This window comes from Streptococcus sp. SCPM-O-B-15294 (M123) (assembly GCF_058200455.1).
In genome coordinates, this window is record NZ_JBYQGU010000005.1 from 1 (window position 1) to 57,671 (window position 57,671).

Below are 57,671 nucleotides of genomic sequence, written 5' to 3' on the forward strand. Positions count from 1 at the left end.
GACAATTGAGAGGCTAGGACTTTTGTCCCAGCCTCTTTTTGCTTTCTATCTGAGCTAGTCTTTTAGGGGCAGTCGTGCTATAATCATACTAGCAGATTATTGAAGGAGAAATTCATGAATCAAACAGTTGAATATCTAAAAGAACTCACAGCCATCGCATCACCGACAGGCTTTACAGAAGAAGTGGCGACCTACCTAGTTAAGACTTTGACAGCCCTAGGCTACAGCCCTGTTCGGACAGCTAAGGGGGGCGTGACCGTTGTCCTCAAGGGTGAAAATAACGAGCAACACCGCTACATCACGGCCCATGTGGATACCTTGGGAGCGATTGTCCGTGCTGTGAAACCAGATGGCCGTCTCAAGCTGGATCGCATCGGTGGCTTCCCTTGGAACATGATCGAAGGGGAAAACTGTACCGTCCATGTGGCCAATACTGGTAAGACCCACTCTGGTACTATCCTTGTCCACCAAACCTCTTGCCATGTCTACAAGGATGCGGGAACAGTGGAGCGGACCCAGGACAATATGGAAGTGCGCTTGGATGAAAAAGTGACCTCTGAAAAAGAAACCCGTGACTTGGGGATTGAAGTGGGAGACTTTATCAGTTTTGATGCTCGGACCATCGTCACAGATACGGGCTTTATCAAGTCTCGTCACTTGGATGACAAGGTCAGCGCTGCCATCTTGCTTAATCTCCTTCGCGTCTACAAGGAAGAAGGCGTGACCCTACCAGTAACGACTCACTTTGCCTTTTCTGTCTTTGAAGAAGTGGGACATGGGGCTAACTCCAGCATCCCAGCTCAAGCGGTCGAATATTTGGCAGTCGATATGGGGGCTATGGGAGATGACCAGCAGACAGACGAGTACACGGTTTCTATCTGTGTCAAAGATGCTTCTGGTCCATACCACTATGGTTTCCGCCAACACTTGGTGGCCTTGGCCAAGGAGCAAAACATCCCTTACAAACTGGACATCTATCCTTTCTATGGCTCGGATGCCTCTGCAGCCATGAGCGCAGGAGCAGAAGTCAAGCATGGTCTTCTCGGAGCAGGGATCGAGTCTAGCCACTCCTATGAGCGGACGCATGTGGATTCTGTGGTGGCGACAGAGCGTATGGTCGATGCCTATCTCAAGAGTGACTTGGTCAAATAAGCTTCGTTATAAAGGTTAAAATATAGGATTGAATCTGCCTGGTCCAGTTGACTGGGTAGATTTTTTAGGATAAACTGTTAAAAAATTCTTGACAAGCCAAAAAAATGTAGTAAAATATGAAGTAAATCAGAAAGTAACTAGTCTAAGATTTTCAGGGAGCCTGCGGGTATTGTGAGCAGGTAGTCGGGGTTAGTGAACATTGGGCTGATTGTTTAGAGTAGGAGAAGATAACACATATTCTTCTCGGTAGGCACCCCTTATCGTGCAGCTCCTTGTTAGAGGAGATAGAGATAATGGTCGCTTTCTACCCTTTTTGACCATTAACTGAGGTGGTACCGTGTTAAACCTGATTTAATGCCCTCACAGAGTGTTACTCTGTGAGGTTTTTTGTATTATGTTGAAGTTGGTCAGCTTGCTAACTTTGAAGAGTATTGGATATGATTGGATCAGGACTTGCATCGCTTCGTCCCTAGGAAAAGAAAGGAATTCCTATGAAAAAAATTTTACCAGCTGATACCTTAACCCCCATTCTAGCCTACATGCGTGTCCAAGGTGACCATAAGGTCATCCTTGAGTCGATCCCGCGTGAAAAGGAGAATGCCCGCTTTTCTATCGTGGCCTACAATCCAGTATTTGAGGTGACCTATCAGGATGGCATCCTGTATGAGAATGGCAAGGTGCTGGAGCAAGATCCTTTTGACTACCTCCACCAGGTAACGGTCAAGGGGCTGACGTCTGATCTTCCTTTCGCCGGTGGGGCCATCGGTTTTGCAGGCTACGATATGATCGGAGTCTATGAGGAGATTGGATCTATTCCTCAGGATACGATCGGGACGCCAGACATGCATTTCTTCATCTACGAGTCCTATTTGATTTTTGACCACAAGAAGGAAAAAGTCTATGTGGTGGAAGACAATATCTACTCTGGTCGAAGCAATGACGCGGTCCGCCAATCACTGGGGCAAGTGGTGACCGATCTGCAAACCCAAGCACCCAACGAGTTCACCCCTCAGGCCTTGCAGGCCCTGCACTTCACCAACCATATCGAGAAGGAAGTCTTTATGGAGATGGTGGAGAAGGCCAAGAAACTGATCCGTGAAGGCGATATGTTCCAATGTGTCCTCAGTCAACGCTTTTCAGCAGACTTTGAGGGTGATCCTTTGGATTATTACCGGAATTTGCGCGTGACCAACCCATCCAACTATCTCTATTTCTATGACTTTGGCGACTATCAAATCATTGGGGCCAGTCCTGAAAGTCTGGTATCGGTGAAAAAGGGAGAGGTGACGACTAATCCAATCGCCGGAACCCGACCTCGTGGAGCAACGGAAGAAGAGGACCAAGCCCTGGCACATGAACTGCTTCACGATATCAAGGAAACAGCCGAGCACCGTATGCTGGTAGATCTGGGCCGCAATGATATCGGGAAAATCGCTCAAAACGGGACTGTCGAAGTGACCAAGTATATGGAAGTCGAGTATTTCCGCTATGTCATGCACCTAACCAGTGTGGTCAAGGGGCAACTCCTGCCTCACTTAACAGCTCTCGATGCACTCAAATCTACCTTGCCAGCTGGGACAGTCTCTGGGGCTCCTAAGATTCGGGCCATGCATCGGATCTATGAATTGGAACAGGAAAAACGTGGCGTCTATGCAGGAGCTATTGGTTACCTCTCTGCGACAGGGGATATGGACTTTGCCATTGCCATACGGACCATGATCCTCAAGAATCAAAAGGCCTACGTCCAAGCAGGAGCAGGGATTGTCTACGACAGTGTTCCGGAGAATGAATTTTACGAGACGATTAACAAGGCAAAATCGATGACAAGAATAGGAGATGTTCAATGATTTTATTAGTGGATAATTACGATTCCTTCACCTATAATTTGGCCCAATACTTGGGAACTTTTACAGACGTTGAAGTCTTGCGAAATGATGATGAGCGTTTGTATGAGCAGGCGGAAGTGGCAGATGCCCTCGTCTTCTCTCCAGGTCCAGGCTGGCCAGCAGATGCTGGGAAAATGGAAGCCATGATCAAGGACTTTGCAGGTAAGAAACCTATGTTGGGGATTTGCTTAGGTCACCAGGCCCTGGCGGAGACATTTGGCGGCAAGTTGCGCCTGGCTAAGAATGTCATGCATGGCAAACAAAGCCAGATTACTTTTGAAACTCCATCTCCCATTTTCAAGGATATTGAAAATGATGTGCCCATCATGCGTTACCATTCTATCGTCGTTGACCAAATGCCAGAAGAATTTGAGGTCACGGCCATTACCACGGACGACCAAGAAATCATGGCCATCCAACACAAGAGCCTGCCAATCTACGGACTTCAGTATCATCCTGAGAGTATCGGTAGTCCAGATGGTTTAAAAATGATCGAAAATTTTGTGAAGCTGGTCCTAGACTAGACCAGCAGTTCCAAGCAGCTAAAATTTCTATTGAAACGTGTAGAAAAGACAAGAGGAAACCCTTATGAAAGAACTATTCTTACAAATCTCTAATCGCCAAGACTTGACGCAAGAGCAAGTCCAAGAAGTCTTTGATCAAATCTTGCAAAACCAACTATCAGAAAGTCAAATCGCTGCCTTTTTGATGGGACTCAAAACCAAGGGAGAAACAGCAGACGAAATTACCGGAATTGTACGCGCCTTAAAGGCCCATGCGACGGTATTGCCAGAGACCTTCTCAGATGCCATGTGTAACTGTGGGACTGGTGGAGACCAATCCTATAGCTTTAACATTTCGACGACCGTTTGCTTCGTTTTGGCTGCGGGAGGGATCCGCATGGCCAAGGCCGGCAATCGCTCTGTTTCTTCTAAGTCAGGCTCTGCAGATGTCCTTGAAGCGCTGGGCATCAACGTGGCTGCCTCGCCAGAGACCCTCTCTAAAGCCTTGGACGAGGTTGGTTTGGCCTTTATCTTTGCGCAAACCATGCATCCGGCTATGCGCTTCATTGGCCCTGCTCGTCAAGCTATGGGGATTCCAACCATTATGAACTTGGTTGGTCCGCTAGCTAATCCACTGGATCTTGAAACCCAACTCATGGGGCTCTACCGTGTCGAATTGCAAGAGATTGTCGCGCGTGCCATCCAGCAGTTGGGACGCAAACGAGCCGTCGTCATCACAGGTCCTGACAATATGGACGAAGCAGCTCTGTATGGAACCAATACCTATACTCTCTTAGAAGACGGAAAGATCAGCCAGCATACCTTTACCTATGAAGATCTAGGGATGGACAAGGTAGAGCTGTCTGAAATAACTGGTGGCGATGCCAAGGAAAATGCAGAAATTCTCCTCAGTGTCTTGAAGAATGAAGCCAGCCCTTATCTGGAAACAACAGTTCTCAATGCTGGTCTTTGCTTTTATGCCAATGGAAAAGTCGCAAGCATCAAAGAAGGTGTGGAGCTTGCGCGTCAATTGATAGCGGATGGTTCTGCCCTTGCTAAATTGCAACACTTACAAGAGGTTCAAGTATGAGTAAAGCCTTTCTACCAACGATCCTAGAACAAAAAGAAAAAGAAGTGGCGCAAATGGTCATGGAAGACCTCCAGCCTCTCCGTCAGACCTATCGTCTCTATGATTTTCTCAAGAGCCATCAAGAGCACTTGCAGATTATCGCCGAGGTGAAGAAAGCCAGCCCTAGTATGGGGGATATTAACTTGGATGTGGATATTGTCGCCCAAGCCATGACCTATGAAGAAAATGGGGCAGCCATGATCTCAGTCCTGACGGACCAAGTCTTCTTCAAGGGGGATCTAGACTACCTTCGTGAGATTTCTTCCCAGGTGACGATTCCAACCTTGGCCAAGGATTTTATTATTGATGAGAAGCAAATTGTCCGCTCTCGCAATGCCGGAGCGACGGTTATTCTCTTGATTGTCGCAACCCTGCCAGAAGCCCGGCTCAAGGAACTCTATGACTTTGCGACGGGGCTTGGTTTGGAAGTGCTTGTAGAGACCCATAACTTAGCTGAGCTCGAAATCGCCCATCGAATCGGAGCGGACATCATCGGGGTCAACAACCGGAATCTGGTCACCTTTGAAACGGATCTGAATACTAGTCTTGAATTGTCCACATATTTCAAAGACCAGCCGGTTTATATATCGGAGTCCGCTATTTTTAATGTGGCAGATGCGGCTCTAGTCGCTCCCTACTTTAATGGGATCTTGGTGGGGACTGCCCTCATGACAGCAGGAGATGTAGCAGCAAAGGTCAAGGAGTTACAAATTGACAAATGTTAAAATATGCGGCCTGTCTACAGCGGAAGCCGTGGAGACGGCTGTTCTAGCAGGAGCAGACTATATCGGCTTTGTATTCGCTAAGAGCAAGCGGCAAGTCAGTCTGGAGCAAGCCCATGAATTGGCGAGACTGGTGACTGGTCCGACCAAAATTGTCGGAGTCTTTGTCTCACCCAGTCTAGAGGACTTGGAGCAAGCCATTGCTCAGGTTCCCTTAGACATTGTTCAGATTCATGGATCGTTTGACGAAGATCAGATTCCAAAGATTTCAGTTCCCGTCATTCGCGCGATCCAGCTCAATGATAGTGAAGCCCAAGTGTCAAGCCAGGAAGATTATCTGCTCTTTGATGCTCCAGTAGCTGGGAGTGGGCAAACCTTTGATTGGGACTTGCTGAAAGATAAGAAGATCCGGCAGGACTTCTTTATTGCAGGGGGCTTGACAGTGGACAATGTCCGCCAAGCTCGAGAGACCTTTCAGCCTTATGCACTGGATGTCTCTTCAGGGGTCGAAACAGACGGACACAAAGATATAGAAAAGATAAAAGCATTTATAGAAGGAGCGAAAGCATGAACTATCAACTACCGGATGAAAAAGGGTTTTATGGTAAATTTGGGGGCCAGTTTGTCCCAGAAACCCTGATGACAGCCGTGATCGAACTGGATAAGGCGTACAGAGAAGCCAAAGCAGATCCAAGCTTTCAAGCGGAATTGGATGACTTGCTCAAGAATTATGTTGGACGGGAGACTCCACTATACCACGCCAAAAGTCTCTCCAAGCACATCGGTGGAGCACAAATCTACCTGAAACGGGAAGACCTCAACCATACAGGGGCCCACAAGATTAACAATGCCCTTGGTCAGGTCTTACTGGCTAAACGGATGGGCAAGAAGAAGATTATCGCGGAGACAGGGGCTGGTCAACACGGAGTTGCGACAGCGACGGCAGCGGCACTCTTTGAGATGGAGTGTACCATCTACATGGGGGAAGAAGATGTCAAACGCCAGGCCCTCAATGTCTTTCGGATGGAGCTCTTGGGAGCAAAAGTCCATAGTGTGACAGACGGATCGCGCGTGCTGAAAGATGCGGTCAATGCAGCCCTTCGTGCATGGGTGGCTGGGATTGATGATACTCACTACATCATGGGGTCTGCCCTTGGACCAGCTCCCTTCCCAGAGATTGTTCGAGATTTTCAATCCGTGATTGGTAAGGAAGCCAAACGTCAGTTTGCTGAAGTCTCAGGTGGAAAACTTCCTGACGCGGTCCTAGCCTGTATCGGTGGGGGCTCCAATGCTATTGGCATGTTCTACCCATTCGTAGAAGACGAATCTGTAGCCATGTACGGAGCGGAAGCCTCTGGTCTTGGTTTGGATACGGACAAACACGCAGCGACTTTTGCCAAAGGTCGTCCAGGTATCCTTCACGGAGCTTTGATGGAGGTGCTTCAAGATGCCCATGGACAGATCATGGAGGCTTTCTCTATCTCTGCTGGACTGGATTATCCTGGTGTGGGGCCAGAGCATTGCTATTTTAATGAAATTGGCCGGGCTACCTATGATTCCATCACGGATGAAGAAGCCCTCGAAGGATTTAAGTTGCTCTCTCGTTTGGAGGGGATCATTCCAGCATTGGAGTCCAGTCATGCTATCGCTCTAGCGCAAAAAGTCGCAGCAAAAATGACTCCGGACCAAAATCTTATCATTTGCCTATCTGGTCGTGGAGACAAGGATGTCATGCAGGTGAAAGAACGGTTTGAAGCAGAAGGGAAGTAGAGATGACCAAAACACTAACACAGCATTTACAAGCTATTAAAGACAGCAAGCAAGGAATCTTCGTCCCTTACATCATGGCGGGCGATCATGAGAAGGGAATTGATGGGCTTTTTGAGACCATTCAGCTCTTGGAAGAAAGTGGAGCATCGGCTATTGAAGTGGGGATTCCCTGGTCGGACCCTGTAGCGGATGGCCCAGTCATCGAGATGGCTGGTCAACGTAGTTTGGCCAAGGGAGTGACCTTAACCGCTATTGTAAAAAAACTCCAAGAACAAGAGACCAAGATTCCCCTGGTCATCATGACCTATATCAATCCGGTCTACCAATATGGGATTGAAGCCTTTATAAAAGAATTGGCTTCTACCTCCGTCAAAGGCTTGATCATTCCCGACTTGCCAAATGAACATGCGGATATGATAGCACCTTACTTGGAAGGGAGTGATATTGCCCTTGTTCCCTTGGTCAGTTTGACCACAGGCATCGAACGCCAAAAGGCCTTGATCCAAGAAGCAGAAGGCTTTATCTATGCGGTAGCCATCAATGGAGTTACTGGGAAGATGGGCAACTACCGGGACGACTTGGATCAGCACTTGGCGACCTTGAGAGACTTGGCCACTATTCCAGTTCTGACAGGATTTGGGGTCTCCACCCAAGAAGATATCCAACGCTTTAATCAAGTATCAGATGGTGTCATCGTGGGGTCAAAAATTGTTCGGGACCTTCATGAGGGAAAAACCAGCGATGTTAAGGCCTTTGTAGACTATGGTTCACACTTTAATAAATTCTAAGGTTAAGAAAAATTACAAAATTTAATAAATTTTCAGAAAATTACTTCTCTTCTGAAAATCTTTGTGGTATAATCTTAAGACAACCTTAAAAATTTATTAGGAGTAAACAATGAAAAAAAGAAATGTCATTGCTCTTGCAGGAGTAGCTCTTCTTTCAGCAGGTATTCTTGCAGCATGTTCTGGTGGTTCTAAATCATCAAGCTCAAGCTCAAAATCAAGTGAAGCAGGTCAAAAATTCTCTTACGTCTATGAGACAGAACCTGAAAACTTGAACTACATCACATCTGGTAAAGCTGCAACCCACGAAATCACAGGAAACTTGATCGATGGATTGTTTGAAAACGACAAGTATGGAAATTTGATTCCTTCACTTGCTAAAGATTGGACAGTTTCTCAAGATGGCTTGACTTATACTTACAAACTTCGTGATGATGCCAAATGGTATGATTCAGAAGGGGAAGAGTATGCGGATGTGACAGCAGATGACTTCGTTGCAGGGATCAAGTATGCTGCTGACCACAAGTCTGAAATGCTCTACATCATTCAAAACTCTATCAAGGGCTTGAATGATTATGTTGAAGGTAAGACTTCAGACTTCAAAAATGTAGGCATTAAAGCAGTTGATGATCATACCCTTCAAATCACTTTGAACCAGGCAGAGCCTTTCTGGAATTCTAAGTTGACTCTTGGGATCACTTTCCCAATCAACGAGAAATTCGTAGAATCAAAAGGGGATAAATTTGCCCAAGCAAGTGACACTAGCTCACTTCTTTACAATGGTCCATACATCTTGAAGAGCTTCACTTCTAAATCATCTATCGAGATGAGCAAGAATGAAAACTACTGGGATAAGGACAATGTTCACATCACAGATGTTAAGCTCGAGTACTATGATGGTCAAGACCAAAGTAAATTGGCGAACTCATTTGAAGACAATGCTCTTAGCCTTGCTAAATTGTTCCCAACTGGACCTGGATTTACAGACCAAGCTAAGAAGTTTAAAGATGAAATCATCTACACACCTCAAGATGCCAGCACCTTCGTTATCGGTGTGAATATCGACCGTCAGTCTTACAAGTACACTGCAAAAACAACAGATGAAGAAAAATCATCTACTAAGAAAGCTCTTTTGAACAAAGACTTCCGTCAATCCATCAGCTTTGCCTTTGACCGTGAAGCCTATGCTGCCCAAGCGAATGGTAAAGATGGAGCAAGCAAACTGATCCGTAACTTGTACATCCCACCTACATTCGTTCAAGCAGATGGCAAGACCTTCGGTGAGATGGTTAAATCTGAGTTGGTGACTTATGGAGACGAGTGGAAAGATGCAAATCTTGACGATGGTCAAAATGGTCTTTACAACGCAAAACAAGCCAAAGAAGAGTTTGCCAAAGCGAAATCTGCACTTGAAGCAGATGGCGTGAAATTCCCAATCCACTTGGATATGCCAGTAGACCAAACGACTCAATCTAAGGTTCAACGTGCTCAATCATTCAAACAATCGGTTGAAAGTACGCTTGGAAAAGAAAACGTCGTTGTCGATATCCATATGGTATCAAAAGAAGACCTCTTGAACGTAACCCTCTTTGCTGCTAAAGCAGAAGACGAAGACTGGGATATCTCAGATAACGTTGGATGGAGCCCAGACTATCAAGACCCATCAACTTACCTTGATATCTTGAAAGCTTCTTCTGGTGAAAACACTCGTACCTTCCTTGGATTTGACCCAAGCGAAAACAATGAGGCAGCTAAGAAAGTTGGCTTGTACGACTTTGAGAAGATGGTAACAGAAGCAGGAGCTGAAACACAAGACCTTAACAAACGTTATGAGAAATATGCTGCAGCTCAAGCTTGGTTGACGGATAGTGCTTTGGTCATCCCAACTACTTCTAAGACTGGTCGTCCATTCTTGACTCGTGTCGTACCATTCTCAGCACCATTTGGCTGGACTGGTGGTAAAGGGAAAGACAACGTTGTCTACAAAGGTATGGAACTTCAAGACAAGGCTGTAACAACCGAAGACTACAACAAAGCTCTTGAAAAATGGAAGAAAGAGCAAGCAGAGTCTAACCAAAAAGCTCAAGAAGAATTAAAAGATCACGTGAAATAAATATCTTTTGATCGAGGCAAATTTGCCTCGATTTTTTTCTTGTTCAGAATTTGCTATAAAAACGCTTACATAGTATAATAGCTGTATTGATTACAAAATAGTGAGGTCTCTTTTATGAAAAAGAAAACAGTGGTGTCCATGGTGGCTTCAAGCCTGCTACTAGCTCCCTTTGTCTTAAATCAAGTGGTAGCAGCAGATGAGAACCTAGCAGAGCTTGCTCCAACGAAAGAAGTGGTGACTCAGGTGGCTCCGGAGCCTGTAGCTTCTGAAGGAGCAGCTTCCCAATCTCAAACAGACCAGTCTGCATCCGGCCCAAGTGTGGATCCTAAGAAGGAAGTAGAGACTTCTGAACCTGCAGGACCGAGTCCAATTGCTCCGGCAGAGACGGAGGAGACTGGCCAGACAGTTGGACAAGAAAAGACCGTGACGGTAACTGAAAAAACAAACCTCCCACAGGCACCCCAGGGGGCAGGTGTCCCAGCTAGTCCAGCGGCTTCGACGGGAACATCAGCTCCAGCAACAGGACAAGCCTTGACCTCTTATACAGGAAGCTTGGCAAATAGTGAGCTTAAGGATAAGGAATTAACGGTTCAAAATGCTGTTGATGAATTGCTTCAGTGGGCTGCGACGGATTCCAAACAGGTCGGTCAATCGGCTGCGGATCGGGAACGCTTTGCTAAGAGTCTAGGGATGATTAGCACTCAAGAGGACTTGAACCGCAAGGTCAGTCAAGAAGAGCTGACCAATATGTATAGCATTGCTAAGAAACTCTATGATGCCTATCGCTCTGAAAAGAAAGCTCCTCTCTTTTTAAATGGGCGGGCTCAACCCATCTTTCCTTATACAAGTGGGGAAAAATCAGATGAAGACTATCACTATGAGGATAGCGAAATCGTCCGCTTCCCAGTCTATGTAGAGACCGATTACGATACAGATGCGGATGGCAAGCCGGACTTAGTCAAGGCCATTGTCCAGTTGCCTAAGGCAGTTGCCAGGGGAGACTTTAAGGCGGCGACCATTCTAGAAGCACGTCCTTATGTAGCAGGAACCTTGGATGAGAACTATGTGACCCTTGAAAGTTTGGGCTTACCGACAGATGGCTCCTATGATATGAAGAAATTGCGGAAGCAACCGGCTAAACGTCAGGCAGTTGGAAACTCGTCAACAGTAGAAGCGGCTAAGAAGGCCAAGGCTTCGGATTGGTATTACTACAGTCCCTACGAGTATATCTATGACTACGAAAATCTCAACTGGTACGACTATTTCTTGGTCAGAGGCTATGCTTTTATCTCCAGTGCTGGGCTTGGTACCAAGGGATCAGAAGGATTTAACACCACAGGATCTGATCTCGAAATCAATGCCTTCAAGAATATCATCGAGTGGGTCAATGGCAAGCGCAAGGCCTACACCGATAAGACTAGCAATATCGAAATCAAGGCAGACTGGGCTACAGGAAATGTTGCTATGACCGGTCTATCCTGGGCTGGAACCACGACCTTTGGTGTGGCAGCGACAGGCGTAGAAGGCCTAAAGACTATCGTTCCGGCAGCAGGAATCGCTTCTTGGTATGATTATTTCAACAGCCAAGGAACTCAGTTTGGCAATGCACCTTATAGTGACCTTTCATGGCTCTCCCTCTACGTTAGCACGCGGATGCTTGATCAAGACGACTGGGCTGGTATTTGGCAAAATTATGCCAACTATATCAACCAGCTCAACAAGGATCAAAATGCGCACGAACGCAATTACAGCGATGTCTGGAAGGAGCGGGATTATACCCTTCATCCTGAAAAATTCAAGACCAGTGCCCTCTTGGTTCACGGCTTGAATGATGACAACGTTAAAACCAAGCATTTTGAACTCATGTACGATGCCCTCAAGAAGGCAGGCCAAGATGTCAAGCTCTATCTCCACCAGGGAGACCACGTCTATCCAGCAGCCATGTCTCGTGGTTATGGTATCCAGGCCAATGGCCAAGATTTCTATGACCTTTTGAATACCTGGCTTAGTCATTACCTGTACGGGGTAGAGAATCAAGTTGACAAATTACCAGCTGTCTTGGCACAGAACAACTATGACCCAAGCAAGTGGACTACTTATGATAACTGGAAGACTTCGCAACGCCTCTTCCTTAATGCCCAGTCGAAACGCTTGGAAGAGACGATTTCAAGCGATTACGCAGGAGCTGGCATAGAGATTGCTAAACGCAACGAAACTGTGAGCCAAGCTTCTTCAAAAGCCAACATGACCTTTGTGTCAGAAGTGACAGAAGATACTACCATCAAAGGTCATATCCCTGTGCACTTCAAAGCAGCCCTGGCTAAGGGGAAAGGCAAAAACTTTCAGATCAATGCCCTCTTAGTCGACGTCTCTGATGAGGAATTTGATGTGGTCGGCAACGGTGGCGTCAAAGCAGATAAAAAAGCAGATGGCTTCTGGATGGGAAGTAACCTTTCTAATCTCTCTGTAGCAGAGTTTGAGACCATTAAGACCAAATACAAGGTCATTGCCAAAGGATGGATCAACCTGGCCAACCCTGAGTCTGGCTATGATTCAGCCAGCTCAAGAAATAGTATCGAGCCAAAAGTTGGAGAATTCCACGACTATACGGTCCATCTCCAACCAAACCTCTATACGGTTAAAAAGGGCCACAAATTAGCCCTAGTCTTCAATACCTATGATCCATCAGATCTAACAGTGGAAAATCCATACGAAGTCACCTTCAAGACAGATTCTATCCGTGCGACCATTCCGATTGTAGAAGGGACGCGTTCGCAAGTAGCTACTTATCTTCCTAACGCAGCTGATACAGCATATGCTGCCCTTCCTGAGATTCAAGGAGCCAAATTGGTAGAACCAGCAGTTCATTACATCACAGAATACCATCTGCCAGTCCTTCCAGAACCTGAAAGATATGGTAGATCAGAGATTCCTGCTAGTACAAATCTTCGTCCTCTCGTCAAAACGGCTGAGAAAGAAACTGCAAAACCAGAATCTCTATCTGTTGCTTATGGACAAACATTTGTCTATAAGAAGGGTAAAGCAGTAGTTCCAGCGCAAGAAAAAGCAGGTCAGCTTCCTCAAACAGGCACTGAAGAGGAATGGATAGGATTCTATGGGTTAGGTACCCTCCTCTTGTCTAGCCTTCTTTTCTGGAAGAAAAAGAAAGAAGATGTCCAAGGCTAAGAACGTAGCAAATATTTCTAAAAACTTGAATTTTGGTGTAGAATAGAACTATCAATGAGAGATTAGTGGAAAGCACTGATCAAAGGAGGAACTATGGTACACGTACTAACAGATGCAACATTTGAACAAGAAACTAGCCAAGGCTTGGTCTTGGTGGACTTTTGGGCAACTTGGTGTGGTCCTTGCCGGATGCAGGCACCAATCTTGGAACAGTTGGCAGAAGAGATCCATGAAGATGACTTGAAAATCTTTAAGATGGATGTGGATGAAAATCCAAACACTGCTCGTAACTTTGGCATCATGTCTATCCCAACACTCTTGTTCAAGAAAGATGGCCAAGTGGTGAAACAAGTCGCTGGTGTTCACACCAAAGAACAACTCAAAGCGATTGTTGCGGAATTAAGCTAAGATAAAAGGAGCCCTTGGCTTCTTAGCGTATCAAACTCGTTCACTTCCGATGATGGAAGTGGGCGAGTTTTTTTCTTTTTATGAATTTGTTAACAGAATAAGATAAGGAATTGACAGCGCTTTCCTAAGGTGTTAGAATGAACCTGTGGTTTGCCATAAAATATAAGAAAGAGAGTGGGACAGAAATCGGTAATTCGTTAGAATTCGATTTCGTCGTCCCACCTCCGTACAGTTGAGTAGGGCTGTAAAAGCTGATGAAATCAGCGTAGTAGAGCCCACTCAACCACTGCGTCTTGCTCGACAATTCAAAGACAATTGAAAGGCTAGAACTTTTGTCCTAGCCTCTTCAGTCAATTAAATTTTCTAGTTAGTCTGCTAAAATCCATACGCTGACGGAGCGTTCTGAGACTGGGAAATCAGCCCAGCCGTCTTCTTGGATTTGAACGGGTTCTTGGTAATTTCCTAGGGCATCGTAGTAGGTCTGTCCTGCATATGCTTGGCCGATTTCCATGCGTTTGGCAGATGCAGCCGCATTTGAAATGACGCAGGCGATAGGAGCAGATTCTTCCGTTCCAGAGCGAGTCCAACCAATGCAGTTAGGATCGTCAAAGTAGTCCCTTTGTTCACCGTAGGATAAGTCTTTGCGGATACGAAGGAGTTGATCAAGTTCCGCTTGGAAATCCTGCTGGGCAAAGTCCCCTGAAATGCCGTAATAGTCTCCATAAAAGACACATGGAAGTCCGGCCTCGCGGAGGAGAATGAGGGCGTAAGCAGCAGGCTTGAACCATTCACCAACAGTGGACTCTAAGGCTTGTCCTCTCTGGGTATCGTGATTATCGACAAAGGTTACAGCACTTTCTGGATGATTGCTTGCGAGCGTACCATTGAAAATAGTGGTTAAATCAAAGTTTTCCCCTTCTTGGCTAGCCCTAAAGAGATTTTGGTGGAGGGCAACGTCGACTAAGTCGAACTGATAGTCAATGCTAGCTAGGTAGTCATTGTTGCTTTGTTCATCCCCGTTCCAAAACTCACCAAATACATAGAAATCGTCTCCATATTTGTCCGTGATTTGCTGGATGAAGTTCTTCATAAAGAAGGAGTCGATGTGTTTAACCGCATCGAGACGGAAGCCTTCTACCCCAGTTGTTTCAATAAACCATTCAGCCCATTGGTTGAGGTTTTCGACCACTTCTGGGTGTTTGAAGTCGATATCAGCGTACATGAGGTAATCATAGTTGCCGTTTTCGCTGTCGACCAGATCGTCTTGTGCCCAACCTTTGTTTTCCCCTTGGATTTGGTAGATGCCACTCTTATTGCGGGAAGCATCATAGTCGGTACCGGTGAAGTGGTACCAGTGCCAGTGGAAGTCATTGTAGGCTCCATTTCGGCCATCAAAAGTAAATTTGGTCCAGCCCTTGATAGTAAAGGGCTCTGTCAAGACGATGGTCCGATCATTAGGATCCACTTCGACCACTTCAAACTTTTCAAGGCCATCGGCTGCTGCCTTATGGTTGAGCACCACATCAGCCATAGGCTGGATTCCAGCTTCTTTTAAGGCCTGGATGGCTTGCAAGTAGTCCTCTTTGAATCCATACTTGGTGCGGACGGTTCCTTTTTGGTCAAACTCTCCAAGGTCAAAGAGGTCATAGACGCCGTAGCCGACATCATTGGCAGATGTTGCTTTAAAAGCTGGTGGCATCCAGATTTTACGAATGCCCAAATCTGCCAGGTGAGGAGCATCTGCAGCTAAGCGGGACCAGTGTTGGCCATCTGAGGGTAAGTACCATTCAAAATATTGCATTAAGGTTTGATTTTCCATTTTGTTCTCATCTTTCGTGAATAATGCCTTATTTTACCAAAAATGACAGGATAGGGCAAAGGTTTGCACTCTCGAAAACGCTGTCTTTATTGGATTAAGGATAAATGGGCTGGAAACGAGCTCTCGCATGAGAAAAATGGGGAATTTGCCCTCATGAATAGGAACTATTTTTTTCGGTTTTGTCCAAGTTGGCTCAATCTGTCTAAAAAGGGACTATAAGTCGAAGAAGTGTCTCCATCATTTGATTGACAGGAAGGAATGTCTGTAGGATCTTCCCTGCTGTCAGTTAAGTTGTTATCCTGTTTGAAAGCTAGCTGAATACCAGATGAGAGGAATTCTAGCTTGCGGACAGGAGGAGATGCCGTTGTTGAAAGGAGGGTTCGTTTTTACTGCATCTATTGAAAAATGATCTTGTCTACTTATTGTCGTTTCGGATAATCCGTTAAAACGACACCTTTCAAAGGAGTTTGTATATGAAAAAATCTAGCCTTGTTTCGATTGTTTTTGCAAGTTTGTTACTGAGTCCAGTTGTTTTGGCGCGCCATGTCCAGGCGGAGGAAGTGGCTACGAATGGTGTAGAACCAGCCTTGACTACCCAGGTGGGACAGCCAAGTACAGCTGAAGCCACTCCTATTTCAGATGCAGTTCCAGCAAGTGGGGAGCGGTCTCCTAAGAAGGAGCTTACGAATCAACCTAACTTGGACCAAGCGACTGCTGAAACAGGTCCTACAACGATTCAGCCGACAACGGGAAATGAATCCTCGCCGACCAAGGAGACTGCTGTAGCAGAAAAAGCTCCAGTCCAGCCTACTAGTGATGCTCCTCAATCAGCAGAAGTGTCTGTTGCAGAGAAGAATCCTTCTCCAGTTTCTAGCGCTCCTAAAGTGACTCTAGGAGAACTTTCAGAAGTGACAGGCCAACCAGTAGCAGAGCCAGATGTGAAGAAGGAAGCCACAGTGATAGACGCTGTCAATCATCTCTTGAACTGGGCCTCGACCAAGGAGAATCAAGTCGGGTCTACCGATAAAGACCGATTGGCTTTTGCTAAGAGCTTAGGAATGGTCAAGGAGGGAGTAGAGGGTACTGCTCCAGTTACAGATCTCTCTAGCATGGTAGAAGTGGCTAAAAAGCTCCATACTGCATACCGAGCTGATCGGAAGGAACCTCTCTTTTTGAATGGACGAGCACAGCCCATCTTCCCATTTTCACCTGGGGATGATATTGAGCATTATTCCTATGATAAGAGTGACATCGTCCGCTATATTGTCTATGTAGAAACTGACTATGATACGGACGGAGATGGCAAACCTGACTTGGTCAAGACCTTTGTACAGGTACCGAAAGCTGCCGTCAACGGGGACTATAAGGCTGCCAGCATCTTTGAAGCTAGCCCTTATGTGACAGGGACGACCGAAGAGCGGACTTTAGAAGGGATTGGTCTCAAAGAAGGCGGTAACTTTGAGATGGCCAAGCTCTATGAAAAACCTGCTAAACGCCAAGCCAGCAAAACCGTAACGACAGAAGAAGTAGCCAAAGCGACCGATCCAAAAGATTGGTACTATATCAATCCGCGTGAAAGCTATGAAGGTTACAACCACTATGATTATGAAAACCTCAACTGGTACAATTACTATTTGGTTCGTGGTTATGCAGTGGTGACTAGCAGTGGTTTGGGATCAAAAGGATCAGACGGGATTAATACGACCGGCTCTGATCTTGAAGTGGCCGCATACAAAAATATCGTGGAATGGCTCAACGGAAAACGCAAAGCATACTCTGATAAGACTAGCAACCACGAAGTCAAGGCAGACTGGTCCAACGGCAATGTCGCCATGACAGGCTTGTCTTGGGCAGGTACGACGACATTTGGTGTAGCGTCTACTGGAGTGGAAGGTCTCAAGACCATTGTGCCAGCAGCAGGGATTGCCAGTTGGTATGACCATTTCAACAGCCAAGGGTCTCCCCTTGATACAGGAGCATCCAATGATCTTTCCTGGTTATCTGTCTATACCTCTGGTCGCATCCTTGATAAGGAAGATTGGGACAAGGTCAAGGATTACTATGCAGCCTATATCACTAAGCTCAATGAGCTCCAGCACAAGGATGGTCATAATTACAACGGAGAATATGCTAAACGCGACTACACGCTCAACGCAGCCAACTTAAAGGCAGCCCCTCTCATTATCCAAGGGCTCAATGATGACAACGTCAAGCCAAAACATTTTGAACTCATGCTGGAAGCCTATAAGAAGGCAGGAATTGATCCCAAGGTCTTGCTCCACCAGGGCAATCACATCTATCCATCCACTCGTTGGTCAGGGACAGAAGTGGCAGGACAAGCCTTTAATGACCTGATGAATCTCTGGTATAGCCATTACCTTTACGGTATCGAAAATGGCATTGAAAACCTCCCACAAGTAACGGCTCAGGACAATCTGGATCCTAGCAAGTGGCGTCGTTTTGACAAATGGGATACGGATCAAGCTATCTCAGGTAGGATCTACTCCAAACGTGAAGAGGTAACGGTGACGGGTGATTACTATGGCACGGGAAACAACTGGACCACACGCAACCAGGATGCGGCCTTCCATTCTTCCGAAGTGGCAGCTTCCTATGCAGCCACCGTCGACCAAGATACGACCATCAAAGGTCATATTCCGGTGCATTTTAGCGCAGCTTTTGTCAAGGGAGACAAGAACCATGCCCATGTCAGTGCGACCCTGATGGATGTTTCAGATGAAGAATTTGATGTCGTTAAGGAAGAAATCACCTATGACAAAGATGGCTACAGCACGCGAACACTGGAAAAAGAAACCATCGATGAGACAGGTTACTGGAATGGTAGCAATCTTGAGACCCTACCTCTCAAACGCTACACCACTCACAAGGTCAAGAGTGTCGTGATCGCACGTGGGTGGATGAATCTAGCCAATCCAGCCTCTCGTTATGATTCTGCTAGCTCCAGCCAGTCCATCGATGTCAAAGAAAATGAATTCCATGATTACACCATGTACTTGCAACCAAACTTGTATACCGTCAAGAAAGGCCATCGTCTGGTCTTGAGCCTACACACCTATGATCCGGATTATATCTATTTTGCGGATCCATATGAAGTGACCTTCAAGACAGACTCCATTTCAACAACCATCCCAACTGTCGAAGCTAGTCGGTCGCTCTTATTCCGCTACCAACCAAGTGAAAAGGATACCGAATATGCAAGCTTGGCAGACCGGATCCTCCCAATCGCACAGAAGGAAGCAGGAGGTAAGAACTTGGCTAACCATCCAGACCAACAACCACCAGTCGGACGGGATCCAATGAATTTCCGTCAGGAACAAAAAGCAGAAATCGCTCAATTGACACAGGCAAATAAATCTACCAGTCAAGAAAGTGAAGCTCACTTGCCTGAAACTGGAGAAACAGCAAATATTTGGACAGTTTATGGTTTACTTACTGTCCTTGCGACTAGCTTGTGGAAAGTTGTCTACCGTCGCAAAGAAGATCAATAATATCAGACTGATCGCCCAAGGGTGATAGTATACCAAAGGATCCAGTCCATCAGAAGGAGGCTTTCATTGAGATCCATAGAACATTTCCAAGAACAAATTGCCACCATTTTTCGTGAGGCAATGTCCATACCAAGCTTTACCAATACCGAGACTGAAAGGGAGATAGAAGACTATCTAGACCAACGAATTGGCTCTATTCCATATTTCAAGAGTCACCCCCAGCATTTTGGTCGCTACCCTCTTTCCAATGACCATCTTCATCGCAGTGTCAATTGGGCCTTGGTCGATAAAGGAAAGAAAAAGACAGTGATCCTTTTTCACCACCACGATACGGTAGATCTAGAAGATTACGGTCCCCTAGCCCCAATAGCTTTTGATTCCGAGGCACTGGTTCAAGCCTTGAAGGGCATTGATTTTCGATCAGAAATGCAGGAGGACCTAGATTCTGGCCAATGGCAATTCGGACGAGGTTCTTGTGACATGAAGGCGGCCTTAGCGCTCCAACTGGGTGTCTTAGAAGCCTATGCCTCCGATCCAGAAGGGGGTCAGGTCAACCTCCTCTACCTATCTGTGGGAGATGAGGAGTCCTATTCACGCGGGATGAGAGGAGCATTGACTTTGCTCTGTCAGTTAAAAGAAGAGTTTGACTTGGACTATGTCTTAGCGGTCGATTCAGAACCCTTTGAAGCTACTAGTGACAAGGAGAAGGTCCTGCACATCGGAACTGTCGGTAAGCTCATGCCAGTCGTCGTCGCTCAAGGGGTCTTATCCCATATGAAGGAACCTCTCAAGGGAATCAACGCCCTCTCTCTCCTAATCGCAGTTGCATCGAGATTGGACCTCCATCCGGACCTATCCGACCAAGCGCTGGGAGAGCAGTCTCCTCTCCCTTCTTGGTCTTATCTGCGAGATTTGAAGGAGCAATATGATGTATCGACGGTCCTCTATGCTGCTGGCTATTTCAGTGTGCTGCATCTGAAAAAGACCCCTCAGGAATTACTGCAACGCATCAAGGAGTTGAGCCAGGAAGCGGTTGATGAGTTTTATGTCAAATACCTGTCCCTCCAGGACCAAGCAGGCCAAGAACATGTGATAGGTCAGCCAAGGGTGATCAGCTATCAAGAATTGCTGGATCGTTGCCAAAAGAAGGAAGGATTTTCAAGCTTCCAAGAGCAATGTGAGCAAAGAGCCTACCAAGATTTCCTAGCTGGAGTCAGCTATCATGCTATTGCCATCCAGCAGATCCAAGATTACTTAGACTTTCTAGCGGAGAAGACGCCATTGGTCGTCATTGGCTTTGCACCACCTTATTACCCATCCATGAACTGTCGCTCTTTACCGAATACCAGTCTCAAAATTGGCACCCTGGTGGATGATTACCGCCACTATTTAGGAAGACGCGGACTGTCCCTAAAGGTGGAAGAATATTTCATGGGCATTTGCGACACTAGTTATTGCGCCTTGGAGAGAGACCTAGCAAGCTATCAGGTCGTTTTGGATAGTTTGGCGACCCCCTCTCAAGTCTACGAGTTGGATCTGGAAAAAATTGCCCAGATCCAAGTGCCAGCAGTCAATTTAGGACCTTGGGGCAAGGAGCTCCATCAAAGAGGGGAGCGGGTCTTTAGGGAGGATCTTCTGGAGACCATCCCTAACTATCTATTTGGCCTTCTCTACCGCTTTGAGGAATTGCTTTAATACTTAAGTTTTCCATTGACAAGAGAGGAAAAGAGGACTAAAATATAGGCAACATAAGGAAACCATTTGCTTTCGTCAGGAAAGTTATGTGGTAGAAGGAGAATCTATGATTGAATTTCAAGGTGTAACAAAGGATTATGATGGTCAACTGTCATTAAACCATTTGAACTTAACCATTGAAGATGGGCAAATTGTTGGATTGATCGGCCATAATGGAGCCGGGAAATCAACAACCATTAAGAGTCTGGTCAGTGTCATCACCCCAACGACCGGTAGGATCCTAGTAGATGGGAAGGACCTCTATAGCAATCGCTTGGAAATAAAGAAGAAAATTGGCTACGTAGCCGATTCGCCAGATCTCTTTCTTCGTTTGACGGCCAATGAATTTTGGGAGTTAGTCGCTACTTCTTATGATATGAGCCAGCAAGAATGTGATGACCGCTTGGAGCATTTGCTGCATCTGTTTGACTTTGCTAGTCATCGTTATGAGGTCATCGAGTCTTTCTCTCATGGGATGCGCCAGAAGGTCTTTGTCATCGGGGCTCTTTTATCTGATCCAGACATTTGGGTTCTAGATGAGCCTATGACTGGTTTGGATCCCCAAGCCTCTTACGACTTGAAGCAGATGATGCGGGAGCATGCGGACAAGGGCAATACCGTCATCTTCTCCACCCATGTCCTCGAAGTGGCAGAGCAGCTCTGTGATAAGATTGCTATCCTGAAGAAGGGAAATCTCATCTTTTATGGCACCATCGAGGAATTGAAGGGGCAACACCCAGAACAAAGCTTAGAGTCCATTTATCTTGGACTGGCTGGTCGAAGAGAAGAGGTGAGTCCAGATGCGTCTTAAAATGGTTCGTCGCCTAGTCGATGTCAACATTATCTATGCGACTCAGCCTGCCCAATTAGCGAAATTTAGAAAGAAGCAGGAAAAGGATCCGACTAGGAAGGTCAATGTTTCCGCCCAGTCCATTCGGACCTATATATTTATCGGTCTCCTTTATCTCTTCCTTTTTGGGATACTATCTAGTGCCAATGATTTTGTCTCTAACCCTGGTCCCTTTGTCAATATGATTACGCTTTTTGCGCTCTTAGCCATATCCCAAGGCTTGATGAGTTTTTACAATGTCTTTTACGAAAGCAAGGATTTACAATTTTATCGTCCCTATGCCTTTTCGGATGCAGAAGTGATTGCAGGAAAGAGTATTTCGGTCATCTTAGTACTCTTGATGGCCCTGCTTCCAATGCTGAGTTATTTTATCATTCTTCCTATTCAAGCAGGGGGAAATGTTTTGGTGGGGCTCCTTCTTGGCCTTCTTTGTGCCATGATTCTCCTCTCCATCCTCTTTTTAGGCACCTTGTTCTTATCCCATCTGATTACCAAATCAGCTGTCTTTAAGAAACACACGAGTTTGGTGTCTAACCTCATCATTGGATTGAGTAGTCTCATTTCCATTGGAGCCTATCTCTATATCAATATGCTCCAGTCAGAGCACTCGGTAGCTGGTGATCTGGTCACTCAACCCAGCATTTTTCCTCCGATAGAAGTCTTTCATACCTTTATCTTGAATCCTTTGGATTCAGCTGCACTAGTGGGGATGTTGGCTTGGGTGTTGGTTCTAGTAGTCCTCCTTTGGCTAGTAAAAAGTCAGGTCTTACCTCATTTCTATGACGCTGCCCTTGAGGTTTCTTCCAGCCATGCGGTCAAGGAGCGGGTCAGTCAGATGAAGCTAGGAGATCAGAAAGCCTTCCATCGTTTTACAGTTTCCTATCATAAACGGCTTTTGAGTGATGGTACCTTGCTGACGCAGGTCATCTTCATGATGGCGATTTTCCCTTATCTTTTCACATTTGGCTTGTTTTTAGGGGCATCGCGAGCTTCCCTCCAAATTGAAAACTTCCTCACGCCCCAATACCTCCTTCCTTTATCGCTGATTGCTTTCATGATTGGAGTCTTCAACTCTGTGGAAAGCTTGACCAGTATTGGGATCTCCTTGGAGCGGGAAAATTTCGCTTATCTTCGTGCCCTTCCGATTGACTTTAAACGTTATTGTTTGAAGAAATTTTGGATCCTCTTTTCGGTTCAGTCTGCTTTACCGATCGTGCTCTTAGTAGGGGTATCTTGCTACTTTGGGGTCCATCCCCTCTCCCTTCTAGCTATGCTTTTGATTTGGTTTTTGACCAGTTTGAGTTTGAGTGTGATCGCTTTTAGACGTGACTACAAGCTCTTAACGACCAATTGGTCGACTGTAACGGATCTGATGAACCGTAATAGAGGAAATGCTGCCCTGAGAGGCTTATTGATCTTTATCTTTATTATCGTCATGCTGATTTTGATAGGATTTGCTTTCTATCTCTCTGCTGTGGCCTTCACCACCTTGATTGCTAGTGTGATTTATCTTCTCATTGCAGCTATAGGAACTTTTGCAACTGTTTATATCTATAAACGTACTTTTTATAAATTTAACCAAGAAATTGGTGAATAAAAAAGATTCCCTCGGGTCAGACCGGAGGGAATCTGTATTTTAAAATATTGGAATGAGTTCTAGCCTTTCAGATTGAAGACAAAGTCATATTAAAAACTTTCCTTAGGTGAGTACGGACGTCAGCGAACTTCTTCGAAGTTCCAAGACTAATTATTGAGCCTAAGGTCTCAATAATTCCGAGTGCCTGAAACGTTATTGTTTCAGGCACTTTTCTCACAGCGGAAAGTTTTGGTATTTTTTTGAATCGATTTAAAAATTGGAACTCATTTTTATTTCTGCAGAATCGCTTAACTTATTTTACTTTAAAATAGTTTGTCTACATTATAAAAGACTGGAATGAGTTTCAGTCTTTTATAGTTCGTTGTTAAATTTCATAGCCGATTAAGAGGCCACCTTCTTCAGCGTAGAAGCTGCAGAGGCCAGAGGTCGGAAGAACTTCAATATCCGCATTGGCGAATTTTTCATGGACCAAGGCAGAGAGTTGTTCTACGAATTTCTCGTTGCGACGGTGAGCAATGGTGATATGTCCACCTTTATAGCCGGCTTTAAGCATTTCTTCAAAAGTAGTGGAAATAGCTTTCTTTTGGCCACGGGCTTTATGGAGGAGCTCAAGGGTTCCAGTATCGCTAGCTTGGCCGACCATACGGATGTTTAAGAGGCCGACAACCGCTCCGATAATTTTATTGAGTCGACCATTTTTAACCAAATTATCGACCTTAGCCAGGACAAAGATCAGTTTGGTTTTTTCTTGGTATTTGGTGATGACTTCGACTACTTGATCAAAGTCAAGTTCTTGAGCGATGAGTTGATGGAGTTTGCGGACGAGGAGATCCACTTCACCACCAGCTGATAAACTATCAATGACATGGATATTGCTTTCTGGATGTTCTTCTAGATAAAGTTTTTTTGCAACCTGAGCACTATTGTGGCTACCAGACAAAGTGCCAGTGATGGTAACAACAATGATATTATCAGCTCCCTCGAAGGCCTTCATATAGTCATCAGGACTGGGACAAGCTGATTTGGAAGCAGTAGTAGTAGCATACATATCTTCCATCATTTTGTCAGTATCAAGCTTGGCGTCGTCTGTGTAGATGTTCTCACCAATCTGGATGGTAAGGGGAACTGAAACAAAGCTAGTATCTGGTGCAGCATTTTCATAAGTACGATAATCACAGCCAGAATCTGCAATAATTTTCCATTTCATTTTTATTACCTCAAAATGTAAAAAATTGTACATTGACAAGTAGTTAGTCTTTTTTTACAATTATATCATGAAGTTACATTCTCTGAAAGCAGATACATTCAGATGATACAGATAGAAAGTAAGTGTTATGGCAGAAAGAAAGATATCAGAAAAATCCTTAGCGAACCTAAAGCGATCCAATCAAGAAAGCAATGCCATCACACGGGAATCCTTGGAGATTTCCCTGCTTCAGTTGTTGGATAAAAAGGACTTGAAAAAGATTACCATTTCAGAATTGGTGGAGAGAGCAGGCGTTTCTCGTGCAGCTTTTTACCGAAATTACGAGTCAAAAGAAGAATTGCTCGAATCCATCTTCCAATCAACTGTTTCGAAGATTACCAAGTCTTTGGAAGGCTATAATTTCAAGACCGATTTGTACCAGATTTGGGTCTATCTCTTTAAAGAGGCCAGGAAGGAAGCCCGCATTATCAGCTTGGCCGTCGATTATAATTTTGAGAAATTGCTTACCAAGGCTGTTTATGAATTTCTTGAAAAGAGGAGTAAAAGTCAGAAATCCTCACAAGGACCAGCTAGCTATTTGAATTCCTTCCTCAGCTCAGCCATTGTCTCAGTCCTAGCCAAGTGGATTAAGGATGGCATGAAGGTGCCGGCGGAGAAGATGGCTTCCTTAGGTCTGCCCTTGTTTCCTCAAAAGAAAAGAAAATAAGAAAAGAGGCTGGGACAAAAGTCCTAGCCTCTCAATTATTTTTGGATTGTTGAGCAAGACGCAGTGGTTGAGTGGGCTCTACTACGCTGATTTCATCAGCTTTTACAGCCCTACTCAACCGTGCGGAGGTGGGACAACGAAATCGAATTCTAACGAATTACCGATTTCTGTCCCACTCTCTTTTTACTTTATCTAGGAAACGGTCCAGTTCCTTTTGATTCTTGAGAGAGATGAATTTTTCGGGGTAGGTGGAGTGGATGTTTTGATACCTTTCTCTGGCAGTTTTTGTTCGTCCATCCCAGAGGATCCAACGGATGAATTCCCAGTCAAAGCGTTCCGGGCAGCCTGCTGCCATACTCTCACGGACCCGACCTTTATAACGGCGGTATCGTTTCCACCCTCTATAGAGGCAGTTCCAACGAGAGAAGTTGAGAAAGATAATCTGGTCGGCTTGCTCCATTCTCTCCTCATAGCAGCACCAAGAGTAATTGCCATCAATGACCCAGTCTCTATGATCGCTGAGAAACTGTTTCATCTCTTGCTCCATCCAATCCCGGTCACTGTCTATCCAACCCGGTTGAAATTGAAGGGTGTCCATGTGGAGCTTGGGGATGGAGTAGTAGCGGGCTAGGTTTTCAGCCAAAGTTGACTTGCCAGATCCTGAATAGCCGATAATCGTAATTTTCATGTCTTCTCCTCATTTGGAAGCAACAAAAAAAGCTCCGGAGAGCTCATTTTGTATGCAATGCTTGATTAGCCAAGTTTTGCTGCAAGACGTGCTTTATCACGGCTAGCTTTGTTTTTGTGGATCAAACCTTTAGTTTCTGCTTTATCGATAGCTGAGCTAGCAGCGCGGTAAAGTTCTTCAGATGGGTTTGCTTCAAAAGCTTTGATTGCAGTACGCATAGCTGATTTTTGAGCTGAGTTTTTTTCGTTTTGTTTAACGTTCAATTCAGCGCGTTTGATAGCTGATTTAATGTTTGCCAATTTTTTCACCTCCAATGATAATCTAACTCTCTTATTATATCTGAAAACTTTTCTTTTGACAAGCCCAAACTAATTTTTCTTCGAATCGCTATTTTTTAAAGATCATTTTGTCTTAAAACTCTTATCTCTTGAGATAGATTTCGTCAATCTCATGGTTGGCAGATTTGTGCAGGATCAGTTCGGCTCGGTTACGGGTGGGCTCGATATAGTCTTTTAGATTTAAGAGATTGATCGACTCCCATACCTGATGAGCGAAGGCGAGGACTTCTTCTTCAGGTTGCTTAGTAAAGCGGTGGTAGTAGTTGCTTGGGTCATCTTTCGCACGGTCTAACAACTTTTTAAAGCGATCGATATACCAGGACTCAATATTGGCAACCTCAGCATCCACATAGATGGAAAAGTCAAAGAAGTCAGTCATATAAAGCCGATCATTTTGAGGATTCTGAAAGACATTGATCCCTTCAACGATAATGAAGTCCGCAGCTTGGATGGTTTGCTTCTGGTCAGGGACGATATCATAAATCTCGTGAGAATAGACAGGGATTTGATAACTTTGACCATTTTTGAGTTGGTTGAGGAAATCCAAAAGGAGCTCCATATCATAACTTTCAGGGAAACCCTTGCGATTGAGAATGTTTTGTTCAATCAAGGTGGCGTTGGGATACAAGAAGCCATCGGTGGTCACCAATTCAACAGTAGAACCGGAAAAGGTCCGAGAAAGAAGGATTTGAAGGAGACGACTAGTCGTTGATTTGCCGACAGCCACGCTCCCTGAAATTCCAATCATAAAAGGTTGTTTTTTACTTTCCTGTTGGAGAAAAATGCCTTTTGAGAAAGCTAAATCCTCTTTCGCTTTTTTGTAGATTTGAATCAGATGTGTCAAGGGTAAGTAGATATCTGTTACATCTTGTAAGCTGATGAGGTCATTAAAACTCTTGATTGAATTCAATTCCTCTTCAGATAGAGGAGGGGTTGATTTCCGGTGGAGATTTTGCCAAGTTTGTCGATTGATTTTTTCGAAGTGTAGAAATTCTTTATCCATTGCAAGCCTTTCCTCCATAGTGACCTTTAGTATATCAGTTTTGAGATCTTCTGTAAACGATTTAAAAATAGGTTAAATTATGCTATAATGCTAATATGAGTAAAATGTACTATGACGAACATCCAGATTCCCAACATGATATCCATGAGTTACAGGTGGTTCTTCTAGGGGAGCGGATGAAATTTCTGACGGATGCCGGTGTTTTTAGTAAGAAAATGATCGACTTTGGTAGCCAGGTCCTTTTATCTTGTTTGTCCTTCCAGCAAGGAGAGACGGTTTTGGATGTTGGTTGCGGGTATGGTCCACTTGGTCTCTCTTTGGTTAAGGCCCAAGGGATCCGTGCGACTATGGTAGATGTCAATACACGGGCTTTAGATCTAGCTCAGAAAAACGCAGCTTTAAATCAGGTCGAAGCTACTATCTTCCAATCCAATGTTTATGATCAGGTTGAGGAAAGTTTTGATCATATTATCAGTAATCCTCCCATCCGGGCTGGGAAAAAGGTAGTTCATGAAGTACTTTCTGGGAGTTTTGACCATTTGAATCCTGGGGGAGACTTAACCATTGTCATCCAGAAAAAGCAAGGTGCTCCAAGTGCGAAGGCCAAAATGGAGGAAGTCTTTGGGAATTGTGAAATCCTCAAAAAAGACAAGGGATATTATATTTTAAGGAGTGAAAAAGTCACATGAGAGCTGTAGATATCATTCAGAAAAAACGGGATGGCATTGAATTGAGTAAAGATGAGATTCATTGGCTGATCGAAGGCTATGTGGCGGGAACAGTACCTGATTATCAAATGGCTGCCTTTGCCATGGCGGTTTATTTCAAGGGGATGACGACTCAAGAAATCTCAGATTTGACCATGAAGATGGTAGAGACAGGGGAGCAATTCGACCTTTCCGCTATTAAAGGCATCAAGGTGGACAAACACTCAACAGGTGGTGTAGGAGACAAGGTAACGATTGTACTGGCACCACTAGTGGCTAGCTTTGGCGTTCCAGTTGCCAAGATGAGTGGTCGTGGTCTTGGACATACAGGTGGGACCATTGATAAGCTAGAATCCATTAAAGGATTCCAAATTGAGCGGACCCAAGAAGAATTTATTAAACAAGTTCAAGAGATTGGTCTTTCTGTTATCGGTCAGTCTGACCAATTGGTCATGGCGGATAAGCTTCTCTATGCGCTTCGGGATGTGACGGCGACAGTGGATACAATTCCATTGATTGCCAGTTCCGTCATGAGTAAGAAGATTGCGGCTGGAGCAGATGCCATCCTTCTCGATGTCACCGTTGGAGAAGGAGCCTTTATGAAGACCATTGAAGAGGCGCGTGAACTTGCTCGTACCATGGTGGATCTGGGTAATGCTGTCGGTCGCAAGACCATTGCCGTCTTGACAGATATGAGTCAGCCATTGGGAACCAGCATCGGGAACCGTCTTGAAATTCTTGAAGCTTTGGATATTCTTCAAGGCAAAGGCAGAGAAGATGTGACCCACTTCATTTGTGAATTGGCTCAAATTATGTTGGAGCTTGGTGGGGTAACGGCTAGCTTGGAAGAAATCAAGCAACATCTGACAGCTGGCAAAGCTCTGAATAAGTTTGAAGAAATGGTCCTTGCTCAAGGGGGAGATTTAGAAGATCTCTATCGTCCAGTTCAGGTAAAAGAACTAGTGCCTGTCTATGCAGAAGAGGATGGCTATATTGCAGCCTTGCCTGCGATGGAACACGGACTCTTCGCTATGCGTCTTGGGGCTGGCAGAGCAGTTAAATCAGATGATTTAGACTATGAAACAGGGATTGTTTTTGCTAAGAAAGTTGGGGATCCTGTTCAAAAAGGGGACCTTGTTGCAACTATTTATACAAATTTAGAAATTAGTCAAAAAACCATTGCAGAATTCCAAAAAAATGTTAAAATACTAGACAAGGTTGTAAGCGTTTCAGAAATTATTGAAATTGTTTCGTAATTCGTTTGAGGGAGATTCATTAATGAAATTAAACAAATACATTGACCACACATTATTAAAACCTGATGCACAACAAGAACAAATCGAGGCTTTGATCGAAGAAGCGAAAGAATATGATTTTGCAAGTGTTTGTGTCCAACCGACCTGGGTCAACTTCGCTACAGAAGGACTTCGGGATTCAAATGTAAAAGTGTGTACAGTGATTGGTTTCCCTCTTGGCGCAAATACACCAGCTGTTAAAGCATTTGAAACTCAAAATGCCATCCAAAATGGAGCCGATGAGATCGATATGGTCATCAATATCGGTGCCTTGAAATCAAAAAATCTGACATTAGTAGAAGAGGACATTCAGGCTGTTGTAGATGCAAGTGGTGATCGCTTGGTAAAAGTGATAATCGAAACCTGCTTGTTAACTGAAACTGAAAAAGTAGTGGCTTGCCAGATTGCCAAATTGGCAGGAGCAGACTTTGTCAAAACTTCAACTGGTTTCTCTACTGGAGGAGCAACTGTTGAGGATGTTGCCCTCATGCGCCAGGTTGTTGGACCGGATATGGGAGTGAAAGCATCTGGAGGTACTCGTAGCTATGAGGATGCACAAGCCATGATCCAAGCGGGTGCTAACCGAATCGGCACTTCCTCTGGAGTAGCCATCATGAAGGGAGAAGTAGCCCATGGCGACTACTGAGTTGATTGACCTAGCTGTAAAAACAAGTGAGAATGCTTATGTACCTTATTCTCATTTTCCAATTGGAGCTGTTCTTGTGACAGATGAGGGGAAGATTTATACAGGCGTTAATGTTGAAAATGCGAGCTTCGGCTTGACCAATTGTGGCGAGCGGACAGCCATCTTTAAGTCTGTTTCAGAAGGAGAGCGTTCATTTAAGGAATTAATTATTTATGGTCAGACGGAAAAACCAGTTTCGCCCTGTGGTGCTTGTCGCCAGGTGATGGCTGAATTTTTCGAGCCAGACCTACCGGTTACTCTGGTAGCCAAAGATAAATCGACGGTCGTGATGACGGTCAAGGAATTGCTTCCATATTCCTTTACAGATCTTACCTAGTAGCTTCTGTAAAGGCGGTCTATTGACCCTTTCATTAATCCGCAACTTAGTTGCATATCTTATTTAGGAGGTTCAGAAATGAACAAGAAACAATGGTTAGGCCTAGGTCTAGTAACTGTCGCTGCAATCGGACTTGCTGCATGTGGAAATCGTGCGTCTCGCAAAGATTCTTCAGATGCAAAAACTGATTTAAAAGCTGCTATCGTTACTGACACAGGTGGTGTTGATGATAAATCATTTAACCAATCTGCATGGGAAGGTCTACAAGCTTGGGGTAAAGAAAACGGTCTTTCTAAAGATAACGGATTCACTTATTTCCAATCTACAAGTGAAGCAGATTTTGCAAATAACTTTAGCCAAGCTGCTACAAACGGCTACAAATTAGTTTACGGTGTTGGTTACAAACTTGCTCCAGCTGTTACAGCTGCTGCAGATGAAAATGCTGATATCAACTACGTTATCATTGACTCTGTTGTAGGCGACAAAAAGAACGTAGCATCTGCTGTTTTTGCGGATAATGAAGCTGCTTACCTTGCAGGGGTTGCTGCTGCCAAAACAACTAAGACTAACAAAGTTGGTTTTATCGGTGGAGCACGTGGTGAAGTTATCACTCGTTTTGAAAAAGGATTTGAAGCAGGCGTGAAGTCTGTAAACAAAGACATTTCAGTAGACGTACAATATGCTGAAGACTTCAACAACCCTGAAAAAGGTAGAACTATTGCAGCGACACAATACGCTGCAGGTGCAGACGTTATTTACCAAGCTGCTGGTGGTACGGGAGCTGGTGTCTTCAAGGAAGCAAAAGACTTGAACGAGAAGAAAAATGAAGACGAAAAAGTTTGGGTTCTTGGTGTAGACCGTGACCAAGTTGACGAAGGTAAATACACTTCAAAAGATGGTAAAGAATCTAACTTCGTATTGGCTTCTACTTTGAAACAAGTTGGTAAAACTGTTCAAGAAATCGCAACTCAAACTGCTGATGGCAAATTCCCAGGTGGAAAAGTGATCACATTTGGTTTGAAAGATGGTGGTGTTGATTTGACAACTTCTAATCTTTCTGAAGATGCTAAAAAAGCAGTAGAAGATGCTAAAAAACAAATTATCGATGGTAGTGTAAAAGCACCTGAGAAATAAAACCTTCCGGAAGCGATCCATCCTTCTTGGGTCGCTTTTTTATGAGGTGTTGGGACATTTTGTCTCAATAGAACTTACTAACTCGTTTAGCAGGTCCTACTGAAATAAAATATAGTTTTCTAGAAAGGAATATTCGAATGGCACACGAAAACGTCATTGAGATGCGTGAAATTACCAAAATCTTTGGTGAATTTGTCGCAAACGACAAAATCAACCTCGAATTGCGTAAAGGTGAAATTCATGCACTTCTTGGTGAAAATGGAGCTGGGAAATCAACCCTGATGAATATGTTGGCTGGTCTTTTGGAACCAACGAGCGGAGAAATTGTGGTCAATGGGAAGTCTGAAAAACTAGATTCTCCTTCAAAGGCTGCTTCCCTAGGGATCGGGATGGTTCACCAGCACTTCATGTTGGTGGAAGCTTTCACTGTTGCAGAAAATATCATTCTTGGTAGCGAAGTTACTAATAAAGGAGTATTAGATTTGAAAAAAGCTAATGCAGATATCCTTGAGTTATCAGAACGCTACGGCTTGGCTGTGGATCCTACAGCAAAGGTTGAAGATATTTCTGTTGGGGCTCAACAACGTGTAGAAATCCTGAAGACACTCTATCGCGGAGCTGATATTCTGATTTTCGACGAGCCTACTGCAGTGTTAACTCCTGCTGAAATTTTGGAGTTGATGGAAATTATGAAAACCCTTGTTAAAGAAGGGAAATCTATCATCCTTATCACTCACAAACTAGATGAAATTCGTGCCGTTGCAGACCGTGTCACAGTTATTCGTCGTGGTAAATCTATTCAAACCGTTGGTATCGAAGGTGCTACCAATAAAGATTTGGCAGAAATGATGGTTGGGCGCTCAGTTTCTTTCGTAACAGAAAAAGAAGAAGCACAGCCTAAAGAAGTGGTTCTTGCAATTTCTGACTTAGTCGTGAATGAAAACCGTGGTGTTCCTGCGGTCAAAGAGCTATCTCTTGATGTTCGCGCAGGCGAAATTGTCGGGATTGCAGGGATTGATGGGAACGGTCAGAGTGAATTGATCCAGGCTATTACCGGACTTCGCAAAGTCAAATCAGGTAGTATCAAAATTAAGGGACAAGAAGTTGTTGGCCTTTCCCCACGTAAGATTACTGAAATGAATGTCAGCCACGTTCCTGAAGATCGTCATCGTGATGGTCTTGTGCTCGAAATGATGCTTTCTGAAAACATCGCACTTCAAACTTACTACAAAGAACCACTTAGCAAAAATGGTGTCTTGAATTACAATCAAATCAATTCCTATGCCCGCAAGTTGATGGAAGAATTTGACGTTCGTGCAGCTAACGAGATTGTGCCAGCAAGTGCTCTATCAGGAGGAAACCAACAAAAGGCCATTATTGCTCGTGAAGTTGATCGGAATCCAGATTTGTTGATTGTTAGCCAACCGACACGTGGATTGGACGTTGGTGCGATTGAGTACATCCATAAACGTTTGATTGGTGAACGTGATAAAGGGAAAGCCGTCCTCGTTGTCAGCTTCGAATTAGATGAAATTCTAAATCTATCAGACCGGATTGCTGTTATTCATGATGGAAAAATCCAAGGTATTGTGAAGCCATCTGAGACCAACAAACAAGAACTTGGTATTCTAATGGCTGGTGGAGAAATCAAGGAGGCTTCAAATGAATAAAAATACAAGACAAATTGCTATTCCTTTTATTTCTGTAATCCTAGGAATCATCCTCGGAGCCATTATCATGTGGATCTTTGGTTATGATGCTCTTTGGGGTTATGAAGAACTCTTCAAGACAGCTTTTGGTTCCATTAAAAATGTGGGTGAAATTTTCCGTACAATGGGGCCGCTGATTTTGATCGCTCTCGGATTTGCGGTAGCCAGTCGAGCTGGATTTTTCAATGTCGGCTTACCAGGACAAGCCTTAGCTGGTTGGATTGCGGCAGTATGGTTTGCTTTGTCCTTCCCAGATATTCCGCGTATCCTAATGATTCCTTTGACGGTCCTTGTGGCTGCAATTGCCGGCGGTCTCATTGGTTTGATTCCAGGACTTCTGCGAGCATTTTTGGGGACAAGTGAAGTCATCGTTACTATTATGATGAACTACATCGTACTGTTTGCTGGAAATGAAATTATCCGGAACTTCCCTAAAAAGTTCATGGTCGATTCTGAATCCAGTATTACAGTCGGGGCAAATGCAAGTTATCGCTTAGGCTTTCTGACGGAATTGACTAAATCACGGATGAATATCGGTATCTTTATCGCCTTGATTGCTGTTGCAGTTATTTGGTTCATTATTAAGAAAACAACACTTGGTTTTGAGATCCGTTCCGTTGGTCTCAACCCGAATGCTTCAGACTATGCAGGGATGTCAGCTAAACGCACCATCATTCTTTCTATGGTGATTTCAGGTGCCCTCTGTGGAATCGGTGGAGCTGTAGAAGGGATTGGTACCTTCCAGAACGTTTATGTTCAAGCTGGTTCCTTGGCTGTTGGATTTAATGGGATGGCAGTGGCTCTGCTTGCTAGCAATTCCCCTATTGGGATTGTCTTTGCTGCTTTCTTGCTTGGAACCTTGCAAACAGGTGCGCCAGGTATGACCACAGCGACTATTCCACCAGAACTTGTCAATATTGTGACAGCTTCGATCATCTTCTTTGTAAGTGCTCACTATATTATCGAAAAATACATCAAGCCTAAAAAACAAATGAAAGGAGTAGAGTAAGGATGAATATTGTTGCTATACTAACGATTCTTGTATCGAATATGCTGGTCTATGCTGCTCCCCTCATTTTCACTAGTATCGGAGGTGCCTACTCCGAACATGCTGGTGTCGTTAATGTCGGTTTGGAAGGGATCATGGTTATGGGAGCTTTCACAGGAGTCGTGTTTAACTTGACTTTTGCTGGCTCTCTTGGAGGCATGACAATCTGGTTATCTCTCCTTGCAGGTGGTTTGGTTGGTCTTATTTTCTCTGCTATCCATGCGGTAGCGACTATTAACTTCCGTGCTGACCATGTGGTGAGTGGTACGGTATTGAACTTGTTGGCTCCGGCCTTAGCCGTCTTCTTGGTTAAAGCCATCTACGGAAAAGGTCAAACCAACAATATCGATTTGTCATTTGGTAAGTTTGATTTTCCTTTCTTGTCTGATATCCCTGTCATTGGTGATATCTTCTTCAAGAATACTAGTTTAATGGGATATGTAGCGATTGGATTTTCATTTGTAGCATGGTTTATCATGTTTAAGACGAAATTCGGTCTTCGCCTACGCTCAGTTGGTGAACACCCACAAGCTGCGGATACTCTCGGTATCAATGTTTACCTCATGCGTTACTATGGTGTGCTCATCTCTGGATTCTTAGGAGGAGTTGGTGGTGCCTTGTATGCACAATCTGCTTCTGTCAATTTCTCTGCAACTACCATTGTGGGACCAGGATTTATCGCCCTAGCGGCCATGATCTTTGGTAAATGGAGTCCAATCGGTGCCATGCTATCCAGTCTATTCTTTGGACTTTCACAAGCCTTGGCGGTTGTGTCTACGCAGATTCCTTTCCTTGCCCATATTCCAGGAGTTTACCTTCGTATTGCTCCGTATGTATTGACCATCATCGTCTTAGCAGCCTTCTTTGGTAAGTCGGTTGCACCGAAAGCAGATGGTGTGAACTACATCAAATCGAAATAAAAGCCTCCCTTATGGAGAAAGAAAGCACGAGTCATTCGGACTCGTGCTTTTTTGTGCTTATGGATTGGTTTGCATTTCTGCAAGTAGGTTTTCAGCTGTCGTAGTCGGTAAGATCCGCAGCCGTTTTAGTGAGTAGAGACCATCGTCTAGACTAGCTAGTCCATTATTGGTCGTTAAGCCCATTTTGTAGCCATTGTTTTTTGCTAGTTCCATGGTGACGTCAGAGTAGCGACCGGCTGGGTAGACAATGGTAGTAGTAGTTTGGTTGAGTTTGTTGTCTAGTACTTGTTTGGAATTTGATAGTTCAGATTCCTGACGAGAGCTATCTGATTGGGCTAAGTCTGGGTGAGATACCGTATGACTTTCAAAGGTCATACCTTGCGCTTTCATTTCTTTGATCTGATCGAAGGTTAAAACACTGGGTCTTTCTTCGTCAGAAAAAGAAGTAATGATATTGTTGGTTGCGGTCATTTGGTATTTTTGTAGGAGAGGATAGACAATGGTATAAAAGTCAGCAATTCCATCATCAAAGGTCAACCAAACGACTTTTCTCCCTTCAGGTAGTTCATTTTTAGTAAGTGCCCGATAAGCTTCTTCAGGCGTCAAGGTATAGTAACCAGCTTCTTTAAGAGCTTTGAGATGACTTTCAAAGGTTTCAGGTGCCACGATGAGATTCGCATTGGCTTCTTCAGAGGGAGCCATCGTGTGAACAGCGTGGTACATGAGAATAGGGATTTTTACAGGTTGATCTTGTTTTACCCATTTAGTAGTAGAGCCTTGCTGCTTCGTAGACTGGCTTGTATTTGTTTCTTCCTGCCTCATAGTCTGACTTGTATTTGTTTCTTGCTTGTCAGCAACGGGAGTGCTAGGACCCCGTTTCAATAGGAGAAAGCCTAAAATGAAGATGCAAGATAGCAGAAAAGCATTTAAAATAAGTAGTAAGCGTATTTTCTTTGGTACACGTCTTTTTCGGTGATTCATAGAGACCCCTTTCTAACTCATTATCATTATATCATAGGGGCAGGAAATCTCTTCAAGACAAAGTTACAAATGGAGTAAAATTTTGGGGAATCTCCTTGACTTTTGAAGGAATGGCTTGCTAGTAGGTTTAGTGAGAAGATTTAAATCAGAGAAAGTAGAGTTCTTGTAGAGGAAGAAGGCCATAGAACTAGTCAGAAGGGGTTTGTTTTTGATATAATAGACTATATTAGATTTTTAAGGAGACCAACATGTCTGTTAAAATTGCCTTACTGGGATTTGGTACTGTTGCCAGTGGCGTACCATTTTTATTAAAAGAAAACCACGAGAAGATCAGCCAAGCTGCTCAAGATGAGATTAAGATTGCTAAGGTCTTGGTTCGCGATGATGCGGAAAAAGAAAGCTTGCAAGTGGCTGGCCATGACTATAACTTTGTGACCAATGTAGATGAGATCATTGAAGACAAGGACATTGCCATCGTGGTCGAGTTGATGGGCCGTATCGAGCCAGCGAAAACCTTTATCACCCGTGCTCTGGAAGCTGGTAAGCATGTGGTTTCTGCTAACAAAGACCTTCTTGCCGTTCATGGAAGTGAATTGCTAGAGATTGCTAAAAAACACCAAGTAGCCCTCTATTATGAAGCTGCTGTGGCTGGTGGAATTCCAATCCTTCGCACCTTGGTGAATTCTTTGGCCTCAGACAAGGTGACCAAAGTGCTTGGTGTTGTTAATGGGACATCCAACTTCATGATGACAAAAATGGTCGAAGAAGGATGGACTTATGAAGATGCTTTAGCAGAAGCGCAACGCCTAGGATACGCTGAAAGTGATCCAACCAATGACGTCGAAGGGATCGATGCTGCCTACAAGATGGTAATCTTGAGCCAATTTGCCTTTGGGATGAACATCCAATTTGATCAAGTGGGTCATAAAGGAATCAGCCAGATCACTCCACAAGATGTCTCGGTCGCTCAAAGTCTTGGCTATGTCATCAAGCTGGTCGGATCCATTGTTGAAACAGAGTCAGGGATTGCAGCAGAAGTGACGCCAACCTTCCTTCCAAAAGAACATCCGCTTGCTAGCGTGAACGACGTTATGAATGCGGTCTATGTGGAATCGATCGGGATTGGTGAGTCTATGTACTACGGACCAGGTGCTGGTCAAAAACCAACTGCGACAAGTGTCGTAGCTGATATTGTGCGCATTGTCCGTCGTCTAAAAGAAGGAACGATCGGTAAAGCCTTCAATGAATACAGCCGCCCTCTTCAATTGGCTAAACCAGAAGATGTGAAAAATAACTACTATTTCTCAATCAAGGCACCAGATGCGACTGGTCAAATCTTGCGTCTTGCGGAGATCTTTAATGCAGAAGGAGCTTCCTTCAAGCAAATCCTCCAAGAAGACTCAGATGGCAACTATGCAAGCGTCGTGATCATTACTCACCAAGTTAACCAGACACAATTCAAGAACTTGGTTGAAAAACTGGATTCAGAGCCGAATTTCGAACTCTTGAATACCTTTAAAGTATTGGGAGAATAAGATGAGAATTACAGTACCAGCGACTAGTGCCAATGTAGGGCCAGGATTTGATTCTGTTGGGATTGCTGTTTCTAAGTATTTGACCATTGATGTGCTAGAAGCGCAAGAAAATTGGTGGATTGAACACGATTTAGGAGAGGAGATTCCAAACGATGAAGAGAATCTCTTGCTTCAGACTGCTCTCCAAGTCTCATCTGCTTTGCCTCCTCATCGTCTCAAGATGACCAGTGAAGTGCCTTTGGCGCGTGGTTTGGGGTCATCCAGCTCTGTTATCGTAGCAGGGATTGAGTTGGCCAATCAACTGGGCAAATTATCCCTAAGTGATGAAGAAAAACTAGAAATTGCGACAAAAATCGAAGGTCATCCGGATAACGTAGCGCCAGCCATTTTTGGAAATCTGGTCGTAGCAAGCTATGTGGATCAGCAGACCAATCATTTGCTCCTTGCCTTCCCTGAATGTACTTTGGTAGCCTTTGTTCCCAATTACGAACTCAAGACCAGCGATAGTCGAAATGTCCTTCCAAGTGAGTGGACTTACAAGGAGGCTGTTGCAGCTAGCTCAATCGCAAACGTGGCCATTGCTGCCCTTGCTAAGGGAGACTTAAGAGTCGCAGGAAAAGCTATTGAAGCAGATCGCTTCCATGAACGCTACCGCCAACAGTTGGTTGTAGAGTTCCCTCAGGTGAAAGAAGTTGCACATCAACACGATGCTTATGCCACTTACCTTTCTGGTGCAGGGCCAACTATCATGACCTTGCTCCCTGTTGAACATGCAGAAGCCTTTGTCAAAGACTTGGAATCTAAGGGTTTAAATGGTCAGGTCTTCTCTTTGAAAATTGACACAACTGGTGTGAAGGTAGAGAAGAGTGAATCTTGATTTAATGAAAAAAATGATTAGATAGGCTAAATTAGTCTATCTAATTTTATTTATCTATGATAAAATAGTTCTATAAATTATTTGTCTATCAAATTATTTTAGGATAATAAACAATTATTCGAAAGATAGATAGAATTGTAAAGGAGATTGTAATTCTAATGAAAGACTTTGAACGTCATCAACTTGCTACGGAACTTGGATTCCAGTATGATCCTGAAACTTCATCTATTTATGGGGAAAATTCTGGCTATTTCTTCTTACTGAGTGAAACTGACACAAAAAATGTTTTTACCATTGCACTTTCTGTGTCGCGTGATGATGCAGAAGAAGCAGCTGCTCAATTGCATCAAATGGTGAAAGACTCTTCTGTTTTGAAGAGCATTAGCCTCAACCAATATGTCACAACTTTCACTGTAAAAGCTGGAATGACTAAAGCAAAAACGATTGAAAACATTCGTCAAGCCTTAACAGAAATTCTGCAATTTTTGCAAACCAATGGCTTCTACACTGTTTGTGGTCACTCTGGTGAAAAAGGACCGATTGGTCTCTACCAGATTGGAGATTCCCTCTTCTTGATGAACGAAGAGAGCTTCCAAACTGTCAGTTCCCAACTAAAAATTGAAACAGATTCATATAATAGTCAGAAAGAAAATGTCCTCCTTGGAACTGTCGGTGCCTTTATTGGTGCCATTATTGGAGGAGCTGTTACTCTTTTCATTGCTCGCCTCGGCTACGTAGCTTTTTATGCTGGTTTTATCCTTGGCATTTGTGTTGTCAAAGGTTATGAAATCTTAGGGAAGAAATTTAGTAAACTTGGAGCAGTTATTTCTAGCATTCTCTTGTTAGTCACTATCGTTCTCGTGCACCAATTTGACTACGCTTTAGAAGCAGTTAAACAACTTGGAGTCGACTTTAGTGATGGATTTGATTTGATCAATAACCTTGTTCTAAGTGGACAAACTCCTGATAATTACTTCTTTAACTTCTTCATGTTGGCAGTCTTTACCATTATTGGGGGTGGGGTTGCGATTAGCTCAGCCTTGTCCACTCATAAAACACGTGGCATTGCACGTAAGATTGGCTAATTCAATTAACCATTGTTAAAAAAATTTAAAACAGAATCAGTCTTTTGGCTGCTTCTGTTTTTTTACTTCTGAGTCGAAAAGTGGGCTGGTTTTTGTTATAATGGATAAGATAACGTATAGAAGAGAGTTGTGAGATGGAAATCCTAAAGCAAATCAAAGAGGAGTTGGCTGGTATTGAGATTTTGTTCAATGAGCCACTCAAACAATACACCTATACCAAGGTCGGAGGAGCGGCAGATTATTTGGCCTTTCCTCGCAATCAATATGAATTAAAACGAATTGTCACCTTTGCCAATGCACAGGAGATTCCTTGGATGGTCTTGGGAAATTCTTCCAATATTATCGTCCGTGACGGTGGGATTGAAGGTTTTGTGATCATGTTTGATCATTTCCATGACGTCCGGGTCAATGGCTATGTGATTGAAGCAGAGGCGGGTGCTAAGCTGATCGATGTGACTCACGTAGCCCGCTACCATAGCTTGACAGGCTTTGAATTTGCTTGTGGGATCCCTGGAAGCATTGGTGGTGCTGTCTATATGAATGCTGGTGCCTATGGTGGGGAGATTGCCCATATTCTCCAATCGTGTAAGGTCTTGACGTCAGAAGGAGAAATTAAAACCTTAACAGTAGAAGAATTAGCTTTTGGCTATCGCCATTCCAAGATCCAAGAAACCGGTGACGTAGTTATTTCGGCTAAATTTGCCTTAGCACCTGGTAATTATGATCAGATCGATCAAGAAATGGCTCGTTTGACGCATTTGAGAGAGATGAAACAACCCCTCGAATACCCGTCTTGTGGCTCTGTCTTCAAGCGTCCAGTCGGGCATTTTGCGGGACAGTTGATCAGTGAAGCTGGACTGAAAGGGCATCGAATTGGTGGTGTGGAGGTTTCTGAAAAGCATGCCGGCTTTATGATCAATGTCGATCATGGTACTGCCAAAGATTATGAAGATTTGATTGCCCATGTCATTGCGACAGTTGACAAATCAGCTGGGGTGACCTTGGAGCGAGAAGTCCGTATTATTGGGAAAGTTTAACGGTTCGAGATGGAATAGGGGCTACTCTAGGGTAGACCCTTCCTACTTTAGAAGGGGGGTGAGTGCCTATCGATACCGAAAATAGGTGGGGCAGTCTTATAAGTCCCCGAGAGGTGTTGGTGGCCTGACGAGTCTGCTCGTCAGCCTATGAGACTAGTTGGTTGGTCTCAGAAGGAAACGCATGAAAAAGAAGGAATTTATGTGAATTGAAAAAACCAATTATTGAGTTTAGAAATGTCTCAAAAGTATTTGAAGACAGTGATACAGTGGTTCTCAAAGATATCAACTTTGAGTTGGAAGAAGGGAAATTCTATACCCTCCTCGGTGCTTCAGGATCTGGTAAATCAACGATTCTGAATATCATTGCTGGTTTATTAGACGCTTCGACAGGAGATGTCCTCTTGGATGGTGTTCGGATCAATGATGTACCGACTAATAAACGGGACGTCCATACCGTCTTCCAATCCTATGCCCTTTTCCCACACATGAATGTGTTTGAGAATGTTGCTTTCCCCCTCCGTTTGAAGAAAGTTGACAAGGCTGAAATCGAGAGACGCGTGACTGAAGTCCTCAAGATGGTGCAATTAGGAGGCTTTGAGAAACGTTCCATCCAGAAACTTTCTGGTGGTCAACGCCAGCGGGTAGCCATTGCCCGGGCGATTATCAATGAACCGCGAGTAGTTCTCTTGGATGAGCCCTTGTCTGCCCTCGACTTGAAGTTGCGGACTGACATGCAGTATGAGCTTCGTGAATTGCAACAACGCTTGGGTATTACCTTTGTTTTTGTAACCCACGACCAGGAAGAAGCGCTAGCCATGAGTGACTGGATCTTTGTCATGAACGAAGGAGAAATCGTCCAATCAGGGACGCCAGTCGATATCTACGATGAGCCCATTAACCATTTTGTTGCGACCTTTATCGGTGAGTCCAATATCCTTCCAGGGATCATGATCGAGGACTATCTAGTAGAATTCAACGGCAAACGCTTTGAGTCGGTCGATGGAGGGATGAGACCAAACGAACCGGTCGAAGTCGTCATTCGTCCTGAGGACTTGCGAATCACCCTGCCTGAAGAAGGTAAGCTCCAGGTGAAGGTGGATACCCAACTGTTCCGTGGGGTTCACTATGAAATCATCGCTTATGATGAATTGGGCAATGAGTGGATGATCCACTCAACCCGTAAGGCTATCGTAGGTGAGGAAATCGGTCTGGACTTTGAGCCAGAAGACATCCACGTCATGCGTCTCAATGAAACGGAAGAAGAGTTCGATGCTCGGATCGAAGAGTATGTCGAAGTGGAAGAGCAAGAAGCTGGATTGATCAATGCCATCGAGGAGGAAAGAGATGAAGAAAACAACCTCTAACCTCTTTGTGGTTCCCTACTTTCTCTGGATCCTCCTCTTTGTCTTGGCTCCTGTAGCCTTGATCATTTGGCAATCCTTTGTCAATGTCCAGGGGCAAGGTTCCTTAGAGAATTACCAAACCTTTTTTACAGCGCAGAATTGGACCTACCTCAAGATGAGTTTTAACTCCATTCTCTATGCTGGAATCGTCACCTTTGTGACGCTCTTGATTTCTTACCCGACAGCTTATTTTTTGACCCAGCTTAAGCACCGCCAGCTCTGGCTCATGCTGATTGTCCTTCCGACCTGGGTCAACCTCTTGCTCAAGGCTTATGCCTTTATCGGGATCTTTGGTCAAGGGGGATCTATTAACCAATTCTTGAGCTTTATCGGAATCGGTCCGCAACAAATCCTTTTTACGGACTTTTCTTTCATCTTTGTCGCTAGTTACATTGAGTTGCCTTTTATGATTCTTCCTATCTTCAATGTCTTAGATGATTTGGATCCAAATCTCATCAATGCTAGCTATGACCTAGGAGCTAATAAGTGGGATACCTTCCGTCGGGTAGTCTTCCCGCTGTCTATGAATGGGGTTCGCTCTGGTGTCCAATCAGTCTTTATCCCAAGTTTGAGTCTCTTCATGTTGACGCGTTTGATCGGAGGAAACCGAGTGATTACGCTGGGGACTGCCATCGAGCAACACTTCCTCACAACGCAAAATTGGGGAATGGGATCCACCATTGGGGTGGTCTTGATCCTTGCTATGCTCTTAGTCATGTGGGTAACGAGAGAAAGGAGTGAACGATGAAAAAGATTTCACGTATCTATTTAGGATTGATTTTCCTTCTCCTTTATCTGCCAATCTTATACTTGATTGCCTATGCCTTTAATGCTGGCGGGGATATGAATGCTTTTACAGGCTTTACCTTGGAGCATTTCCAAAGTCTCTTTGAGGATACTCGTCTCATGTTGATCCTCTCACAGACCTTCCTCTTGGCCTTCTTATCAGCCTTGATTGCGACCATTATCGGGACCTTTGGAGCGATCTATATCTACCAATCTAAGAAGAAGTTTGAAGGACCATTTTTGTCCATCAATAACATCCTCATGGTAGCACCTGACGTGATGATCGGGGCTAGCTTCCTGATCCTCTTTACGACCATCAAGTTCCAGCTGGGCTTTGCTTCTGTCTTGATGAGTCACGTGGCCTTTTCTATTCCAATTGTGGTCTTGATGGTCTTGCCACGCTTGAAAGAAATGAACCGTGATATGGTCAATGCGGCCTATGACCTAGGAGCTACTCAGGTACAGATGTTGAAGGAAATCATGCTTCCTTATTTGACACCTGCCATCATCGCTGGTTACTTTATGGCCTTTACCTATTCCTTGGATGACTTTGCGGTGACCTTCTTTGTCACAGGGAACGGCTTTACCACCTTGTCTGTTGAGATCTACTCACGGGCTCGTCAAGGGATTTCGTTGAATATCAATGCCCTTTCTGCCTTGGTCTTCCTCTTCAGTATCTTACTGGTGGTCGGCTATTACTTCATCACTAGAGAGAAGGAGGAGACAGTATGAAAAAACTCTATTCATTCTTGCTAGGGATTGTCGTGGTCATCCTCGTGTTAGCGGGACTAAGTGCCCGTCTTGAAGCCAAGACCAATCCAAAAGACAGTGACAAGTTGGTCATCTACAACTGGGGAGACTATATCGATCCAGAATTGCTCAAGGAATTTACCAAGGAGACAGGCATTCAAGTCCAATACAATACCTTTGATTCCAATGAAGCTATGTACACCAAGATCAAGCAAGGTGGGACGGCTTACGATATTGCCATCCCAAGTGAATACATGATCGCCAAGATGATGGACGAAAACTTGCTTGAAAAGTTGGATAAGTCTAAATTGAAAGGCTTAGACAATATCGACCCACGCTTCTTGAACTTGGATTTTGATCCAGACAATCAGTATTCAGTTCCTTACTTCTGGGGGACTCTTGGTATCATTTACAATAGCAAGATGGTAGATAAGGCTCCAGAACACTGGGCGGATCTATGGAGACCAGAGTATAAGAATGACATCATGATGTACGATGGAGCGCGTGAGGTCATGGGGATTGGACTCAATAGCTTAGGCTATAGTCTCAACTCCAAGGATCCTCAGCAATTACAAGAGTCTGTTGATAAGCTTTATACCTTGATGCCTAATATTAAGGCCCTTGTAGCCGATGAAATGAAAGGCTACATGATCCAAAACAATGCGGCTATTGGGGTGACCTTCTCCGGTGAAGCTCGTCAAATGCTGGATGCCAATGAGGACCTTCGTTACGTCGTCCCATCAGAAGCCAGCAACCTTTGGTTTGATAATATTGTCATTCCAAAGACCGTGAAGAATAAAGAAGCAGCTTATGCCTTTATCAACTTCATGCTTCGCCCAGAAAATGCATATAAGAATGCTCTCTATGTCGGTTATTCCACACCGAACAAAGAAGCTAAGAAGATGCTACCAGAAGAGGTCCAAGAGGACCAGGCCTTCTACCCAAGTGATGACACTCTAAAGAACTTAGAAGTCTATGAACAACTTGGTAAGAAGTGGTTGGGCGTCTATAACGACCTTTACCTACAAGTGAAGATGTATCGGAAGTAGGAAAAAGTCCTATAAAAGTTAAAGCAAGTTTCCAACGGTAAAAAACCGGATTGAAACTTGCTTTTTTGTGTGAAAAGAGGGTATGGGCTTTTATGAAAGTTTTAAATCAGAATTGAACTAGAAATAAGGCCTTAAATATAGTATAATGAAGTGATATGCTTAGAAGGGAAAGTATAAGGATTGAGAACTTCAGAATTGCTAATTATTATTCCTGCTTATAATGAAAGTGGAAATATTGAAAAGACAATCAAGATGATTAAAGAACATACGCCTAAATTTGATTATGTGATTATCAATGATTGCTCTACAGATCATACACTTGAAATCTGTAGAAAAAATGATTTTAATGTTATCGATTTGCCTATTAATTTAGGAATAGGTGGTGCTGTACAAACTGGCTATCAATATGCAGTTAGTCACGGTTACCAATATGCTGTCCAAGTGGATGGGGACGGTCAACATAATCCAGAATTTATTAAAAACATGTTAGGAGTTCTTCAAGAACGACAAGTGAACATGGTGATTGGTTCACGTTTCATCGAGAATCAAGGTTTTCAATCTTCTTTCCTACGTAGAATTGGAATTACATTTTTTGAAAAATTAATCAAGCTTTTGACTGGTCAAAAGGTAACAGATCCTACATCTGGTTTGCGGGTGGTTGATCGAAAAGTGATCGAAGAATTTGCTAAGCAATATCCAAGTGATTATCCAGAACCAGAGACGATTGTGTCCCTGTTAACCTCAGGATATTCAGTAGCAGAAGTGCCTGTATTAATGAACGAACGAGAGCACGGGGAATCATCTATCACATTAAGCAAATCTGTTTACTATATGATTAAAGTGACAATGGCTATGTTATTGGCTAGAATCGGTGGAGGATATAAGAAATAACATGTTAAATATTTGGTTGACCATTATTGTAATTGTTTTTATAGTTTATATTCTGAGACTAGTTGCAAAGAAGCTCGTTGAAATGAGAAATGTTATTTCTTGGCTTATTCTTTGCTTGCTTTCGTTGCCAGTTATTTGGTTTCCTGATTTGATTGGAGCAATATCTGAATTTCTTGGGATTCAGACATTAAGTAACTTTGTTTTTCTATTAAGTACTTTTTTATTAATTTTTTTAATATTTTCATTAACTCGTACTGTATCAAAGCAATCAGTACAGATTAAGAAATTGTCACAAACAATCGCCTTATTAAAAAGTGAGAATGAAAATGAACAATAAAGCAAATAGGAGTGTCTATTTTTGGAATTTTGCTGGGAATATAGCAGCGGCTGCAGTTTCTATATTGTATTTGATTATTGTCTCTCGTTATACTTCCGCAAGTGATGCTGATAATTTTAGTTTAGCTTATGCAATCGGGAATCTCTGGATTGTCATTGGTATGTTTCAAGTAAGAAATTATCAGGCGACTGACTTGAAAGAAGCATACTCGTATTTGGAATACTGGTTAACTAGGGTTATTACAGTTTGTTTGATGTTAGTTACATTATTTCCATATTTACTTTTTAGTGGAAATAATGTTGGAAAAGGGGATTTATTTTTAATTATAATCCTAACGGTGCTTTATCGTTCTTGTGATGCTTTTTCTGATTTATTCCAAGGGTTATTTCAACAACACGAACGTTTAGATATTGCAGGGAAATTAATGGTGCTCCGTTATGGTTCGAGCACGATCATTCTCCTAATTAGTTTGTTACTTTCAAATTCTTTAATTTTTTCTTTAATTTGTTTATGTTTTTTTAATGTTCTTTTTGTTTTTGGGGGTGATTACGTCCAATCCAAACAAATTAGAACGATACCTTTTAATCAGATTTCATCTGTTACATTTAGGCAATCAATTAGTATCATGAAAACTTGCCTTCCCTTGTTTGTTAACGGCTTTTTATTGGTATATGTTTTGAATTATCCAAAACAAGTGATTGATAAATTGTTAGTCGAGGGTGTATTACGTGAAGGTGCTCAAAGAGACTTCAGTATTCTATTCATGCCTGTTTTCTTTATGAGTTTATTTGTATTAGCATTAAGACCTTTAATTACCGATTTGGCAAAACAATGGTCAGAAAAAAGATTTCATACGTTTAATGCTATGATTCGAAAGATTTTATTATTGCTTATGATTTTGGGACTGGTAGTATCAATACTGGCCTATTTGATAGGGATTCCTATTTTGAATATTATAAGTGGTATTGATTTGTCAAATTATAGTTTATTACTTACTATTTTAGTACTTTCCGGCTTTTTATATTCTATAGCTTCTGTCATAGGTGATTTTTTAATTATATTGAGGAAACAAGTCTATCTACTCTATGTTTATATCGCAATGGCGTTGTTGACAAATCTTCTTACGCCTCTAGCAATGAGGGAGTTTGGATTGTTTGGAGCAGGGCTTAGTTTTGTTATGGTTATGCTATTTTACACAGTTGCGAGTTGGATTGTCTTTGTAATTATGAGAAGGAAGGAGATTCAAAAATATGAATCAGTGGAATGATCATACATTTGTAATCTGTGCTTATGGGGATAGTCCTTTTTTAGAGGATTGTATAAAATCGTTATTAAGCCAAACCGTAAAAAGTAATATCATTTTGTATACTTCTACTCCAAGTGTATTTATCGAAAGTATTTGCCAAAAATATGCTATTCCTTTTAATACAAGTGTTGGTGGTGGAATTGGGAAAGATTGGAATAATGCTTTATCTTTTGTTACTACTCAATATGCTACAATAGCCCATCAAGATGATTATTATGAGCCAACTTATTTAATGGAAATTCAAGAGAGGATAAAGAAGCATCAAGATGCTATCATTCTTTATTCTGATTATTTTGAAGAAAAAAATGGAGAGGTCATTAAACCGACTTCAAATCTAAAAATCAAATCATTAATGTTAAAAACAATCTCATTATTCCCTAAAACTAAGTGGTGGAGAAATCGTATTCTTGCTTTTGGAAATCCGATTTGTTGCCCTGCTGTAACCTATAATTTAGAATTGGTTAAGGGCTTTAGATTTGATGAGGAATGGAGAGTTAGTCTAGATTGGCTTGCCTGGTACCATTTGGCTAAATTTGATGGCAGATTTGTATATGTTCCAAAGAAATTAATGTGCCATCGTATTCATGAAGATTCTGAAACGAGTAATACCATTAGTGATAATACTCGAACGAAGGAAGATTACATGATGTTTAATCTTTTTTGGCCAAAAGGATTAGCGAAATTGATAAATCGTTTTTATAAAAAGAGTCAGGATACAAATGGTTAAAGATTGCGTGCTCGAGGTTTAATAACGATATATAAGTTTGGATATCTTAATTATTTGCAAAACTATGGGTTATATTAAAATATATAAAGGATAAGATTGTGAAAGAAGCGCCTAAGATTAGTGTCATTATTCCAGTATATAATGCAGAATTATATCTCAAAAGATGTATAGATTCAGTTTTGAATCAAAGTTTTAAATCATTTGAAATTATTGCAATTGATGATGGTTCAAAGGATAATTCGTTCAAAATATTGAATGAATACCAACAATTTTCTCCAAGTATTAGAATTTTGAGTCGGGAAAATCAAGGTGCAGCCTATACTAGAAATGAAGGTATCAAGCTCGCAAAAGGTGAATTCATCATGTTTATCGACAGTGATGATTACATAAACCCAGACTACTTGCAGGTGTTTTATGATGAAATATCAAGTGGGATAGATGATGCGGTTATTGGTGGACTTCAGAGAGTAAACCAAGATGGTAAACAACTATTTTCTATCCAATTGGGTAAAGATAAATGGTCGAAATACAGATCAATTTCACCATGTGCTCGCATCTATAGAAAAAAATTTTTAGTAGATAACGAACTTTCTTTTCCAGATATTCCGCTGGCTGAGGACTTGTTATTCAGCTTAACGGTATATACAAAATCTGAAAATATAAGAACTATCCCATATTGTGGATATAATTGGTTTTACAATGAGAATAGTGCATCTAATACATTAAATAAAGGATTTAACCCAAATTTAGATATCAAGAATGTACTTGATAAAATTGCAGCGATTATACCTAAAGATTTTTCTGAAACTAAATTAGTTAAATTTTTTATAAAAAAATTTACTCTTTATTGGTTATTGGACGGTGGGAGACATTCCACAAGTGAGGAGTTTTTACGTCAATATAAAGAAATTAATGATTGGGTCAAGATAAATGGAATGAAGTCCACACTTTCTGTTTTTAATCGAGAAATTAGAGATGAGAGATTGATGGTTAAACTAGCTATCTTTACAATGAACATGATTGAAAAAGTCGGTTTATTAAAACTGTTTGCAAAACTGTATTGTAAAGGATAGTTAGAAAAATTATAGTTTACCGAAAAGATAATAGCAAATGTTAATAGGAGCAATGAATGGTTATATCAGTTGTAGTCCCGTGTTTTAATGAAGAAGAATCGATTCCATTATTTTATGAAGAAATGGAACGAGTTCGGATCTCCATGGGGGAAGAATTTGAATATATTTTTATTAATGATGGGTCTGCTGATAAAACTTTAGATGTTTTACGAGAACTCAATCTCTTAAATCCTTATGCTCATTATCTTTCTTTTTCACGAAACTTTGGGAAGGAAGCGGCTCTCTATGCAGGCCTCCAACATGCTACAGGAGATTACGTAACGGTCATGGATGTGGACCTACAAGATCCTCCAGAACTATTGATCGAAATGAAGCAGAAGTTGGATCAACAGCCAAATCTAGATTGTGTCGGAACCCGACGCGTAACTCGTGATGGGGAACCACCAATTCGTTCCTTCTTTGCACGAATGTTTTATAAATTGATTAATCATATCAGCCAAGTGGAAATGGTCGACGGGGCGCGTGATTTCCGTTTGATGCGTCGTCAAATGGTTGATGCGATACTTGAACTATCTGAGTACAATCGTTTTTCAAAAGGAATTTTCGCCTGGGTTGGATTTGAGACGGAATATCTAGAGTATAAAAATGTAGAGCGCGTGGCAGGAGAGACGTCTTGGAATTTTTGGTCCCTCTTCAAATACTCGATCGAAGGAATTGTCAATTTTTCTGATGCCCCACTAAATATTGCCTTTGTTGGTGGACTTTTATCTTGGATCTTGGCCTTTATCATGGTGATTCTGATCGTGATCCGTACCTTAGTCTTTGGAGATCCTACTTCAGGTTGGCCATCCCTTATGACAGTGATTCTATTCCTTGGAGGATTCCAATTATTGACCATTGGGATTTTAGGAAAATATATCGGAAAAATCTTCATGGAAACCAAGAAACGTCCAATCTATGTTATTAAAGAGAAAAGCAAGTAAAAAGCAGAAAACTTCTGCTTTTTTTGCTATAATGATAGAGAAAAAGCATTCGAAAGGAACGTAACATGATTTTAATTACAGGTGCAAATGGGCAACTTGGAACAGAACTTCGCCATTTGTTAGACGAACGAAATGAAGAATATGTAGCCGTTGATGTGGCTGAAATGGATATCACAAATGCAGAAAAAGTAGACGAGGTATTCGCTGAAGTGAAACCAACCTTGGTATATCACTGTGCTGCCTACACAGCTGTTGATGCTGCTGAAGATGAAGGAAAAGAGTTGGACTATGCCATCAATGTGACTGGTACAGAAAATGTAGCAAAAGCGTCTGAAAAACATGGTGCAACCTTAGTTTATATCTCAACGGACTACGTTTTTGATGGTAAAAAACCGGTGGGACAAGAATGGGAAGTAGACGATCAACCAGATCCTCAAACTGAGTACGGTCGTACAAAACGTATGGGAGAAGAATTGGTTGAGAAGCATGTTTCTAACTTTTATATCATCCGTACAGCTTGGGTCTTCGGGAACTACGGTAAGAACTTTGTCTTCACCATGCAAAATCTTGCCAAGACTCACAAAACACTTACAGTCGTCAACGACCAACATGGTCGTCCAACTTGGACACGTACTCTTGCTGAGTTCATGACTTATTTGGCTGAAAATCGTAAAGAATATGGTTATTACCACTTGTCTAACGATGCGAAAGAAGATACAACTTGGTATGACTTTGCAGTTGAAATCCTCAAAGATACGGATGTAGAAGTCAAGCCAGTTGATTCCAGCCAATTCCCAGCTAAAGCGAAGCGTCCGCTTAACTCAACGATGAGCTTGGCTAAGGCTAAGGCTACAGGGTTCGTCATTCCAACTTGGCAAGATGCCTTGAAAGAGTTTTACAAACAAGAAGTGAAATAAGAGAAAATTGAAGCGGCCCTCAAGGGTCGCTTTTCTGTTTGGATTAGGCAAAAAGCCTAGAAAATGGTATAATTGAATAGACTGTAAATTGGTAGAAAGGAAAATCTATGCAACATGTTTTTATTATCGGAAGTCGTGGGCTTCCGGCTCAATATGGCGGTTTTGAGACTTTTGTGGACCAATTGGTTTCGCATCAAGTGTCTTCAGATATCCAGTATCATGTTGCCTGCCTTTCTAATGATCAAGCTTATCAACATTTTGACTACAAGGGTGTCGATTGTTTTACCATTAAAGCCCCCAAGCTTGGGCCTGCGCGTGTCATTGCCTATGATATGGTGGCCATCAACTACGCCTTGAAGCTTATTAAGAAACAAGGAATTGAACAGCCGATTTTTTACGTCTTGGGCAATACAATCGGAGCCTTTGTGGCGCCTTTTGCGCGCAAGATCCATAAGATAGGCGGACGATTTTATATCAATCCAGATGGACTGGAGTGGAAGCGGGCCAAGTGGGCCAAGCCGATCCAAGCCTATCTCAAGTATTCTGAAAAGATCATGACGCGCCACGCTGACTTGGTGATATCTGACAACCCGGGTATTGAGTCTTATATCAAGGAAGCCTATCCTTGGTCCAAGACGACCTATATTGCCTACGGAACGGACTTGTCTCCAACCAGCCTGACCAGTCAGGATAATAAGGTCCGAGAATTCTATCAGAAATGGCAGACACAGGAGAAGAACTATTATTTGATCTTGGGCCGCTTTGTTCCAGAAAATAATTATGAGACTGCCATTCGTGAATTTATGGCCTCTTCCACCAAACGGGATTTGGTGATCATTTGTAACCAGGAAGGCAATCCTTATTTTGAAGAGTTGCGAGCTCGGACTGGATTTGATCAGGATCCACGCGTCAAGTTTGTAGGAACGGTCTATGATCAAGATCTCTTGAAGTATATCCGTAAAGAAGCCTTTGCCTATATCCATGGTCATGAAGTGGGCGGAACCAATCCTGGTCTCCTAGAGGCTCTTGCTCAGACGGATCTCAATTTAGTTTTAGGAGTCTCCTTTAACCAAACGGTCGCTAAGGATTCGGCTCAATATTGGACTAAAGAAACTGGAGATTTGGCGCATTTGATTGACCAGGTCGATCCTTTAGAAGACGTATCTGAATGGGGTCAACGAGCCAAGGCCAATATGAAGCAAAACTTTACCTGGGAAAAAATTGTAGGTGAGTACGAGGAATTATTCTTATCATGAAAGTAAATATCTTGTTGTCCACCTACAATGGTGAACAGTATCTAAAAGAGCAGGTCAAAAGTATCCAAGACCAGACTTATCAAGACTGGCAACTCTTGATCCGAGATGATGGGTCGACAGATGGGACGGTGGAGATCATTCAAGAGTTGGTGGCTCAGGATGAGCGCATTCGCTTTATCAACCAGGGAGCTATCGAAAATCTTGGTGTTATCAAGAGCTTCCATACGCTTCTGAAATATGAAAAAGCGGATCTTTATTGCTTCAGTGACCAAGATGATGTCTGGCTTCCTGAAAAGATTGCTCTTCAAGTAGCAGAAGCCGCCAAGCACCCTCAAGAAGTGCCTTTGCTGGTCTACACAGATTTAAAAGTGGTCGATGAAAACTTGAATGTTCAGCATGAGAGTATGATTCGCACCCAGTCTGATCATGCCAATACAGAACTGATTCAAGAGCTGACAGAAAATACGGTAACTGGCGGAGTGGCCATGATTAACCACGCGCTGGCGGAGTTATGGACAGGTCAAGAAAAACATGCCCTCCTTATGCATGATTGGTACTTGGCTTTGTTGGCAACTGCCTTTGGAAAGCTCATCTATATCGATCAGCCGACAGAATTGTACCGTCAGCACAGTAGCAATGTTCTGGGGGCTCGTACCCTTAGAAAACGGGTCAAAAACTGGGTTCGCCCTCATATTCTTTTTGCTAAGTATTGGAATCTCATTGAGTCCAGTCAAGAACAAGCAAAAAATCTATTGGATCTGCCTGTCAGTTCCCAAACTAAAGAAATCATTGAAAACTTTGTCACCATTATGGATGTTCCACTAAAAGAACGTCTGAGACGGATTCGTCAGTATGGTTACCGGAAGAACCGAGCTTTTCATACGGTTGTGTTTACCAGCTTGATTCTGACAAAGTTTGCATATCGAGGTAAAAAATAATGTTTGACGTTTTTAGTCAGAAAAATCGAATTTTATTACGAGAATTAATCAAAACAGACTTTAAATTACGTTACCAAGGATCAGCAATTGGTTATCTTTGGTCCATTTTGAAGCCCTTGATGACTTTTACGATCATGTATATTGTCTTCATCCGCTTCTTACGCTTAGGTGGAGATGTGCCCCATTTCCCAGTTGCCCTCTTGTTGGCCAATGTAATCTGGGGCTTCTTCTCAGAAGCAACCTCCATGGGGATGGTGTCGATCGTTAGTCGAGGCGACCTGTTGCGCAAGTTGAATTTCTCCAAACACATCATTGTTTTGTCTGCGATTTCAGGAGCAGCCATCAACTTTGTCATTAACCTGGTTGTCGTGTTGATTTTTTCATTCTTCAATGGGGTGACATTCTCTTGGACAGCTTTGATGGTGATTCCGCTATTCTTTGAGTTGTTCTTGATGGCGACAGGGTGTGCCTTGATCTTAGCGACATTTTTTGTTCGTTTCCGCGATCTTGGACAAGTTTGGGAAGTGCTCCTGCAAGCTGGATTGTATGCGACGCCAATTATCTACCCAATTACCTTTATCGCAGACCGCAATCCATGGGCGGCTAAGTTGGTCATGATGAATCCTTTGGCTCAAATTATTCAAGACATGCGTTATTTCTTGATTGATAAGGCCAACACCCCTGTCTGGCTTTTGGTGGAAAATAAGTTCTTGGTTCTGATTCCTTATGTCTTGCCAATTCTTATTTTTGTTGCTGGCTTTGCTTACTTTAACAAACATGCTAAGAAATTTGCGGAGATTCTCTAATGACAGATAAACAAATTGCAGTAAAAGTAGACCATGTCAGCAAGTACTTTAAGTTGCCAACAGAGGCAACTAATAGTCTTCGAACTGCTCTGGTCAATCGCTTCAAAGGAATCAAAGGATACAAAGAACAACATGTTCTTAAGGATATTTCTTTTGAAGTAGAAAAAGGAGATTTTTTCGGGATCCTCGGAAGAAATGGTTCTGGAAAATCAACTCTCTTGAAAATTATTTCTGAAATTTATGTGCCAGAAAAAGGTACCGTCACCATCGATGGGAAACTGGTGTCTTTTATCGAGCTTGGTGTGGGTTTTAACCCAGAACTGACAGGTCGAGAAAATGTCTACATGAACGGGGCCATGCTGGGCTTCTCAACAGCTGAAATTGATGCCATGTATGATGATATCGTAGACTTTGCCGAGTTGCATGAATTCATGAACCAAAAGCTAAAGAACTACTCATCAGGGATGCAGGTTCGTCTAGCTTTTTCGGTTGCGATTAAGGCCCAAGGGGATATCTTGATTTTGGACGAGGTCCTAGCAGTAGGAGACGAAGCCTTCCAGCGCAAGTGTAACGATTACTTCCAAGAACGCAAGAAATCAGGGAAAACCACGATCCTGGTTACCCATGATATGGGAGCCGTCAAGAAATATTGTAACAAGGCTGTTTTGATTGAAAATGGATTGGTGAAAGCCATTGGTGATCCCTTTGATGTTTCTGATCAATATAGTTTTGACAATTTGGAATCGAGTTCCCATCATAATGGAAATGAAGACGAGGGCTTGGTCACAGCGGAAGTTAAAGATTTTACAGCTAGATTGCTTTCTCCTAAGAAAGTAACTCCTGACGATGAGGTGGTTATTGAGTTTTCATTTAATCTATTAGATGATTCTGTGAATCCTCATATAGCCTTTTCATTTGTTGATATTTCTACTGGAAATGGACTGTATAACGATAATTCCATGGATATTCCATTGTCCGGTATCGGTGCTAAAAAAATCACCTATAAATGTAAGTTGCCGTACTTTAATCATGTAAAATTAAGACTGGTAGCATTTTTAAGAGACGAAAATCAAGAAAACTTAGCAATATTGTCAACAACGAACCCTCCAGTCTTTTCAATAGATCGGGTAGTCGATCGAACAAATCGTTCGGAGTTGGATTCTTCGACTGGTTTGTTGATCCGTCAAGGTAAGTGGGAATAATTTCTTTGGTGTAGGCTATGAAAATTTTATTTGTATCTCCTGTTGGAGCCATGTTTAGTGGAGCAGAAGTATCGATTGTGAACCTAATGAAATTGTTGGTTCAGCAAGGTCACGAAGTTTATAACGTGATACCGGATAATTCTCCACACAGTGATAAAGACTACCTCCGTCATATGGATACAGCTGGAATTAAACTATTTCAGTTAAAAACGAATCAGTGGTGGTGGCCTGAGTCTAAGACGCTAGATATTTCGGATTTAGAAATCCAAGCTTCTCAACAAAAGAATATTGAGGAAGTAAGAGAAATCATTCAGAATGAACAGATTGAACTGGTCATTTCGAATACAGTAAATGTGTTTCAGGGAGCTATGGCAGCTGCATGTGAAAAGGTCAGACATTTTTATATTATTCATGAATTTCCTTTTGGCGAGTTTGGCTATTATAAGGACCTAATTCCCTTAATTGATGATTTGTCTGATAAAATTTTTGTAGTTGAAGGTGAATTATACCACACTCTAACGAATTATTTTACCACTGATAAATTGATTCCGTTCATCCCTTATACAGAAGTTCAAGAGCGTCCTCTCAAGAATTCTACCATTTCTCGTTTTGTATCAATCGGTGGGATTAACGAACGGAAAAATCAGCTTGAGTTGCTTGCAGCCTATCATCAATTGAATCGGAAGGAGATCGAACTGGTCTTCATCGGAGCATGGGATGAGCAGTACAAAAAGTTGATGGATGACTATATTCAAACGCATCATCTAGATCGTGTGACGTTTGTTGGTTTTCACTCGGATCCATGGTCCTTGGTGACAGATAAAGATATCCTCGTCTTGCCTGCTACATTAGAAACATTTTCTTTAGTATTTGTGGAATCAGTCTTAAATGGTGTTTCGGCAATCATTTCTGATAATTTAGGTCATTTGTCTTCGAGTAAATTTTTAGAATCTGGGAATTTATATCCACTAGGGGATATAAATCTGCTAAGTCAACAAATGGCTAAAGTGATTGATCATTTTGATACCTATAAAGAAAAACAATTACTGGATCAAGAACTCGCTCGAAAGAAATACAATCTCGAGATCATTTATGATGTCTTTAAAGATTACATCGAAGTAGAAACGCCAATTGGTAACCAAAAGCTATCTTCCAAGTATGCTCGATTTTTGGGGATGAAATTCAATAATCGTGATATCGAAGTGATTGGTAAATCTCAAGTGGTAATTTCAGCTTCACACGATGGACTCCACTCAGCCTACCATGAAATAACAAAAGAGAGAATGGAAAATAAGGGCTCTATTATCTTCCAGCCTGAAAAGGAAAAGAGTCTAAAAATATTACTTTCAGAATTTCCGGGATCCTATAAAAAATTGTCATTGATTGCATTGGAGGATCAAAGAGAAATTCCTCTTGTAACTTCTAACGGAATTGAATTAGATGGAGTTCTCGTATTCTTTAATACTCATCCGCATGTTCTGTTTGATCTTTCAAATAGTTCTGGTAGTCAATTTCAGTTCTCTTATGAAAAAGAAAGTGACGAAGAATTTAGTAGACACCTATTCAACTTACATGAGAATTATAAAAGATTATCTCATGAATACAATTCCGTCATCCATTCTCGCCGTTGGACCATTCCAACAAAGATCTTGAAATTCTTAAGAATAAGGAAATAACATGCAACGTTTACTTTTATATGTCCACTTCAATAAATTTAACTTTATCAGTGGACATGTACTCTACCAATTAGAAAACATTCGCCCCTTGTATTCACGGGTGGTCTTTATCTCCAATAGCCAACTACCAGAAGATGTGAAGGATCATTTGACCTCTCAACAGTTGGTGGATGATATTGTTGAGCGCCAAAATAGTGGCTTTGACTTTGCGGCTTGGCGGGATGGAATGAAAACAGTCGGCTTTGACCAACTGGCTCACTTTGATTCGGTTACCCTCATGAATGATACCTGCTTTGGACCGCTTTGGGATCTAGAACCCATTTATCAGCAGTTTGAACATGATAATGAAGTGGATTTCTGGGGAATGACCAATTACCGGAAAGACAAGAATTTTAACGAGCATATTCAGAGTTATTATCTCAGTTTTAAGAAACAGGTGTTGACATCAAGTGCCTTCCATGAATTTTGGCAGGGTGTTCAGGACTTCACTAATGTTCAAGATGTGATTGATAACTACGAAACCAAGGTCACAACGAATTTCTTGGATGCTGGTTTTCGCTATAAGACGGTCTTTGATACCATTCATGAAGACACAACTGGGATGCTCTATCCGGACTTTTCTTACTACAATCCTACAGCGATTCTTCGTCATAAGGTTCCTTTCATCAAAGTCAAAACCATTGCAAACAATGAAGGAATCATGCCTTATATTTTTGATGAATTGGAGCGTGTATCGAACTATCCATTGGATTTGATTCTTAACCACATGTCTATGATTGACCGTCCGGACTATCCTTATCTCTTGTCTCGTAAGTACTTGAAAAACCAGGAATTAGCTGGAGAGTTCGGTAAAAAAGTTGCGGTTCATCTTCATGTCTTTTATGTGGACCTCTTGGAAGAATTTCTAGATGCTTTCCAAGCTTTTCATTTCGCTTATGACTTATGGATCACGACGGATGTAGAAGAGAAGAAGCAGGCTATTGAGAAAATTCTTTCTAATCGGGCACAAGATGCGACGGTTGTGGTGACTGGAAATATTGGACGAGATGTGTTACCAATGCTGCTCTTAAAAGAGCAACTTTCTCAATATGATTATGTTGGCCATTTCCATACTAA

51 protein-coding genes (1 of these 51 running past the window's edge) are annotated in these 57,671 nt (G+C 42.8%); 45 read left to right on the plus strand and 6 right to left on the minus strand.

Annotated elements, in window-relative coordinates; translation table 11 throughout:
- Positions 1 to 114 precede the first annotated feature (114 nt).
- The 11 genes from AC3E8G_RS04550 to trxA all read left to right on the plus strand — a co-directional run bounded on the left by AC3E8G_RS04550 (position 115) and on the right by trxA (position 13,654).
- Positions 115 to 1,152, plus strand: coding sequence for a M42 family metallopeptidase (locus AC3E8G_RS04550; RefSeq protein ID WP_490677118.1), 1,038 nt, complete (start codon positions 115 to 117; stop codon positions 1,150 to 1,152).
- Positions 1,153 to 1,643: 491 nt separating this feature from the next.
- A complete protein-coding gene (gene trpE / locus AC3E8G_RS04555) occupies positions 1,644 to 2,999 on the plus strand; it encodes an anthranilate synthase component I (RefSeq protein WP_490677119.1) in 1,356 nt (451 codons plus the stop codon).
- The gene (locus AC3E8G_RS04560) at positions 2,996 to 3,562 is read left to right on the plus strand and encodes an aminodeoxychorismate/anthranilate synthase component II (RefSeq protein ID WP_154857776.1); all 567 of its coding nucleotides are present in this window, start codon (positions 2,996 to 2,998) and stop codon (positions 3,560 to 3,562) included. The genes trpE and AC3E8G_RS04560 overlap by 4 nt, the downstream gene beginning before the upstream one ends.
- Before the next feature lie 64 nt (positions 3,563 to 3,626).
- Positions 3,627 to 4,631 (plus strand): anthranilate phosphoribosyltransferase, encoded by a 1,005-nt coding sequence (trpD, locus tag AC3E8G_RS04565; protein ID WP_490677120.1) that lies wholly within the window; start codon positions 3,627 to 3,629, stop codon positions 4,629 to 4,631.
- On the plus strand, positions 4,628 to 5,395 hold the full coding sequence (gene trpC / locus AC3E8G_RS04570; RefSeq protein ID WP_490677121.1) for an indole-3-glycerol phosphate synthase TrpC: 768 nt from the start codon (positions 4,628 to 4,630) through the stop codon (positions 5,393 to 5,395). Before trpD ends, trpC begins: the two co-directional genes overlap by 4 nt.
- A complete protein-coding gene (locus tag AC3E8G_RS04575) occupies positions 5,382 to 5,963 on the plus strand; it encodes a phosphoribosylanthranilate isomerase (RefSeq protein ID WP_490677122.1) in 582 nt (193 codons plus the stop codon). The genes trpC and AC3E8G_RS04575 overlap by 14 nt, the downstream gene beginning before the upstream one ends.
- A complete protein-coding gene (gene trpB / locus AC3E8G_RS04580) occupies positions 5,960 to 7,162 on the plus strand; it encodes a tryptophan synthase subunit beta (RefSeq protein WP_272083937.1) in 1,203 nt (400 codons plus the stop codon). The genes AC3E8G_RS04575 and trpB overlap by 4 nt, the downstream gene beginning before the upstream one ends.
- 2 nt (positions 7,163 to 7,164) lie before the next feature.
- Positions 7,165 to 7,950: a tryptophan synthase subunit alpha gene (gene trpA, locus AC3E8G_RS04585; RefSeq protein ID WP_490677123.1), complete on the plus strand. Its 786-nt coding sequence runs from the start codon at positions 7,165 to 7,167 to the stop codon at positions 7,948 to 7,950.
- 109 nt (positions 7,951 to 8,059) lie between these two features.
- Positions 8,060 to 10,060 carry a peptide ABC transporter substrate-binding protein gene (locus tag AC3E8G_RS04590; RefSeq protein WP_490677124.1) on the plus strand — a complete coding sequence of 667 codons (2,001 nt, stop codon included), beginning with the start codon at positions 8,060 to 8,062 and terminating at the stop codon, positions 10,058 to 10,060.
- A 114-nt stretch (positions 10,061 to 10,174) separates the two neighbouring features.
- Positions 10,175 to 13,246 carry a CocE/NonD family hydrolase gene (locus AC3E8G_RS04595; protein ID WP_490677125.1) on the plus strand — a complete coding sequence of 1,024 codons (3,072 nt, stop codon included), beginning with the start codon at positions 10,175 to 10,177 and terminating at the stop codon, positions 13,244 to 13,246.
- A gap of 93 nt (positions 13,247 to 13,339) precedes the next feature.
- Positions 13,340 to 13,654, plus strand: coding sequence for a thioredoxin (gene trxA / locus AC3E8G_RS04600; protein WP_006595996.1), 315 nt, complete (start codon positions 13,340 to 13,342; stop codon positions 13,652 to 13,654).
- 367 nt (positions 13,655 to 14,021) lie between these two features.
- On the opposite strand, the gene AC3E8G_RS04605 is transcribed toward trxA, so the two are convergent.
- Positions 14,022 to 15,473: an alpha-amylase gene (locus tag AC3E8G_RS04605; RefSeq protein WP_490677126.1), complete on the minus strand. Its 1,452-nt coding sequence runs from the start codon at positions 15,471 to 15,473 to the stop codon at positions 14,022 to 14,024.
- Positions 15,474 to 15,946: 473 nt separating this feature from the next.
- Between AC3E8G_RS04605 and AC3E8G_RS04610 the strand changes: the two genes are divergently transcribed.
- The 4 genes from AC3E8G_RS04610 to AC3E8G_RS04625 all read left to right on the plus strand — a co-directional run bounded on the left by AC3E8G_RS04610 (position 15,947) and on the right by AC3E8G_RS04625 (position 23,163).
- Positions 15,947 to 18,982: a CocE/NonD family hydrolase gene (locus AC3E8G_RS04610; RefSeq protein WP_490677127.1), complete on the plus strand. Its 3,036-nt coding sequence runs from the start codon at positions 15,947 to 15,949 to the stop codon at positions 18,980 to 18,982.
- 120 nt (positions 18,983 to 19,102) lie between these two features.
- A complete protein-coding gene (locus AC3E8G_RS04615; protein ID WP_490677183.1) occupies positions 19,103 to 20,677 on the plus strand; it encodes a M20/M25/M40 family metallo-hydrolase in 1,575 nt (524 codons plus the stop codon).
- A gap of 106 nt (positions 20,678 to 20,783) precedes the next feature.
- Positions 20,784 to 21,527 carry an ABC transporter ATP-binding protein gene (locus AC3E8G_RS04620; RefSeq protein WP_490677128.1) on the plus strand — a complete coding sequence of 248 codons (744 nt, stop codon included), beginning with the start codon at positions 20,784 to 20,786 and terminating at the stop codon, positions 21,525 to 21,527.
- Positions 21,517 to 23,163 carry a hypothetical protein gene (locus AC3E8G_RS04625; RefSeq protein WP_490677129.1) on the plus strand — a complete coding sequence of 549 codons (1,647 nt, stop codon included), beginning with the start codon at positions 21,517 to 21,519 and terminating at the stop codon, positions 23,161 to 23,163. The genes AC3E8G_RS04620 and AC3E8G_RS04625 overlap by 11 nt, the downstream gene beginning before the upstream one ends.
- Before the next feature lie 364 nt (positions 23,164 to 23,527).
- Here the strand turns inward: AC3E8G_RS04625 and AC3E8G_RS04630 are convergent, their stop codons facing one another.
- Positions 23,528 to 24,370: a DegV family protein gene (locus AC3E8G_RS04630; RefSeq protein ID WP_490677130.1), complete on the minus strand. Its 843-nt coding sequence runs from the start codon at positions 24,368 to 24,370 to the stop codon at positions 23,528 to 23,530.
- Positions 24,371 to 24,497: 127 nt separating this feature from the next.
- On the opposite strand from AC3E8G_RS04630, the gene AC3E8G_RS04635 reads away from it, so the two are divergent.
- A complete protein-coding gene (locus AC3E8G_RS04635; RefSeq protein WP_490677131.1) occupies positions 24,498 to 25,076 on the plus strand; it encodes a TetR/AcrR family transcriptional regulator in 579 nt (192 codons plus the stop codon).
- Between the two features lie 157 nt (positions 25,077 to 25,233).
- Here the strand turns inward: AC3E8G_RS04635 and AC3E8G_RS04640 are convergent, their stop codons facing one another.
- The 3 genes from AC3E8G_RS04640 to coaA all read right to left on the minus strand — a co-directional run bounded on the left by AC3E8G_RS04640 (position 25,234) and on the right by coaA (position 27,105).
- A complete protein-coding gene (locus tag AC3E8G_RS04640) occupies positions 25,234 to 25,764 on the minus strand; it encodes a DNA topology modulation protein (protein ID WP_490677132.1) in 531 nt (176 codons plus the stop codon).
- A 65-nt stretch (positions 25,765 to 25,829) separates the two neighbouring features.
- A complete protein-coding gene (gene rpsT / locus AC3E8G_RS04645; protein ID WP_023023719.1) occupies positions 25,830 to 26,078 on the minus strand; it encodes a 30S ribosomal protein S20 in 249 nt (82 codons plus the stop codon).
- A 106-nt stretch (positions 26,079 to 26,184) separates the two neighbouring features.
- Positions 26,185 to 27,105 carry a type I pantothenate kinase gene (gene coaA / locus AC3E8G_RS04650; protein ID WP_061564125.1) on the minus strand — a complete coding sequence of 307 codons (921 nt, stop codon included), beginning with the start codon at positions 27,103 to 27,105 and terminating at the stop codon, positions 26,185 to 26,187.
- 95 nt (positions 27,106 to 27,200) lie between these two features.
- Here coaA and AC3E8G_RS04655 point away from each other — a divergent pair, with 95 nt between their 5' ends.
- The 8 genes from AC3E8G_RS04655 to AC3E8G_RS04690 all read left to right on the plus strand — a co-directional run bounded on the left by AC3E8G_RS04655 (position 27,201) and on the right by AC3E8G_RS04690 (position 34,940).
- Positions 27,201 to 27,794 (plus strand): class I SAM-dependent methyltransferase, encoded by a 594-nt coding sequence (locus AC3E8G_RS04655; protein WP_490677133.1) that lies wholly within the window; start codon positions 27,201 to 27,203, stop codon positions 27,792 to 27,794.
- The gene (locus AC3E8G_RS04660; protein ID WP_490677134.1) at positions 27,791 to 29,068 is read left to right on the plus strand and encodes a pyrimidine-nucleoside phosphorylase; all 1,278 of its coding nucleotides are present in this window, start codon (positions 27,791 to 27,793) and stop codon (positions 29,066 to 29,068) included. Before AC3E8G_RS04655 ends, AC3E8G_RS04660 begins: the two co-directional genes overlap by 4 nt.
- A gap of 22 nt (positions 29,069 to 29,090) precedes the next feature.
- Positions 29,091 to 29,753: a deoxyribose-phosphate aldolase gene (deoC, locus tag AC3E8G_RS04665; RefSeq protein WP_490677135.1), complete on the plus strand. Its 663-nt coding sequence runs from the start codon at positions 29,091 to 29,093 to the stop codon at positions 29,751 to 29,753.
- Positions 29,740 to 30,129, plus strand: a complete 390-nt coding sequence (locus tag AC3E8G_RS04670) for a cytidine deaminase (RefSeq protein ID WP_490677136.1) — start codon at positions 29,740 to 29,742, stop codon at positions 30,127 to 30,129. Before deoC ends, AC3E8G_RS04670 begins: the two co-directional genes overlap by 14 nt.
- Positions 30,130 to 30,207: 78 nt before the next feature.
- Positions 30,208 to 31,263 carry a BMP family lipoprotein gene (locus tag AC3E8G_RS04675; protein ID WP_006596011.1) on the plus strand — a complete coding sequence of 352 codons (1,056 nt, stop codon included), beginning with the start codon at positions 30,208 to 30,210 and terminating at the stop codon, positions 31,261 to 31,263.
- 137 nt (positions 31,264 to 31,400) lie between these two features.
- A complete protein-coding gene (locus tag AC3E8G_RS04680) occupies positions 31,401 to 32,933 on the plus strand; it encodes an ABC transporter ATP-binding protein (RefSeq protein WP_006596012.1) in 1,533 nt (510 codons plus the stop codon).
- On the plus strand, positions 32,926 to 33,981 hold the full coding sequence (locus AC3E8G_RS04685; RefSeq protein ID WP_048687948.1) for an ABC transporter permease: 1,056 nt from the start codon (positions 32,926 to 32,928) through the stop codon (positions 33,979 to 33,981). Before AC3E8G_RS04680 ends, AC3E8G_RS04685 begins: the two co-directional genes overlap by 8 nt.
- A 2-nt stretch (positions 33,982 to 33,983) precedes the next feature.
- Positions 33,984 to 34,940 carry an ABC transporter permease gene (locus tag AC3E8G_RS04690; RefSeq protein ID WP_455166151.1) on the plus strand — a complete coding sequence of 319 codons (957 nt, stop codon included), beginning with the start codon at positions 33,984 to 33,986 and terminating at the stop codon, positions 34,938 to 34,940.
- Between the two features lie 57 nt (positions 34,941 to 34,997).
- Here the strand turns inward: AC3E8G_RS04690 and AC3E8G_RS04695 are convergent, their stop codons facing one another.
- The gene (locus tag AC3E8G_RS04695; RefSeq protein ID WP_490677137.1) at positions 34,998 to 35,921 is read right to left on the minus strand and encodes a polysaccharide deacetylase family protein; all 924 of its coding nucleotides are present in this window, start codon (positions 35,919 to 35,921) and stop codon (positions 34,998 to 35,000) included.
- Between the two features lie 248 nt (positions 35,922 to 36,169).
- On the opposite strand from AC3E8G_RS04695, the gene AC3E8G_RS04700 reads away from it, so the two are divergent.
- The 21 genes from AC3E8G_RS04700 to AC3E8G_RS04800 form a co-directional block, all read left to right on the plus strand.
- Positions 36,170 to 37,456 (plus strand): homoserine dehydrogenase, encoded by a 1,287-nt coding sequence (locus tag AC3E8G_RS04700; RefSeq protein WP_490677138.1) that lies wholly within the window; start codon positions 36,170 to 36,172, stop codon positions 37,454 to 37,456.
- A gap of 1 nt (position 37,457) precedes the next feature.
- A complete protein-coding gene (gene thrB, locus AC3E8G_RS04705) occupies positions 37,458 to 38,333 on the plus strand; it encodes a homoserine kinase (protein ID WP_490677139.1) in 876 nt (291 codons plus the stop codon).
- Positions 38,334 to 38,491: 158 nt separating this feature from the next.
- On the plus strand, positions 38,492 to 39,418 hold the full coding sequence (locus tag AC3E8G_RS04710; RefSeq protein WP_490677140.1) for a hypothetical protein: 927 nt from the start codon (positions 38,492 to 38,494) through the stop codon (positions 39,416 to 39,418).
- 134 nt (positions 39,419 to 39,552) lie between these two features.
- Complete coding sequence (gene murB / locus AC3E8G_RS04715; RefSeq protein ID WP_490677141.1) at positions 39,553 to 40,455, plus strand: UDP-N-acetylmuramate dehydrogenase; 903 nt, start codon at positions 39,553 to 39,555, stop codon at positions 40,453 to 40,455.
- A 206-nt stretch (positions 40,456 to 40,661) separates the two neighbouring features.
- Positions 40,662 to 41,819, plus strand: coding sequence for an ABC transporter ATP-binding protein (locus tag AC3E8G_RS04720; protein WP_238656661.1), 1,158 nt, complete (start codon positions 40,662 to 40,664; stop codon positions 41,817 to 41,819).
- The gene (locus AC3E8G_RS04725) at positions 41,800 to 42,606 is read left to right on the plus strand and encodes an ABC transporter permease (RefSeq protein WP_023023685.1); all 807 of its coding nucleotides are present in this window, start codon (positions 41,800 to 41,802) and stop codon (positions 42,604 to 42,606) included. Before AC3E8G_RS04720 ends, AC3E8G_RS04725 begins: the two co-directional genes overlap by 20 nt.
- Complete coding sequence (locus AC3E8G_RS04730; protein WP_490677142.1) at positions 42,603 to 43,376, plus strand: ABC transporter permease; 774 nt, start codon at positions 42,603 to 42,605, stop codon at positions 43,374 to 43,376. The genes AC3E8G_RS04725 and AC3E8G_RS04730 overlap by 4 nt, the downstream gene beginning before the upstream one ends.
- The gene (locus AC3E8G_RS04735; RefSeq protein WP_490677143.1) at positions 43,373 to 44,443 is read left to right on the plus strand and encodes an ABC transporter substrate-binding protein; all 1,071 of its coding nucleotides are present in this window, start codon (positions 43,373 to 43,375) and stop codon (positions 44,441 to 44,443) included. Before AC3E8G_RS04730 ends, AC3E8G_RS04735 begins: the two co-directional genes overlap by 4 nt.
- Positions 44,444 to 44,623: 180 nt before the next feature.
- Positions 44,624 to 45,334 (plus strand): glycosyltransferase family 2 protein, encoded by a 711-nt coding sequence (locus tag AC3E8G_RS04740; RefSeq protein WP_490677144.1) that lies wholly within the window; start codon positions 44,624 to 44,626, stop codon positions 45,332 to 45,334.
- Between the two features lies 1 nt (position 45,335).
- Positions 45,336 to 45,671, plus strand: a complete 336-nt coding sequence (locus AC3E8G_RS04745; protein WP_233331358.1) for a DUF2304 domain-containing protein — start codon at positions 45,336 to 45,338, stop codon at positions 45,669 to 45,671.
- Positions 45,661 to 46,938: a lipopolysaccharide biosynthesis protein gene (locus tag AC3E8G_RS04750; RefSeq protein ID WP_490677145.1), complete on the plus strand. Its 1,278-nt coding sequence runs from the start codon at positions 45,661 to 45,663 to the stop codon at positions 46,936 to 46,938. The genes AC3E8G_RS04745 and AC3E8G_RS04750 overlap by 11 nt, the downstream gene beginning before the upstream one ends.
- Positions 46,922 to 47,704 (plus strand): glycosyltransferase family 2 protein, encoded by a 783-nt coding sequence (locus AC3E8G_RS04755; RefSeq protein WP_490677146.1) that lies wholly within the window; start codon positions 46,922 to 46,924, stop codon positions 47,702 to 47,704. Before AC3E8G_RS04750 ends, AC3E8G_RS04755 begins: the two co-directional genes overlap by 17 nt.
- Positions 47,705 to 47,802: 98 nt before the next feature.
- Positions 47,803 to 48,777 (plus strand): glycosyltransferase family 2 protein, encoded by a 975-nt coding sequence (locus AC3E8G_RS04760; protein WP_490677147.1) that lies wholly within the window; start codon positions 47,803 to 47,805, stop codon positions 48,775 to 48,777.
- Positions 48,778 to 48,833: 56 nt separating this feature from the next.
- Positions 48,834 to 49,760: a glycosyltransferase family 2 protein gene (locus AC3E8G_RS04765; protein ID WP_233331362.1), complete on the plus strand. Its 927-nt coding sequence runs from the start codon at positions 48,834 to 48,836 to the stop codon at positions 49,758 to 49,760.
- Between the two features lie 65 nt (positions 49,761 to 49,825).
- Positions 49,826 to 50,677: a dTDP-4-dehydrorhamnose reductase gene (gene rfbD / locus AC3E8G_RS04770; RefSeq protein ID WP_023026990.1), complete on the plus strand. Its 852-nt coding sequence runs from the start codon at positions 49,826 to 49,828 to the stop codon at positions 50,675 to 50,677.
- Between the two features lie 107 nt (positions 50,678 to 50,784).
- Positions 50,785 to 51,933: a beta 1-4 rhamnosyltransferase Cps2T gene (gene cps2T, locus AC3E8G_RS04775; RefSeq protein WP_490677148.1), complete on the plus strand. Its 1,149-nt coding sequence runs from the start codon at positions 50,785 to 50,787 to the stop codon at positions 51,931 to 51,933.
- The gene (locus AC3E8G_RS04780) at positions 51,930 to 52,871 is read left to right on the plus strand and encodes a glycosyltransferase family 2 protein (RefSeq protein ID WP_414285824.1); all 942 of its coding nucleotides are present in this window, start codon (positions 51,930 to 51,932) and stop codon (positions 52,869 to 52,871) included. Before cps2T ends, AC3E8G_RS04780 begins: the two co-directional genes overlap by 4 nt.
- Positions 52,871 to 53,677: an ABC transporter permease gene (locus AC3E8G_RS04785; protein WP_003003247.1), complete on the plus strand. Its 807-nt coding sequence runs from the start codon at positions 52,871 to 52,873 to the stop codon at positions 53,675 to 53,677. The genes AC3E8G_RS04780 and AC3E8G_RS04785 overlap by 1 nt, the downstream gene beginning before the upstream one ends.
- Positions 53,677 to 54,879 (plus strand): ABC transporter ATP-binding protein, encoded by a 1,203-nt coding sequence (locus AC3E8G_RS04790; protein ID WP_414285825.1) that lies wholly within the window; start codon positions 53,677 to 53,679, stop codon positions 54,877 to 54,879. The genes AC3E8G_RS04785 and AC3E8G_RS04790 overlap by 1 nt, the downstream gene beginning before the upstream one ends.
- 17 nt (positions 54,880 to 54,896) lie before the next feature.
- Positions 54,897 to 56,555, plus strand: a complete 1,659-nt coding sequence (locus AC3E8G_RS04795) for a glycosyltransferase family 4 protein (RefSeq protein ID WP_414285826.1) — start codon at positions 54,897 to 54,899, stop codon at positions 56,553 to 56,555.
- Position 56,556: 1 nt separating this feature from the next.
- A protein-coding gene (locus AC3E8G_RS04800) for a rhamnan synthesis F family protein (protein ID WP_233331367.1) crosses the window boundary here: on the plus strand, positions 56,557 to 57,671 show its 5' portion. It continues 631 nt past the right edge of the window; 1,115 of the gene's 1,746 nt are visible here — the first part of the coding sequence; its start codon is at positions 56,557 to 56,559; its stop codon lies beyond the right edge, outside the window.

What these genes read in the sequence shown, in the direction of transcription:
- AC3E8G_RS04550 (WP_490677118.1), top strand. Translation starts at nt 115, where the DNA reads ATGAATCAAACAGTTGAATATCTAAAAGAACTCACAGCCATCGCATCA.
- trpE (WP_490677119.1), top strand. Translation starts at nt 1,644, where the DNA reads ATGAAAAAAATTTTACCAGCTGATACCTTAACCCCCATTCTAGCCTAC.
- AC3E8G_RS04560 (WP_154857776.1), top strand. Translation starts at nt 2,996, where the DNA reads ATGATTTTATTAGTGGATAATTACGATTCCTTCACCTATAATTTGGCC.
- trpD (WP_490677120.1), top strand. Translation starts at nt 3,627, where the DNA reads ATGAAAGAACTATTCTTACAAATCTCTAATCGCCAAGACTTGACGCAA.
- trpC (WP_490677121.1), top strand. Translation starts at nt 4,628, where the DNA reads ATGAGTAAAGCCTTTCTACCAACGATCCTAGAACAAAAAGAAAAAGAA.
- trpB (WP_272083937.1), top strand. Translation starts at nt 5,960, where the DNA reads ATGAACTATCAACTACCGGATGAAAAAGGGTTTTATGGTAAATTTGGG.
- trpA (WP_490677123.1), top strand. Translation starts at nt 7,165, where the DNA reads ATGACCAAAACACTAACACAGCATTTACAAGCTATTAAAGACAGCAAG.
- AC3E8G_RS04590 (WP_490677124.1), top strand. Translation starts at nt 8,060, where the DNA reads ATGAAAAAAAGAAATGTCATTGCTCTTGCAGGAGTAGCTCTTCTTTCA.
- AC3E8G_RS04595 (WP_490677125.1), top strand. Translation starts at nt 10,175, where the DNA reads ATGAAAAAGAAAACAGTGGTGTCCATGGTGGCTTCAAGCCTGCTACTA.
- trxA (WP_006595996.1), top strand. Translation starts at nt 13,340, where the DNA reads ATGGTACACGTACTAACAGATGCAACATTTGAACAAGAAACTAGCCAA.
- AC3E8G_RS04605 (WP_490677126.1), bottom strand. Translation starts at nt 15,473, where the DNA reads ATGGAAAATCAAACCTTAATGCAATATTTTGAATGGTACTTACCCTCA.
- AC3E8G_RS04610 (WP_490677127.1), top strand. Translation starts at nt 15,947, where the DNA reads ATGAAAAAATCTAGCCTTGTTTCGATTGTTTTTGCAAGTTTGTTACTG.
- AC3E8G_RS04615 (WP_490677183.1), top strand. Translation starts at nt 19,103, where the DNA reads ATGTCCATACCAAGCTTTACCAATACCGAGACTGAAAGGGAGATAGAA.
- AC3E8G_RS04620 (WP_490677128.1), top strand. Translation starts at nt 20,784, where the DNA reads ATGATTGAATTTCAAGGTGTAACAAAGGATTATGATGGTCAACTGTCA.
- AC3E8G_RS04625 (WP_490677129.1), top strand. Translation starts at nt 21,517, where the DNA reads ATGCGTCTTAAAATGGTTCGTCGCCTAGTCGATGTCAACATTATCTAT.
- AC3E8G_RS04630 (WP_490677130.1), bottom strand. Translation starts at nt 24,370, where the DNA reads ATGAAATGGAAAATTATTGCAGATTCTGGCTGTGATTATCGTACTTAT.
- AC3E8G_RS04635 (WP_490677131.1), top strand. Translation starts at nt 24,498, where the DNA reads ATGGCAGAAAGAAAGATATCAGAAAAATCCTTAGCGAACCTAAAGCGA.
- AC3E8G_RS04640 (WP_490677132.1), bottom strand. Translation starts at nt 25,764, where the DNA reads ATGAAAATTACGATTATCGGCTATTCAGGATCTGGCAAGTCAACTTTG.
- coaA (WP_061564125.1), bottom strand. Translation starts at nt 27,105, where the DNA reads ATGGATAAAGAATTTCTACACTTCGAAAAAATCAATCGACAAACTTGG.
- AC3E8G_RS04655 (WP_490677133.1), top strand. Translation starts at nt 27,201, where the DNA reads ATGAGTAAAATGTACTATGACGAACATCCAGATTCCCAACATGATATC.
- AC3E8G_RS04660 (WP_490677134.1), top strand. Translation starts at nt 27,791, where the DNA reads ATGAGAGCTGTAGATATCATTCAGAAAAAACGGGATGGCATTGAATTG.
- deoC (WP_490677135.1), top strand. Translation starts at nt 29,091, where the DNA reads ATGAAATTAAACAAATACATTGACCACACATTATTAAAACCTGATGCA.
- AC3E8G_RS04670 (WP_490677136.1), top strand. Translation starts at nt 29,740, where the DNA reads ATGGCGACTACTGAGTTGATTGACCTAGCTGTAAAAACAAGTGAGAAT.
- AC3E8G_RS04675 (WP_006596011.1), top strand. Translation starts at nt 30,208, where the DNA reads ATGAACAAGAAACAATGGTTAGGCCTAGGTCTAGTAACTGTCGCTGCA.
- AC3E8G_RS04680 (WP_006596012.1), top strand. Translation starts at nt 31,401, where the DNA reads ATGGCACACGAAAACGTCATTGAGATGCGTGAAATTACCAAAATCTTT.
- AC3E8G_RS04685 (WP_048687948.1), top strand. Translation starts at nt 32,926, where the DNA reads ATGAATAAAAATACAAGACAAATTGCTATTCCTTTTATTTCTGTAATC.
- AC3E8G_RS04690 (WP_455166151.1), top strand. Translation starts at nt 33,984, where the DNA reads ATGAATATTGTTGCTATACTAACGATTCTTGTATCGAATATGCTGGTC.
- AC3E8G_RS04695 (WP_490677137.1), bottom strand. Translation starts at nt 35,921, where the DNA reads ATGAATCACCGAAAAAGACGTGTACCAAAGAAAATACGCTTACTACTT.
- AC3E8G_RS04700 (WP_490677138.1), top strand. Translation starts at nt 36,170, where the DNA reads ATGTCTGTTAAAATTGCCTTACTGGGATTTGGTACTGTTGCCAGTGGC.
- thrB (WP_490677139.1), top strand. Translation starts at nt 37,458, where the DNA reads ATGAGAATTACAGTACCAGCGACTAGTGCCAATGTAGGGCCAGGATTT.
- AC3E8G_RS04710 (WP_490677140.1), top strand. Translation starts at nt 38,492, where the DNA reads ATGAAAGACTTTGAACGTCATCAACTTGCTACGGAACTTGGATTCCAG.
- murB (WP_490677141.1), top strand. Translation starts at nt 39,553, where the DNA reads ATGGAAATCCTAAAGCAAATCAAAGAGGAGTTGGCTGGTATTGAGATT.
- AC3E8G_RS04725 (WP_023023685.1), top strand. Translation starts at nt 41,800, where the DNA reads ATGAAGAAAACAACCTCTAACCTCTTTGTGGTTCCCTACTTTCTCTGG.
- AC3E8G_RS04730 (WP_490677142.1), top strand. Translation starts at nt 42,603, where the DNA reads ATGAAAAAGATTTCACGTATCTATTTAGGATTGATTTTCCTTCTCCTT.
- AC3E8G_RS04735 (WP_490677143.1), top strand. Translation starts at nt 43,373, where the DNA reads ATGAAAAAACTCTATTCATTCTTGCTAGGGATTGTCGTGGTCATCCTC.
- AC3E8G_RS04745 (WP_233331358.1), top strand. Translation starts at nt 45,336, where the DNA reads ATGTTAAATATTTGGTTGACCATTATTGTAATTGTTTTTATAGTTTAT.
- AC3E8G_RS04750 (WP_490677145.1), top strand. Translation starts at nt 45,661, where the DNA reads ATGAACAATAAAGCAAATAGGAGTGTCTATTTTTGGAATTTTGCTGGG.
- AC3E8G_RS04755 (WP_490677146.1), top strand. Translation starts at nt 46,922, where the DNA reads ATGAATCAGTGGAATGATCATACATTTGTAATCTGTGCTTATGGGGAT.
- AC3E8G_RS04765 (WP_233331362.1), top strand. Translation starts at nt 48,834, where the DNA reads ATGGTTATATCAGTTGTAGTCCCGTGTTTTAATGAAGAAGAATCGATT.
- rfbD (WP_023026990.1), top strand. Translation starts at nt 49,826, where the DNA reads ATGATTTTAATTACAGGTGCAAATGGGCAACTTGGAACAGAACTTCGC.
- cps2T (WP_490677148.1), top strand. Translation starts at nt 50,785, where the DNA reads ATGCAACATGTTTTTATTATCGGAAGTCGTGGGCTTCCGGCTCAATAT.
- AC3E8G_RS04780 (WP_414285824.1), top strand. Translation starts at nt 51,930, where the DNA reads ATGAAAGTAAATATCTTGTTGTCCACCTACAATGGTGAACAGTATCTA.
- AC3E8G_RS04785 (WP_003003247.1), top strand. Translation starts at nt 52,871, where the DNA reads ATGTTTGACGTTTTTAGTCAGAAAAATCGAATTTTATTACGAGAATTA.
- AC3E8G_RS04790 (WP_414285825.1), top strand. Translation starts at nt 53,677, where the DNA reads ATGACAGATAAACAAATTGCAGTAAAAGTAGACCATGTCAGCAAGTAC.
- AC3E8G_RS04795 (WP_414285826.1), top strand. Translation starts at nt 54,897, where the DNA reads ATGAAAATTTTATTTGTATCTCCTGTTGGAGCCATGTTTAGTGGAGCA.